This is a genomic window from Micromonospora sp. NPDC047812, from assembly GCF_040704175.1.
Classification (GTDB): Bacteria; Actinomycetota; Actinomycetes; order Mycobacteriales; family Micromonosporaceae; genus Micromonospora.
This window is the reverse complement of record NZ_JBEYRY010000002.1, coordinates 1,399,693-1,455,287: the sequence shown is the minus strand read 5'-3', so window position 1 is coordinate 1,455,287 and position 55,595 is coordinate 1,399,693. Positions and strand designations below refer to the sequence as shown.

Here is a 55,595-nt window from a genome sequence, read left to right as displayed (position 1 = left end):
TTCCTGCAACCAGCCGGGCACCGCGGCGGCGTACTCGGCGCGGGTCGGGTCGGCGATCGGGAGGGCGCGACGCCAGGAGAGCGCCCGGCTGACCCGGGTGACGCGGACGGCCAGGCGGGCCGTCTCGCGCAGCGTCGCCGGGTCGTGCCCGTCCGACCACGGCTCCAGGTAGGCGTCGCGCAGCCGCGCCAGCGCCGGGTCGCCGTCGGGCAGCCCGAACGCGTCCGCGACCGAGTTGAGCGTCACCAGCAGGGTGCCGAACGGGTGGGCCACCGAGGCGTCGCCCCAGTCGAAGAAGCGGTGCCCGTCGCCGGCCACGAACACGTTGCCGTCGTGCAGGTCGTCGTGCTGGACGGTCGGCGCGAGACCCGACGCGGCCAGTCGCCGGCAGTCCTCGGCGAAGGCGGACCGGTGGGCGCGCAGCCGCCCGTACGCCTCGACGGTGAGCCCGCCTTCCGCCCCGAGCAGCAGCGACTCCTCGTCGTCCAGCAGCGCCTCGAACAGCTCCGGCAGTACCTCCGGCCGGTGGTCGGGTACGCCGAGGGCGAGCAGTTCGCCGGCCCGGGAGGCGACCGCGCGCTGGAGATGGGCGTACTCGGGCAGGACCCGCTCCCAGCGGCTCAGCAGGCTCCGGTCGCCGCCCAGCGCGTCGCGCAGCGTCCGGCCGCCGTCGGGCAGCAGGGACCAGCCGCGCTCGGCGTCCACGGCGACCGGGTCGAGCACCCGCTCGGGGGCGAGGCGGGCCAACGCGGCCAGCAGCGCGGCCTCGTGCCGGGTGCCGGGGTTGTTCGCCTTGAACCAGACGTCCCCGGCGTCGGTCGGCACCCGCCAGACCAGCGACCAGGGCCGGACCCGTGGCTCGACCGGCCCGACGACCCGGCGGCCGTGCCGACCGAGCCGCTCGCCGATCCAGTCGAGGGCGGTCTCCCGCCAGTGCGGGTCGGCCCAGTCGGTGCGGGCGGCGGCGTCGGTCACGCCCGGCAACCTAGCCGCCGCCCCGCCACGGGGCCAGGAGTTTTCCCGCCCGCTACAGCAGCTCGACGATCGTCGCGTTGGCCATGCCGCCGCCCTCGCACATCGTCTGGAGGCCGTAGCGGATGTCGTTGTCCCGCATGTGGGCGAGCATGGTGCACATGATCCGGGCGCCGGACCCGCCGAGGGGGTGGCCGAGGGCGATCGCGCCGCCGCGCGGGTTGAGCCGCTCCGGGTCCGCCTCGGTCTCCGCCAGCCAGGCCAGCGGCACCGGCGCGAACGCCTCGTTCACCTCGTACACCCCGATCTCCTCGATGCCCAGCCCCGCGCGGCGCAGCGCTTTCGCGGTGGCCGGGATGGGCGCGGTGAGCATGGTGACGGGGTCGTCGGCGGCGACGACGGCGGTGTGCACGCGCGCCAGCGGGCGCAGGCCGTGCCGGCTGGCCCACTCGCTGGTGGTGACGGCGAGCGCCGCCGCGCCGTCGGAGATCTGCGACGCGGAGCCGGCGGTGACGACCCCGTCGGCGCGGAACGGGGTGGCCAGCTCGCCGAGCTTCTCCAGCGAGGTGTCCCGCCGGATGCCCTCGTCGGCGGCGAACTTGCCGCCGTCCGCCAGGGCGACCGGGGCGATCTCGGCGTCGAAGGCGCCGGCGTCCTGCGCGGCGGCGGCCTTCTCGTGGCTGGCGAGGGCGAACTCGTCGAGCTGCGTGCGGGACAGGCGCCAGCGCTCGGCGATCAGCTCCGCCCCGACACCCTGGTTGAACGGCAGCGGCGCGTCGTCGGCGAAGCCCTCGACGCCGCGGTAGCGGTCGCGCAGCTGGTCGCTGAAGGGCGACCCGCCGGCCACGCTGGAGCCCATCGCGACCCGGGTCATCGACTCGACGCCACCGGCGACGACCAGGTCGGCCTGGCCGGAGAGGACGGTGGCGGCGGCGAAGTGCAGGGCCTGCTGGCTGGAGCCGCACTGCCGGTCGAGCGTGGTGCCGGGCACCGACTCGGGCCAGCCGGCGGCGAGCACGCCGTTGCGGGCGACGTTCCACGACTGGTCGCCGACCTGGGAGACGCAGCCCCAGACCACGTCGTCGACCTGGGCCGGGTCGATGCCGGTGCGCTCGGCGAGGGCGCGCAGCACGTGCGCCGAGAGATCGACCGGGTGCACGGTGGCCAGGCTGCCCTTGCGCCGCCCCACCGGGGTGCGTACCGCGCCGACGATGACTGCGTCACTCATGACTACTCCCCGGTAACTTGGGCCGGCCCCGATCCTACGTCGTCGGCGGGCCGGGCGTCCTCCCCCGGTGCCCTGGCATGCTGAACGGATGTCTCCCGACCCGGCCCCGACCCGGCAGTGGCGGGTGCCGCCCACCCTGCCGGCGCTCAAGCTGACCGGCGCGGTCGCGCTGCTCGCGCTGGCCCTGCTCCTCGACGGGGGCGACCCGATCCGGTTGGCGCTGGCCGTGCTCACCGCCGCCGCGCTCGCCGGCTGGGCCGCGCGGGACCTGATCGCGCCCGTCCGGCTCGCCGTCGACCCGGACGGGATCACCGTCGTCCGGGGCTTCGCCGGGCACCGGCGGCTGCCCTGGTCGGCCATCGAGAAGGTGACCGTGGACCGCCGCGCGCGGCGGGGCCTGACCAGCGAGCTGCTGGAGATCGACGCGGGGGAGTCGCTGCACCTCTTCGGCCGCCACGACCTCGGCGCGGATCCCGCCGAGGTGGCCGAGGCCCTGCACGAGGCCCGCCCGCACTGAGCGGGCCCGCGCACCGGGTCGCGGCGGTGGCCCCGGCCGGCCCGCGCCCGGAAGGCGGGGACCAGGCGGGAGGTCAGCCGCCGACGATGGCCGCGGTACGGACCAGGGCCAGACCGATCAGCGCCGCCACGATCACCGCGACGCCCGCGAGCTGCACCAGCGACCGGCGCGACCTCGGGGCGTACGCGAACACGAGCGCCAGCAGCGCGCCGACCACCAGGCCCCCCAGGTGCCCGGGGATCGAGATGCCCGGCACGGTGAACGTGAAGACCAGGTTGATCACCAGGACGGGGAGCACCTGGGAGATGTCCCGGCCCATCTTCCGTTCGATGACCACCAGCGCGGCGAACAGGCCGAAGATCGACGTGGAGGCGCCGGCGGTGAGCTGGTTCTCCGCGCTGAACAGATAGGCGGCGACGTTCCCGCCCAGCCCGGCGACCAGGTAGAGCGCCAGGAAACGCAGCGGCCCGAGGCTGGCCTCCAGCGACCGCCCGAGCACCCACAGCGCCCACATGTTCAGCAGCAGGTGGACCACGCCGTAGTGCAGGAACATCGCGGTGACCAGGCGGTACCACTCGCCCTCGGCGATGCCGCCGACCGTGCCGTCCGGGAAGATCGCGCCGCCGAGCACGGAACCCCAGTCGGTCAGCGGGGTGCTGCCGCCCATCAGGCCGCCGAAGCCGGAGCCGCCGACCGCCGCGTCCCCGCCCCGGTCCGAGGCGATGGAGAGCAGCATCAGCAGCACGTTGAGCGCGATCAGCGCCTTGGTGACGTAACCGTGCCGGCCGGCGGTACCACCACCGAAGGCGGTACGCGCCGGCCGCACGCTACGACGTCCCTCCGCCACGCACTCCGGGCACTGGAACCCGACCGACGCCTCCCGCATGCAGTCCGGGCAGATCGGCCGGTCGCAGCGGGTGCACCGCACGTACGTCTCCCGGCCGGGGTGCCGGTAGCAGACCGGGGTGGTGGGTGGCGACTCGCTCACCGCGCCCGCCCGCCGTCGCGGAGCGTGCGGCCCACCAACCGGTCCCGGCCCTCGGAGCGCTCAGTCATGCCGGCAAAGGTACCTCGCGGACCACTCAGGCAGCGGTCCGCTCGATCTCGACCCGCTCGATGACGACGTCCTGCAACGGCCGGTCGTTCGGACCGGTCGGCGTGTTGGCGATCGTGTCGACGACCTTCGCGGACTGCTCGTCGGCCACCTTCCCGAAGATGGTGTGCCGGTTGTTCAGGTGCGGCGTCGGCGAGACGGTGATGAAGAACTGCGAGCCGTTGGTGCCCGGCCCGGCGTTCGCCATCGCCAGCAGGTACGGCTGGTCGAAGCGCAGCTCCGGGTGAAACTCGTCACCGAACTTGTAACCCGGGCCACCGCGGCCGGTGCCGGTCGGGTCGCCCATCTGGATCATGAAGCCGCTGATCACCCGGTGCGAGATGGTGCCGTCGTAGTACGGCCCGCTGCCCGGCTGACCCGTACGCGGGTCGGTGTATTCGCGGTTGCCCTCCGCCAGGTCGACGAAGTTCTTGACGGTCTTCGGGGCGTGGTTCTGGAAGAGCTCCAGCCGGATCGGGCCAGCGTTGGTGTGCAAGGTGGCGTAGACAGCCTCGGCCACGGGTACTCCTCACTCGTTGGTCAGTTCCATGCGGATCCTCCCATGTGCCCGATCTGGCAGTGCGGAGGCATCCGAAGGTGGAGGATGACGAAGGAACAACTCCCAGGAGGTGGGACCGTGTTTGGAATCGGGCGGCGTAAGACCCAGGGGCAGCTGGCCAAGGTGGAGCTGAACCAGGGCCTCGGTCACCTGAGGCAGGCCGCGACGTACGCCGCGAAGGGTGCCGGCGCCACCGTCGCCCCGCGGGTCCAGGCGGCCCGGGGCGCGGTCGCGCCGACGGCCGTCATCGTGCGCGACCGCGCGTCCAGCGGCCTCGCGTCCACGGTCGCCGCGCTCGCGCCGCTGGCCCTGGCCGTCCGCAGGGCGCAGGCCGAGGCGGCGGGCAAGGCGGTCACCGGCCGCAAGGCCCTGGCAGCCAAGCAGGTCGCGGCCGGCAGGAAGGTCAAGGCGAAGAACATGAAGGCTTCCCGGAAGAAGAACTCCCGGCGGGGCGGGTCCATGATGACCGGTCTGCTCGCGGCCGGCGCGGTGGCCGGGGTCGCCGCGGTGGCGATGCGGCGGCGCCGGGAGCAGCAGGAGTGGGCCGAGTACGACCCGACCCGCACGCTGGAGCCGATGCGGGACGAGGTGGAGACCATGGAGATCCGCACCCCGGTGGCCGACGCCTCGACGATGTCGGGCGGTTCGGGCGTGGCGGGCGGTCCGACCGGCGCCGGCAGCTCGGCGGTGGCCGGCGGCGACAGCGCCTCCACCAGCACCCCCGGCAAGCAGCCGACGGTCCACGCGACGGACAAGGTCCCGTCGGTGGCCGAGGGCGCCAAGGACACCTCGGGCCGTCCGGCGGACGACCTGACCGAGGCGCTCGGCAAGGGCAGCGCCAAGACCAACGGCCGCCGCTGACACCTCTGTCGGTCACGGAAAGCGCCGGCGAAGCGGCTCCCGCCGCCCCGCCGGCGCTTCCGCGTCCGGCGGAAGCCGCGGGTCAGGCGGCGGCAGGCTGTGCGTCAGGCTCGGGCAGTCAGAGCCAGCCGTTGCGGCGGAACCAGCGGTAGAGGGCCAGCGAGATCGCGAGCATCAGGGCGAGCACGACGGGATAGCCGTACGTCATCTTGAGCTCCGGCATGACCTCGAAGTTCATCCCGTAGATGCCGGCGATGGCGGTCCACACGGCGGCGATGGCGGCCCACGCCGCGATCTTGCGCATGTCGTTGTTCTGGTCGACCGTGACCTGGGCCAGCCGCGCCTGGAGGATGGAGTTGAGCAGGTCGTCGTAGGAGTTGACCTGCTCGACGGTGCGGCTCAGGTGGTCCTGCACGTCACGGAAGTAGCGGCGGATCTCCTTCGGCACGTCGCGGTTCATCTGCGCGGTGAGGGTCAGCAGCGGACGCTGCAACGGCATCACCGCCCGCTTGAACTCCACCAGTTCCCGCTTCATCTGGTAGATCCGCTGGATCCGGCCGGTGGACTGGCGGTCGAACACGTCGGCCTCCAGCGTGTCGAGGTCGTCCTCCAGCCGGTCGGCGACCTCCAGGTAGATGTCCACCACCCGGTCGGTGACCGCGTACGCCACCGCCCAGGGCCCCTGGAGCAGCAGGTCCTGCTTCGTCTCCAGGTCGGCGCGGACGGGGGCCAGCCGGCAGGCGTCCCCGTGCCGCACGCTGATCAGGAAGTTCGGGCCGATGAAGAGCATCACCTGGCCGGTCTCGACGACCTCGGAGTGCTCGGTCAGCTCGGCGTGCTCGCAGTACCGGGCGGTCCGCAGCACCAGGAAGCTGACCTCGCCGAACTGCTCCAGCTTGGGGCGCTGCTGCGCCTTCACCGCGTCCTCGACGGCCAGTTCGTGCAGCCCGTACGTGGCGGCGATTGCGGTCATCTCGGCCAGCTCCGGCTCGTGCAGGCCGAGCCAGACGAAGCCATGCTCCTCGCGGCGGGCCGCGTCGAGGGCCTCGGCGTACTGCCAGTCGCCCGGCTGCCGGCGGCCGTCGACGTAGAGGGCGCAGTCGACCACCGCGTTGCGCTGCGGGCCGGCCGGCGGGGACGGCTGCTGGGGGTTGTCGGAGTTGAGCCGGCGGGTCATCGCCCGCACCGGCGCCACCCAGTCCCGGGGCCTGAGCACCCGTCCGCCGTTCGACGCGGTCGTCCGTTCCCGGTCCGTCATCATGCCCCCTCCCCATGCGCCGCCGCCGGTGAACAGTACGCCGCCGTGGATGATCACCGCCGGTGACGATCGCCGGGATGGTGGCGCCGGGTGGGCCGGGTCGCATCAGGGGGGTGAGGGGACGACACGGCCCACCCGACGCCCTTTTGGGGGCGGGGGTTGTGCTGGTCGCGCCGCCCCACGTGCCGCCGGCCGGGCCGACCCGGGCTCGTCGCCGGGCACGGCGGGGCCGGAACCGGGCGGTGAACTCCGCTACACGTGGTGAGTGACGCTCGCAGCATTGTGGGCCGTCGGCCGCCCCGGCGGGAGTCCCGGGGCGGCCACGATCGTCCAACTGTCAGAAATCTGACAGAAATTCAGCTCCGTACGGCCGCCATGGCCTCCGCCAGGCGCCGCACGCCCTCGTCGATGCGGTCCGCGGTCACCGCCGAGTACGCCAGCCGCAGGGCGTGCCGCCCGCCGTCGACGACGAAGTCGCTGCCCTTGACCACGGCGACCCCGCGCTCGGCGGCGGCCGGGGCGAGCCGGTCGACCTCCACGTCCTCGGGCAGCTCGACCCAGAGGAAGTAGCCGCCGTCCGGCTCCACGAAGCGGGCCTCCGGGATGTGCCGGCGCAGGGACTCGGCCAGCACCCGGGCCCGCTCGCCGAGCGCGGCGCGCACGGTCTCGATGGAGCGCTCGATGTCGCCGGAGACGCAGAACTGGTGCACGATCGCCTCGGAGACCATGCCCGGCGAGATGTAGAGGCTGGTCGCCTTCTTCGCGATGTCGCCGATCAGGTCCGCCGGACCGACCAGGTAGCCGACCCGCACGCCCGGGCAGACCGTCTTGGTGAAGCTGGAGGCGTGCACCACGACGCCCCGGGTGTCCAGCGAGAGCATCGACGGCAGCGCCTCGCCCCGGAACCGGATGTCGGCGTACGGGTCGTCCTCGAAGATCGTGAACTCGTACTCGGCGGCGAGGTCGAGCAGCTCCCGGCGCTTCTCCAGGCTCAGGGTCACGCCGGCCGGGTTCTGGTAGTTCGGGATGACGTGCGCCAGCCGGGGACGCACCCCGGACTCCAGCAGCTTGCGCAGCTCGGCGGTGTCGAGCCCGTCCGGCTGGACGGAGACGCCGTGCAGCTCGCTGCCCATCCGCTGGAGGTTGAGCAGCGTCCGGTCGTACGTCGGGCGCTCCACCACCACCGCGTCACCGGGGCGGACCAGGTGGTCGAAGAGGAAGGCGTCCGCCTGCAACGACCCGTTGGTGATCAGCACCTGGTCGGCGGAGACCCCGTGCTTCTCGGCGATCCACTTCCGCAGCGGAAGGTAGCCGACGGAGGTGCCGTACGCGGTCACCCCGGCGGGGTCGGCGTCGAAGGCGCGGACGGCGGCGGCCTTGAGCCCCTCGACATCGACGATGTCCAGTGAGGGAGCGCCACGGGCGAAGGAGATCAGCTGCTCGGCGGTCATGGCTGTTCAGCGTACGGAAGCCGACGGGGTGCGTGCGGAAGGCACGGCGATGTCCGCATCCTGAGCCACCGGGACGGGTGACCGGCGTCGACCGGTCGGCGGCAGGTCAGACCGGAAGGCCGAGCGGGTCGTGCTGCGCCTCGCGGGAGAGCCCGTCCACGTGCAGGCCGAGCGCCGCGATCAGCTGCCCCCAGTCGAAGTAGGACCGCCAGGCCGCGATCCGGCCACGCCGGACCCGGACGACGCCACCACGTCCCAGCTCACCAGCCGACCGGTCGGCGCGACGGTGCCGAACGGGGTGTGCAGCACCCCGGTGTGGGTGCCGGTCAGCCGCTGCTCGACGGCCGCGCCACCGGCCGTCTGCACCGACCCGAGCGGGTCGACGGACAGGTCCGGGAAGGCGCCGGTCCAGGTGCGCAGCAGGGCGGGCAACTCGATCGGGCGCACCGTGACGCCGGGCATCGAGTAGAAGGCGTCGGTCGCGTAGAGGTCCGGCAGCCGGGCCACGTCCCGCCGCAGGAGCATCGCGTACTGCTGCTCGACCAGCCGATCCGCGCCACGCATGAGGACCTCCGTCGCGGGTCACGGCCCGTCCGCGCCCACACCGGATCCTTACCCGTCGATCGGCCCGCCACACCCTCCGCCGAGCGGCGGCTCAGGTCGACTCGGCCATCCGGCTCTCCGCCCAGACCCGCATGATGTCCCGGACGGAGATCACCCCGGCCACCTCGCGCCCGTCGAGCACCACGAGGTGCCGGAAGCCGCCCCGGGCCATGGCCGCCGCCGCCTCCTCCACCGTCCACTCCGGCCCGGCGTAGACCACGTCCCAGGTCAGGTGGGCGGCCGTCCGCTCGACGTCGCAGTCGAGGTCGGCCCCGATGGCCCTGAGCACGTCGCGTTCGGTCATGATGCCGACCCCCTCGGAGTCCGGGTCGATCACGACCGCCGACCCGACACCGCGGGCCGACATCATCCGGGCCGCCTGGCGGAGCGTGTGCTCCGGGCCGACCACGAGAACCTCGCTGGACATCGCTTCCCGAACCTGCATCACGCATCACCCCTGTGGGACGGTGGCACCCGGTAGGGGACATGGTGCGCCCGGGCGCTGCCGCGGACAAGACCGGCCGTCGCCGGAACGCGCCACCGCTCGCTACTGTCGTGGCGTGTCCACCGAGCCTCTGCGCTGCGCCGGCGCGCTGATCGTCGACGACGACGGTCGACTCTTCATCCAGCGACGGTCTCCCCACCGGCGCATCTTTCCCAACTGCTGGGACATCGTCGGCGGTCATCTGGAACCGGGCGAGGACTGGATGGACGCGCTGCGCCGGGAGGTGACCGAGGAGACCGGCTGGACGGTGTCGCACGTGCTCGGCCAGGTCGGGGAACACCACTACGTCGCCGACGACGGCCTGGCCAGGGTCGAGCGCGACTGGCTGGTCCGGGTCGACGGCGACCTGACCCGGCCGACGCTTGAGGTGGGCAAGCACACCGAGTTCCGGTGGCTCGCCGCCGACGAGCTGGACCTGCTCGACGAGCACCGCGACGTCAACGACGGCCTCATCCGGCGGATCGCGGACGAAGGCTTCGCCGCCCTGCGTTCGATAGGTCTGTGAACGACACCGTCGAGCTGGCGCCGCACCGGTTCGCCGGCCTGGTCGCCCCGGCGGTCGACCGGACGTTCGTCGCCGGCATCCTCGCCGGCCGCGACGGCGGCGGCGCCGAGCTGAGCCAGCGGTACGGCGGGCCGGCCGCGACCGGCTTCCTGCTGGAGTTCCGCACCCGCCTCGCGGCGCCGGGCGGGACGGTCGACGAGGCCGGCTTCGCGGCGGTCACCCGCTACCGGGACCCGGTCGAGTGCCGGCGGGCCCTGGACAAGCAGGTGGCGTACGGGATGATCCACCGCAGCTCAGAGGGCGAGCTGTCCGCCACCGAGCGCGGACTGGCCTTCCTCGCCGAGATCTGGCAGGTGCACGCGGAGGTCACCGAGGAACTGTGGGCGGGGCACGAGGACCGCGTGCTGCGGCTGGTGGAGGCGTTCGGCCGGGTGCTCACGTGCGCGCTGGTGCTGGCCGACGAACCGGGCGCCGAGCCCGGTGCCGCGTTCGCCGCGACGGCGCCGCCGTACGAGCCGGACGGCACCCCGCCCGGCGTGCTGCTGCTGAACCGGCTCGGCACGATGCGCTACCACCGGGCCGACGCGCACGCCGCCGCGTGGACCGCCGCCGGGCACAGCGCGGCGAGCGCCGCCGCCCTGCCGCCCGGCCCGGAGCAGCTCGCCATCGAGCTGGAGACCGACCGGCGGGCCGCCGCCCCGTACGCCGTGCTGAGTGCTCAGGAGCGGCTGGAGGTGCTGGCGGACCTGGCGGCGCTGCCCGGCTGACCCGGTTGGCCGCAGCGGTGCCGCCACGCGGGGCTATCCTCCAGCGGTGACCGGGAGTCGTACGAGGGAGGACGCCTCAATGATCGGGATGGTGCTGGCAGCCGGGGCGGGGCGCCGGCTGCGCCCGTACACCGACACCCTGCCCAAGGCGTTGGTGCCGGTGGACGGCGACACCACCATCCTGGACATCTCGCTGCGCAACCTGGCCGAGGTGGGGCTCACCGACATCGTGATCGTGGTCGGCTACGCTGCCGACGCGGTCGTCTCCCGCCAGGCGGAGCTGGAGAAGAAGTACGGCGTCACGCTCACCCTGGTGCACAACGACAAGGCCGAGGAGTGGAACAACGCCTACTCCCTGTGGCTGGCCCGTGAGCACTTCGCCCGGGGCGTGCTGCTGGTCAACGGCGACACCGTGCACCCGGTGAGCGTGGAGAAGACCCTGCTGGCCGAGCGCGGCCCGGGCATCCTGCTCGCCGTCGACACCATCAAGCCGCTGGCCGAGGAGGAGATGAAGACCACCTTCGACGCCGCCGGCCAGCTCACCCGCATCACGAAGATCATGGACCCGGGTGAGGCGTACGGGGAGTACATCGGCGCGACGCTGATCGAGCCGCAGGTGGCCGACGCCCTCGCCGACGCGCTGGAGGCCACGTGGCGGCGTGACCCGAACCTCTACTACGAGGACGGCTACCAGGAGTTCGCCGACCGGGGCGGGGAGGTGCGGGCGGCGCCGATCGGCGACGTCCTCTGGGTCGAGGTCGACAACCACGCCGACCTGGCCCGGGCGCGGGAGATCGCGTGCCGCTACTAGCCCGTACGGTCAACACCCCGCTCGTGATCGAGGTCCGGCGGGGTGCGGTGGCCGACCTCGGGCCGCTGCTGGCCGACCGGCGGATCTCGGCCGGTGGGGACGTGGCCGTCGTGGTCGGCCCCGGGCAGGGTGAACGGATCGTCGAGCTGTGCCGGCCGTCGCTCGGCGCGGCCGACGTCTTCACTGTCGTCGGCGGCACCATCGACGCGGCGAACGATCTCGGTGACCGGCTGCGCCGCCGCCACTACGACGCCGTGGTGGGCATCGGCGGTGGCAAGACCATCGACACCGCCAAGTACGCGGCCACCCGCTACGGGATCCCGATGGTGACGGTGGCGACCAGCCTGGCCAACGACGGCATCGCCTCCCCGACCGCCTCGCTCGACCACGAGGGCGGCAAGGGCTCCTACGGGGTGCACATCCCGATCGCGGTCATCGTCGACCTCGACTTCGTCGAGAACGGCCCGGACCGGCAGACCCAGGCCGGCATCGGCGACGCGGTGAGCAACCTGAACGCCTGCGCCGACTGGGAGCTGGCCCACGAGGTGCGCGGCGAACCCATCGACGGGCTCGCGGTGACGCTGGCCAGGACGGGCGCCGAGGCGCTGCTCAACCACCCCGGCAAGATCACCGACGACGGCTTCCTCACCACGCTGGCCGAGGCGCTGATCCTGGGCGGCATCGCCAGCTCGGTGTGCGGGTCGACGCGCCCCGCCAGCGGCGGCGACCACGAGATCTCGCACGCGATCGACCGGCTCCACCCCGGCACCGCCGCGCACGGGGAGCAGGTGGGGCTCGGTGCCCTCTTCTGCACGTTCCTGCGGGGGGACACCGAGCGGTTCGGTCGGCTCGCAAGCTGCCTGCACCGGCACGGCCTCGCCACGACGCCGGGCGACCTGGGCCTGACCGACGAGCAGTTCGTCGATGCCGTGCAGTTCGCGCCCCGGACCCGGCCGGACCGCTACACGATCCTCGAACACCTGGCGATGTCGCCTACCGAGACGCGGGAGCGGCTGGCAGACTACGCCGGTGCAATCCGCGACCACCTTGGCTGAGCCCCGTCCCACCGTCGCCGACTTCCACCGGGTCAACCGGGGCGGCGGCCTGTTCAGCGAATCGATCAGCCAGTGGCTGGGCGCGGTCTTCGCGCTCGTCGCCCAGCGCCTCGGGCTGCGCCCGACCGCGCTGACCATCGCCAACCTGGTGCTCGGCCTGGCCACCTCGGTCACCGTGGTCGCGCTCGCCGGGCGGGTCGCCGCCGGTGAGGTGCCGGCCTGGGCCGTCGGGCTGCTCGCGCTGGTCGGCTGGCAGGTGGCGTACGCACTGGACTGCGCCGACGGTCAGCTCGCCCGGGTGACGGGTCAGGGCAGCGCTGCGGGCGCCCGGGTCGACGTGCTCTGCGACGTGGCCGCCCAGATCGCCCTGGTCGCCGCCCTGTCGGCCACGGCCGTGGCGCAGGAGCCGTCGACGCCGAGCTGGCTGGTCGCGATCTTCGCCGGCACCTGGATGGTCAACCTGGTCACCTCCGTGATGCAGGCCGGTCCGAACGCCGCCAGCATGGTCACCTCGACCTCGCTGCCCGTACGCCTCGTGAAGCTGGTCCGCGACTACGGCGCGGTGATCTTCGCCGCCGGCCTGGTGCTGGCCTTCGCCCCCGCCCTGGTCCTCTGGGTGATGGTGGCGTTCACGATCGTCAACGGCGGCTTCCTGCTCGCCAGCATCGCCTTCTCCGCCCGCGCCTCCCTGCGCTGACCCCCCGGCCCCGGTCTGACGTCGCAACTGCCGCGCGGGAGATCTTGGTGAGAAATGGCCCCTGCGGGGGCCGATTCCTGCCAAGATCTCCGCCGATTCCGCTACCCAGCCGATGATGAGGTGGCTCAGTCGGCGCCGGGCGCCGCGACCGGCAAGCCCACCTGTGCTGCGATGTCCGACATGCGCTTGTCGTACGTGACCAGCACGTCGAGCGCGTCGCCAAGAGCCTGGGCACTCGCCACGTGCAGCGCGTCCAGCGTCCGGATGCCGGTGGGGAGAGCCGCTGCCGAGTTCCGGACCTCCTCGGTCAAGAGGATCTCGGTGAAGTTTCGGGCCAACATATCCATGGCGTCCGGATAGTCGCCGATCCGGTCGAGCGTGCGCACCGTCTCGACGAATCCGACGGAGCTGGTTCCCATCGGCATGCCGACCCGGCTGTCCAGGAAGTCCTGCAGTTCCGTGGCGTGGGTGCGGCCGGCAATCAATGTGATCAAGGCGGACGAGTCCAGGTAGATCACCGCTCATCGTCCTCGCGGTCGCTCAGCAGCAGATCAAGAGGCGACACATCGGGCGGTACGTCGTAACGGGGGAGCCGGTGGATGTCGCTCGTGGTGGTTGACTTGAGGCGGATAGTCCCTTTGGCCACTAGTGTGGCGTATCTGCTGAGCGTCCCCGAACCCGGCAGCAGCACGGCGATCACACTGCCGTGCCGCGTGACCTCGATCGTCTCCCCCTGCTCAACCCGGGCGAACATCGCGCTGGGGTTGTAGGAGAACTCGCGAACCGACACGGTGCTCACGCCCACACCTCCTTGTGCCGACAACACCGCGATTGTACCTACAGAGGTTCTCGCGGCGGGCCGGTCAGTGGCGGCGCGCCACGTCGGCGTAGATGTCGAGGAGGCGCTTGGTGACCACATCGGGGTGGAACGTGCGCTCGTAGCGGGCGCGGGCCGCCGGGGCCAGCGTCGCGGCCCCGGCCCGGGCCACCGGCAGTGCGGCGGCCATGGCGGCCGGCTCGGGGGCCACCACCCAGCCCGCCTCGCCCTCCTCCACACCGGCGGGCAGCGCGACGCGGCTCTCTCCCGGGGCGGCCGTGGCGACGGCGGCCGGGCCGGTGCCGACGGGTTCGCGCGGGCCGTCCGCGCCGAGCAGGTACGGGATGCCGCCGAGGGCGGTGCCGAGCACCGGCCGGCCGGCGGCCAGCGCCTCGATGATCACCGTGGGCAGCACGTCGTGCCAGGTGGAGGCGGCGATGATCACCGCGCTGGCCTCGATCGCGGCGCGCACCCCGGCGCGGTCCAGCGGCCCGAGGTAGGTCACGTCGGCGCGCTCGGCGGCGGCGGCCTCGGCCAGCGGGCGCAACTCGCCGTCGCCCGCGATGCGCAGTGGGCCGAGCGCCCCGTCCGGGTGCCGCCGCCAGGCGTCCAGCAGCAGGTCCAGCCCCTTCTCCGGGGAGAGCCGGGCCATGTAGAGGAAGCCGTCGCCGAGCGGCGCGGGCGCCCCCGGGTCGGGGATTCCGTTCGGCTTGACCACGATCCGCTCCGCCGGGATGCCGTAGTCGCGCAGGTGGTCGGCGACCGCCGAGGTGAGCGCGACGAAGCGGTCCACCGAGCGCCAGGTGCCCCGGTGCACGGCCAGTGTGGTCGCCATCAGGGCGCTCTGCGCCCGCGAGCCCCGGTAGCAGCGGTGCACGATCGCCGGCACCCCCAGGGCCCGGCCCCGGCAGTCCTGGCAGATCATCCCGTCGCGGAAGTAGAGCCCCGAGGAGCAGACCTGACGGTAGTTGTGCACCGTCTGCACCACCGGCACGCCGTGCCGGTGCGCGGTCCGCACGATCCAGGGCGAGATCAGGGGGTACGGGTTGTGCAGGTGCAGCACGTCCGGCCGGTGCTCGGCGATGAGCCGGCTCAGGTCCTCCTGCGCGCGGGGCGCCCAGATCGGCGAGATCGGCAGCAGCGCCTTGGCCGACTTCGACATCGACGGGATCTCGTCCGAGCTACGGATGAACGGCAGCACCTCCACCCCGGCCGCGGTGAGCTGGGCGATCTCCGCGTCGACGATCGTGTTCTCACCGGAGGGCTGAGCCTCCCGGTACCGGTTGTGCGCCACCACGATTCTCACGGGAAAGAAGGCTACCGTTGGCTGGTGCCCGAACTACCGGAGGTTGAGGCGCTCGCGGAATACCTGCGTGAGCGCGCGGTGGGGCGGCGCGTCGACCGGTTGGAGGTCGCCGCGATCAGCGCCCTGAAGACGTACGACCCGGCGCCGACCGCCGCCGCCGGGCGGACCGTGACGGACGCCCGCCGGCACGGCAAGTTCCTCGACGTGGTGCTCGACGGCGAGCTGCACCTGGTGGTCCACCTGGCCCGGGCAGGCTGGCTGCACTACCGGGAGGCGTTTCCGTCCGCCGCCCCGCTGCGCCCCGGCAAGGGACCGATCGCGCTGCGGGCACGCCTCGACGACGGCTCGGGCTTCGACCTGACCGAGGCCGGCACCCAGAAGAGCCTCGCCGTCTACCTGGTCACCGACCCGCAGGCGGTGCCCGGGGTGGCCCGGCTCGGCCCCGACGCGCTCGCCACCGAGCTGGGCACCTTCACCGAGCGCATGCGCAGCCGCAAGGGCCAGGTCAAGGGGGTGCTCACCGACCAGACGGTGCTCTCCGGCGTGGGCAACGCGTACTCCGACGAGATCCTGCACGCGGCGAAGCTGTCCCCGTTCGCGCTGACCAACCGGCTGACCGACGACCAGCTGGCGACCCTGCACGCGGCGACGCGGGAGGTGCTCGGCGACGCGGTGCGCCGGTCGGTCGGGCAGAAGGCGGCCGAGCTGAAGGGCGAGAAGCGCTCGGGGCTGAAGGTGCACGCCCGGACGGGGCTGCCCTGCCCGGTCTGTGGCGACGCCGTCCGCGAGGTCTCGTTCGCCGATTCCAGCCTCCAGTACTGCGCGACCTGCCAGACCGGCGGGAAGCCGCTCGCTGACCGCCGGTTGTCGCGACTCGTACGGTGAGTGACGACACTGCCGACTACGGAACGGAATCGGCCATCCCGCGCCGAAGGTCTGAGTTGCGGCTCTACCGGGCCCGTCATCCATCGGTATAGTGGCTCGGTCCCCGGCTTCTGAAATGGCGCGGAGCCGGCCAGACGCCCGGCGGCACCACACCGTCGCGTTGTCCCTCGGGTCAGCGCACGGGTTGGCGCCCGCGTGGGAGACTGGGACGGTGGGCGACCGAGCCCTCACGGTGAGTGAGCGGCTCGTGTCATGCGGGAGGACATGGGTGAGGTGACGACAAGCCTCCAGCGCCCGGTAACCAACACAGGCCGGAGCAAACTCGTGCGGCACGTCGACAGCTTCGAGATCCAGCCGCCGGCACCGCCGTCCCACAACGGCGTACCCCGGTCCGCGTGGGCTCGGGCCCGCCGTCGCGTGTCACGCTGGCACCGCCCCTACATCACACTCCTGCTGCTGCTCGACTTCGCAGCCGCCGCGGTCGCCAGCCTGATCGCCATCGAGACGTTCGACCAGTCGCGGGCGGGCTTCTACAACGCCGAACAGGACCCGACGTGGTTCCACACGGTGGCGTTCGTGCTCCTGCCGCTCGGCTGGCTCGTCAGCCTCTGGGCCAACCGGGCCTACGACCGGCGCTACCTCGGCCTGGGCCCGGACGAGTACAAGCGGGTGATCCGGGCCGGCGTCGCGGTCGCCGCGACGGTGTCCTTCCTCGCCTTCGCCACCAAGACCGACCTGTCCCGCTACACGGTCGGCACCGCCCTGCTCGCGGCGCTGCTGCTGATCCTGCTGAACCGGATGCTCTGCCGCTTCGTGCTGCACGTGGTCCGGCGCAACATCAGCCAGGCCGGTCACCGGATGGTGCTGATCGGCACCCTGCCGGAGTGCCTGGAGGTCTACACCGCGGTCACCCGCAACCCGGCCGCCGGGCTGATGCCGGTCGCCATCCACATCACCGACGGCTACGCGGCGGCCAAGGGCATCGAGACCCCGGTCCCCGTGTACGCGGGCCGCGACGTCCTCGCCCTCGTCCGCGAGGTCGGCGGCGACACGATCGCGGTCTGCGGCTCGGCGAGCTCCGAGCCGGGCGAGCTGCGCCGGCTGGCCTGGCAGCTGGAGGGTTCGGGCGTCGACCTGGTCGTCGCCCCGCAGCTGACCGACATCGCCGGGCCCCGGGTGCACATCCGGCCGATCGAGGGCCTGCCGCTGCTGCACGTCGAGGAGCCGACCCTCTCCGGCCCGGCGCTGCTGGCCAAGAACCTGATGGACCGGGTGGCCGCCGGGGTCGGCCTGCTGCTGCTGGCCCCCGTCTTCCTGGCCATCGCGATCGCGATCCGGCTCTCCGACCCCGGCCCGGTCTTCTTCCGCCAGCCCCGGGTCGGCCACGAGGGCCGCACCTTCCGGGTCTGGAAGTTCCGCACCATGTATGTGGACGCGGAGGACCGGCTGGCCAGCCTGGTCGACCGGAACGAGACCGACGGCATGCTGTTCAAGATGAAGCAGGATCCCCGGGTCTTCCCGGTGGGCCGCTTCCTGCGGGCCTCGTCGCTGGACGAGCTGCCACAGCTGATCAACGTGCTGAAGGGCGAGATGTCGCTGGTCGGGCCGCGCCCGCTGCCCGCCGACGACGGCGACTTCCTGGGCGACGTGCGCCGCCGGCTGCTGGTCCGGCCGGGCATGACGGGGCTGTGGCAGGTCTCCGGCCGCTCCGACCTGTCCTGGGACGAGGCGGTCCGGCTCGACCTCTACTACGTCGACAACTGGTCGCTGGCGTACGACCTGAGCATCCTGTGGCGCACCGTCGGGGTGGTGCTCGCCCGCAAGGGCGCGTACTGACCCCTTGGCGTGCGGGCCGGCAGGGGCCAGGATCGCTGCGTGGGTGGCAACCTCTCGGGCGTCTTCGGCGTCGTCTCGCTGATCGCCGCGCTGGGTGCGGCCCTGTTCGCGGTGGTCCGGCTGCGCGCGCGGCGGGGCATCGCCACGGCCACCCAGCGGGCGACGTACGAGGTGCTGCACACCGCCGGGCTGGCCGCCGAGCCGCTGCGGGCGGGCCTGAGCGCCGCGAACGCGGCGAAGGCCGTACGCCATCTGCGGGCGCTGGTGGGGGCGGCCGGGCTGGCGCTGACGGACCGGGAGGGCCTGCTCGCCCTCGACGGGCGGGGTGGGCACCACCACGCCCAACTGGTCGCGGCGGCCCGGCGGGCGGTGGCGACGGGCCGCTCGACGGTCCTCGGCGAGCCGGAGCTGCACTGCGACCGGGTCGACTGCCCGGTACGCGGCGCGGTGGTCGCCCCGCTGACCGGCGCGGACGGGCGCGGGGTCGGGGTGCTGATCGCGGTCGCCGACGGCCAGCCGGAGCCGGGCCTGGTGCAGGCCACCCTGGAGACGGCGCACTGGGCCGGCAACCAGCTCGCCCTGGCCGAGCTGGACTCCTCGCGGGAGCGGCTGGCCCGCGCCGAGGTACGCGCCCTGCGGGCGCAGATCAGCCCGCACTTCATCTACAACGCGCTGACCGCGATCGGCTCGTTCGTCCGCACCGACCCGGACCGGGCCCGGGAGCTGATCCTGGAGTTCGCCGAGTTCACCCGGTACTCGTTCCGGGCGCACGGCGAGTTCACCACGCTGGCCGAGGAGCTGCGCTCGATCGACCGCTACCTGACCATCGAGCGGGCCCGGTTCGGCGACCGGCTCCAGGTGCGCCTCCAGATCGCCCCGGAGGTGCTGCCCGTGACGCTGCCCTTCCTCTGCCTGCAACCGCTGGTGGAGAACGCCGTCCGGCACGGGTTGTCCCGCAAGCCGGGCACGGGCATGGTGAGCATCGAGGCCCGGGACGCGGGCACCGAGTGTCACATCACGGTGGAGGACGACGGAGTGGGGATGGATCCGACCACGCTGACCGCCGGCATCGCCGAGCTGGCCGGCGCCGCCGGGGGCCCGGGCGACGCCGCGCTGGCCGGCGTCGGAGACGACCCGGGCCAGCACGTCGGGCTCTCCAACGTCGACGAGCGGCTCCGGTCGGTCTTCGGGGACGGCTTCGGCCTGGTCGTCGAGACGGGCCTCGGCTCGGGTACGAAGGTGAGCATGCGGGTGCCGAAGTTCCACCCGGGCGTACGGGCCGGCTCGTGAGCGCGAGGAGTGAGCCGGGTCTGCGAGCCCCGCAGCCGCGTACAAGGGTGGCACCGTGAGCGGCGTGGTGAGCGCGGCGGGTTTCCTGCGGGTGCTGGCCGTCGACGACGAGCCGCCGGCGCTGGACGAGTTGGCGTACCACCTGCGGGCCGATCCCAGGGTGGCCCGGCTGCACACGGCGGGCGACGCGACGGAGGCGCTGCGGGTGCTCCGCGACGGCGACGTGGACGTGGTCTTCCTCGACATCCGGATGCCCGGCCTGGACGGTATGGAGCTGGCCCGGGTGTTGCGCCGCTTCGCCCGGCCGCCGGCGATCGTGTTCGTCACCGCGTACGACGACGGGGCGGTGGACGCGTTCGACCTGGGCGCCACCGACTACGTCCGCAAGCCCGTACGCGCCGAGCGGCTCGCCGAGTCGCTGCGCCGGGTGATCGGCGCCCGGGTGGTGCCGTCACACCCGGCGGCGCTGGCCCGGGCGGAGGAGGATCCGACCATCCCCATCGAGCTGGCCGGCACCACGCGGATGCTGCCCCGCTCGGCGGTGCGGTGGGTGGAGGCGCAGGGCGACTACGCGCGGCTGCACACCGCCGACGGCTCACACCTGGTCCGGGTGTCGCTGGCGACCCTCGCGGAGCGCTGGGCGGACGCCGGATTCGTCCGGATCCACCGGTCGTACCTGGTGCAGCTCAAGCTGATCGCCGAACTGCGGCTGGTGAACTCGGGGTACGTGGTGGTGGTCGACTCGACGGAGCTGCCGGTCAGCCGCCGGCACACCCGCGAGCTGAAGGACAAGCTGGTCCGCGCGGCGAAGCAGGACTGGAACCGCTGACCCGGCCCGCGCGCCCTCGGCACGTGCTGCACCCCCCCGCGCGAGCATCCTTGGTGATCAGGAACTCATGGACCTCACCGGGCCGTCGTGAGGTCCATGAGGTCCTGATCACGGTTGGGCCGGGTGCTCCTGGCCGGGTGTGGTGACGCGTAGCGGCGGGGATGTCCCGGTAGGTCGTCGTCAGATTTCCTTCCGGTCGGGAATACGTGCGCTTCGGCGTACGCTGTACGGTACTCCGTACGACAAAAGGAGGCCGCCTTGTCCGACGCCGCGACCGAATTCGACCGCCAGCTCGACCGGCTGGTGGAGCTGGGCTACCCGGCCCTCGCCGAGCTGACCGAGGACGCCTTCCGTGACCTGGTCGCGCCGCTGCGCGCCGCGGCCGTCGCCGGGTCGGCCGGCCTGCCCGCCCCGGCCGAGGGGCGGGTGCCCTTCCTGCTGGTGGTCACCCGCGACCTGGTGCCGGTGGAGGAGCGCGTCGCGCTGACCACCCTGGCCGGCAAGCGGAAGCCGGGCATCGTCGACCGGCACTACGCCGAGGGCGACCTGCCGAAGTTCGACCCGATCAAGGAGCTGGAGGTGCCGGCCGGGCCGGCGTACCTGCTCTTCGACGTCGACCGGGGCGAGGAGACGCTGAACCTGGCGCCCGCCGCCGCCATGGAGGTGATCACCGGCCAGGGCCGGCTGCCGCTCACCATCGACGAGGGCCTCGCCTTCGTCACCCTGCACCCGGAGGCGCTGGCGAAGAACAAGTGCTTCTCGCTGGTCGGCTCCCGCTGTGGCGACAAGCGGGTGCCGGCGCTCTGGATCAGCCAGGGCGCGCCGAAGCTCGGCTGGTGCTGGTACGGCAACCCGCACACCTGGCTCGGCTCCGCCTCCGCCCGCCCGGAGCGCATCGGCCTGCCCTGAGCGGTCGCGGGGACGGCCGGGGAGCTGACGCCCCGGCCGTCCCCGCCGCGATGTCCACGAGGTTATCCACAGGGGTGACCCGTTCTCCACAGGTTGTCCACAGCCCGGTGTGGACGGCTCCGCCCGGGCGGCCGGCGGCGGGCGCGACGCCAACGGGAGCCCTTGACAATCGCGGCGATCGGGCGAGACTGCCGGGGTGGCCGCTGCCGACGATCCCGTCCCCGCGCCCCGGCAGGGCGGGTCCGCAGCGCCCGGGCACGCGGGCCGGCCCGGGGTGCCGGGGCGTCCCACGCCACCCCAGCCCCGGACCCGGATCGTGCTGGCCGAGGTGTCCCGCCGCGAGGACCGGGCGGAACGCACCCGCGCCGAGTTGGCCCAGCAGACCCGGGTCGGCGACGCGCTCGTCCGAGGGCTGGTCCGCGCCCAGTTCGCGCTGGCCCTGCGGCTCTCCCTGGTGGTGGCGATCGGGCTCGGCGGGCTGCCGTGGCTCTTCGCCGTCGCGCCCGCCCTCGGCCGGGTCACCGTGCTCGGCGTCAACCTGCCCTGGCTGCTGCTCGGGGTGGCGTCGTTCCCGTTCCTGATCGCCGTCGGCTGGGCGTACGTGCGGCTGGCCGAGCGCAACGAGCAGGACTTCACCGACCTGGTCCAGCGGCCGGAGCGCTGAGGTGGGCAACGGCTTCGTCGTACCGGCCATCGTGGCGGTCACCCTGGTCACCGTCGGCATCGGCTTCTACGGGCTGCGGCTGGCGCGTACCACCTCCGACTTCCTGGTCGCCTCGCGGGCGATCAGCCCGACCTGGAACGCCGCCGCGATCGGCGGGGAGTACCTGTCGGCGGCGAGCTTCCTCGGGGTCGCCGGGCTGATCCTCAAGTACGGCGTCGACGTGCTCTGGTACCCCGTCGGCTTCGCCGCCGGCTACCTCGCCCTGCTGCTGTTCGTGGCCGCCCCGCTGCGCCGCTCCGGCGCGTTCACCCTGCCGGACTTCTGCGAGCTGCGGCTCGGGTCGCGTCGGCTGCGTACCCTGGCCACCGCCTTCGTGATCTTCATCGGCTGGCTCTACCTCGTGCCGCAGCTCCAGGGGGCGGGGCTGACGCTGGCCACGGTGACCGGCTCGCCGTACCCGTTGGGGGCCCTGCTGGTGGCCGTGGTGGTCACCGCGAACGTCGCGCTCGGCGGCATGCGCGCGATCACCTTCGTCCAGGCCTTCCAGTACTGGCTGAAGCTGACCGCGCTGGCCGTACCGGCGATCTTCCTGGCGTTGCAGTGGCAGGCCGACGCCCGCCCGGCGGTGACCCCGCCCGACGGGCCGACGTTCCGGACCGCGACCACCGTCGTGGTCGAGCACCGCGCGACCCTCACCCTCCCCGACGGTCGGATCCAGGAGGTACGCCCCGGCGACGAGCTGTCCTTCGCCGCCGGCGACCCGGTGCCGGAGGTGTCCGGGGTGGCCACGGACGCCGCCGACTGGCTGCTGCCCAGCGCCGCCGGGGACGACGACCGGGGCCTGTTCGCCACCTACTCGCTGATCCTGGCGACGTTCCTCGGCACCATGGGACTGCCGCACGTGCTGGTCCGCTTCTACACCAACCCCGACGGTGCCGCCGCCCGCCGCACCACGCTCGTGGTGCTCGCCCTCGTCGGCGCGTTCTACCTGCTGCCCACCATCTACGGGGTGCTGGGCCGGATCTACACCCCGCAGCTGCTGCTGAGCGGGCAGACCGACGCGGTGGTGGTGCTGCTGCCCGGCGCCGCGCTCGGCGACGGCACGGTCGGCCGGATGCTCGCCGCGCTGGTCGCGGCCGGCGCGTTCGCGGCCTTCCTCTCCACCTCCTCCGGGCTGCTCACCAGCGTCGCGGGGGTGATCTCCACGGACGTGCTGGGGCGCGGCTCGGTACGCGGTTTCCGGCTCGCCACGGTGATCGCCGGAACCGTGCCGACGGTCCTCGCGCTCAACCTCGCCGGGCTGGACGTGTCCCAGGTCGTCGGGCTGGCCTTCGCGGTCGCCGCGTCCAGCTTCTGCCCCCTGCTGGTGCTCGGCATCTGGTGGCGGGGCCTGACCGACCTCGGCGCCGCCGCCGGGATCCTGGTCGGCGGCGGCGCGGCGGTCGGGGCGGTGCTGGTCACGGTGCTCGGCCCGCCGCTGTCCGGCTGGCCGGCCACGCTCACCGCGCAGCCGGCCGCCTGGACGGTGCCGCTCGCCTTCGCCGTGATGGTGGCGGTCTCGATGGCGACCCGCCGCCGGGCGCCGGCCGACGTCGGCGCCACCATGCTCCGCCTGCACGCCCCGGAGGCGCTGCGGCTGTAGGGCGCCGGTCGCCCCGACGACGACGCAGGTCGCGGGGGGGGGTACGACTTGGGGATGACCGGGGATCATCCCGCGGCCGGAGAAACGGCTGGTCGCGGCCGGATACGGTCGACGCATGACTGCTGAGCACCCGGCGCTCTCCCTGCGTGGCCTGGCGAAACACTTCGACGGCAAGGTCGCCGTCGCCGGTGTCGACCTCGACGTGCCAGCCGGCTCCTTCTACGGCCTGCTCGGCCCGAACGGAGCGGGCAAGACCACCACCCTGTCGATGGCGGTCGGGCTGCTCCGGCCGGACGCCGGCGACGCCCGGGTGCTCGGTCACGACGTCTGGGCCGACCCGGTGCAGGCGAAGCAGCTGCTCGGCGTCATGCCCGACGGCGTACGGCTCTTCGACCGGCTCAGCGGCGCGGAGCTGCTCGCGTACCACGGTCTGCTGCGGGGGATGGACCCGGCGGTGGTCGACCAGCGGGCGGCGGAGCTGCTGGACGTGCTCGCGCTCGGCGACGCCGGCCGGACACTGGTGGTCGACTACTCGGCGGGCATGAAGAAGAAGATCGGCCTGGCCTGTGCCCTGTTGCACGGGCCCCGGCTGCTGGTCCTCGACGAGCCCTTCGAGGCGGTCGACCCGGTCTCGGCCGCGCTGATCCGGGACATCCTGCACCGGTACGTGACCGGGGGCGGCACCGTCGTCTTCTCCAGCCACGTGATGGAGGTCGTCGAGCGGATCTGCTCGCACGTGGCGATCCTGGCGGCGGGCACCATCAAGCGGGTCGGCCCCATCGACGAGGTGCGCGGCGGCCGCTCGCTGGAGCAGGTCTTCGTCGAGGTGGTCGGCGGCCGTACGGCGACCGGCGAGGAGTTGGCGTGGCTGTCGCGGTGACCGAACCGACCGTCTCCGCCCAGCCCGTCCGGCGGGTCTCCGCCCGGCACTTCGTCCGGCTCAAGCTGCGGGTGATGGGCAACAACTTCCGGGGCCAGGGCTGGCGGGTCGCCCTCTTCGTGGGCGGCGCGGTGGCCGGGCTCTGGTTCGCCGGCACCGGCTTCTTCCTCTTCGCCGCGCCCGGCCTGGCCGACGAGAGCCGCTACGCGCTGATGGTCGCCGCCTTCGGTGGTGGCCTGACGGTGCTCGGCTGGCTGCTGCTGCCGCTGGTCTTCTTCGGGGTGGACGAGACGCTGGACCCGGCCCGGTTCGCGCTGCTGCCGCTGCCCCGCCGCACGCTCGTCACCGGGCTGTTCGCCGCCGCATTCGTCAGCGTCCCCACGATCTCCGTGCTGCTGGCCCTGTGCGGGCTGGTGGTCACCGCCGGGGCGCTGGGCGGCTGGTCGGCCGCCGCGGTCGCCCTCGTCGGGGTGGTCGCCGGGCTGCTGCTCTGCGTCGCGGCGGCCCGGGCGGTGACCAGCGCCTTCGCCACGGCGCTGCGGTCCCGCCGGGTCCGTGACCTGGCCGCCGTGCTGCTCGCCGTGCTCGCCGCGCTGCTCGGGCCGTTGCAGCTCCTGGGCGTCGCCGCCCTCTCCGACGCCGACTGGGACCGCCTCGACGGGGTGGCCGAGGTGGTCGGCTGGACCCCGTTCGGCGCGCCCTGGACGGCCGGCATCGACGTGGCCGAGGGCCGCCTCTGGGCCGCGCCGGTGAAGCTGCTGATCACGGCGGCGACGATCGTCGCGCTGCTGGCCTGGTGGTCCCGCTCGCTCGAGTCCGCGATGGTGGGCACGGTCAGTGCCGGGCCGGCCCGCGCCCAGCGCGGCGCGACCGGCGGAGCGGTCGCCCAGCTCTTCCCGAGGGCGGTCGGCTGGGCCCGGCGGGACCGGTTCGGCGCCCTCGTCGCCCGGGAGGCCCGCTACTGGTGGCGGGACGCCCGACGGCGGGCCAACCTGATCACCGTCGCGGTCGTCGGTCTCTTCGTACCGGTCATGGTCAACCTGGGTGGCTCGGGCTTCACCATCGACAGCGCCGAGGGGTTCAACGCCAGTCTCGACTCGTCCCCGGTGCTGTCCAGCCTGTCGATGCTCTTCGTCGGGCTGCTCGCCGCCGTGACCCTGGCCAACCAGTTCGGCTTCGACGGCAGCGCGTACGCGGCGAACGTGGTCGCGGGCGTCTCCGGCCAGCAGGAGCTGCGCGCCCGGATGGCCGCGTTCTCGCTCTACGTCCTGCCGATGCTGGTGGTGATCTCCGTGGTCGTCGCGGTGGTCGTCGGCGAGCCCGGCTGGATCGGGCTGATGGCGGGCACCCTGTTCGCCACGTACGGCGCGGGGCTGGCGGTGAACTGCTTCGTCTCGGTGCTCGGGGCGTACTCGCTGCCGGAGACGAGCAACCCGTTCGCGTTGAACACCGGCGCCGGGATCGCGAAGAGCTTCCTCACCCTGCTGGCGATGCTCGCCACCGCGGTGGCGGCGGTGCCGATGGTGGTGGCCGCCGGGCTGCTCGGCGACGCCTGGCTCTGGCTGGCCCTGCCGCTCGGGGCGGCGTACGGCCTGGGGGTGGCGCTGCTCGGCGCGTACCTGGCCGGTGACGTGCTGGACCGCCGGATGCCGGAGCTGCTCACCGCGGTGACCCCGCGCCGCTGACGGCGGGCCGGGCGCGGAGGGCGGGCCGGCGCACGTCGGACGCGGTGGTTGCCGGTCGGCGGCACAATGGCCTGATGCCCGTCGTCGAAGCGGTGATCACCGTGCCGGTCCCGCCCGAGGTGGCCTTCGCGGTCTCCCAGACCACCGCGCCCGTGCGCTACCGGTGGGACCCGTTCGTGCGCGAGCAGCACTTCACCGACGGGGCGACCCGACCCGGCAAGGGGGTGCGGACCTTCACCCGCTCCCGGCACGGCCTGGCGATGGTGAGCGAGTACGTCTCCTGGGCCCCGCCGAGCCACGTCGGGATGAAGATGGTGCGCGGGCCGTGGTTCTTCGAGATGTTCGCCGGCGGCTGGCGGTTCGCGCCCGCCCCGGAGCCCGGGCACGCGATCGCCACCTGGCGGTACAGCTTCCGCTGCCGGCCCGCGTTCCTCCGCCCGGTCGCGGACCGGATCGGGTCCTGGCTGCTCGGCCGCGACATCCGCCGCCGGATCGCCGGGTACGCCGCCGGCTGCACGGACCCGGAGGTGCTGGCCGCCGCCCGCCGGTCACTCACCGCCGACGACTGACCCCTCCAGCGGTACGCGCACCCGCGGCCCTCACCGCCGCGCGATCACCGTCCTCGGCGGGCGGCCTCGGCTGGTGCCCGGCCGGCACCGAACGAGGTGCCCCGCAGCGACCCGCTACAAGATCTTGGAAAGGAACGGCCCCTCGAGGGGCGAAGAACCTCCAGGATCTCAAGCGACGGAAGACGCCTTTTGCCGCCACATGCCGGAAGGCAGGGACATTCGTGCGGCTGCGCCGGAAAAGGGGAACGCTGTCCCGTGGGTCAGTGCCGGTAGGGTCGGCCGGTGAGCAGATCGTCCGGACGCACCGCGAACTTCCGCACCCTGTACCACGGGCAGGCCACAGCTGGCGCCGCGTCGAGTTTCGGCCTTTTTCTGATCCGCCGATCCGGGTCATGGGCGCAGCACTGGGCATCGCTCAATGCTGGCAGGCAGCCCGTCCCGCCCCCGCCGCCGGTGGATCTCACCCGTGAGACGGTCATCATGCTCTCGGTAGGGACCCGCGCTGTTCTGGGCTACGACGTCACCATCGAAGACGTCACCGTGCGGGAAACGACTCTGGTGGTGACCGGCGTCGAGAGGCGCCCCATGGGCGATGTGACACTGGACATGACGTGTTCACCGGTGCACATAGTGGCGGCGCGATTCGGGCCCCAGACCTTTGCGGACATGCTGCTGAACCTGCGCATCAAGTCTGCTGAAACTACTTGATCCGGTGATGTGGCCGGCCACGAGACGGCCCTCGCCAGGTCGGCCTGCTCGCAGTCGATTCCTGCGAATCAGCGCTACGGGTCCCCCGGCGACGACGCGCCGGGCCGCATCAACCGATGCCGTCGACCGCGGCCCTGAGTGCATTGATCGACGGATCCCAGCTGAAGTTCAGGACGGGGAGGCCGGAAGCGGCGGCATTGCTGTCGCCACCAAGGACCACTGCCCGCGGCTTACCGGTGCCCTGGGGGACGATGAGATACCAGCTGCCCTTTACATTCGCGATGAACACTTCATCTACCTCCTGGTCGGGCGGGTTCGGGTTGGCGACGTCTCCGACGTAGTTCTCGAAATCCACCGTCGCGCGGAAATCCGTCGGACTGCCGGTGTTCAGCCAGAGACTCGTATGCACATGCGGTCCAACACCGTAGTCGCTGCCGTTCGCCGAGGCGCCGGAGTACGCGATCGTCTGGCCTCGCGACACACGTTGACCGGTTGAGACGGCGATCCTCGACAAGTGCAGGTGCCGGGTGTAATTGCCATCGTCATGGGCCATCCCCACGACGCGCCCGGTCGCGGTGGAGGTGTCGGTCTTCACGAAACGGATCGTGCCGTTCGCCGCGGCCATGACGGGGGTGCCGGTTCCGACCGCGTAGTCGGTGCCCGGCTCACCCGAGGGCGGCATCCGGTTCCGGTGGTCCTGCCAAGAACTCGAAATCCGAACATTGCCGCACGGCCTTTGATAGCTGCCAGCGGCCTGAGCGGAGCCGGGCAGCAGAGCAAAGGCGGCCGACACCCCGGATGCCGCCAACGCGGCGCTTGTGATGAACCCCCGTCGCGAAAGTCCCCGCAGATAGGCGATGCCACCGAGATCCCTGGGCCGCAGATCGCCATGGCTGGCATTCCGAGAAGGGTCGGGGCGAGGCTCCTCGCTGAGGATCATCGATGCAACTTAAGGCCACTTCCGTTGGGGGGCAAGAGCTTCTCCACGATCGCTTCTGGAAGTCGCGCGAGTCCTCTCCGTGAGGTAGCCAGGCCGGGCGCGTCGACCGCCGCAGGGCTGACCGGAGCGGGACGCGCAGGAGCTGAGAAGAGCGGCCACCACGCGGTCCGGGCCCGTCGGGGCGGGACAGGCCCCACAATGTTTCACGTGAATCAAGAGCCGGGCGCCGAGATCCACCACATCGACCCGTTCGCCGTGCCCGCCGACCAACGCTCGCCCGTACGCCGGTTGCGGGGTCGGCTGGCGTCGCCGGTGACGCTCTGGACGGCGCCGGAGCCGGCGGGCCTGACGGTCTCCTCGACGCTGGTCGCGGAGGGCGAGCCGGACCGGCTGCTCGGCCTGGTCGACCCGGAGTCCGACCTGTGGGCGGCGGTCGAGTCCGCCGGCCGCTTCGCGGTGGCCCCGCTGGGCCCATCGCACCGGCAGCTCGCCGACCGGTTCGCGGGCCTCTTCCCGTCCCCCGGCGGCCTGTTCGCCACCGGCACGTGGACCGACACCCCCTACGGTCCGGTGCCGGCCGACGCCGGCGGCTGGGCGGGATGCCGGCTCGACACCGCCCGCGAGTACGGCTGGGGCCTGCTGGTGGAGGCCACCATCGAGGCCGTCGAGCTGGTCGGGGAGACGGACCCGCTGCTGCACTACCGGGGCCGGTACCGCGAGCTGACCTGACAACCGCGACCGGCGGCGACCGGGCGACCGTTCGGCCCACCCGGGCCGCGCCCGTGACCGGTGAACGGAGTGAGCTGCGTCACTCGGCGCAGCCACCGTGCCGTTCGGCGCAGCCGCCGACCGACGTCGATCTCGCCCTTCCCCGGCGGGGAGCGCGCTTCCTACCGTGCGCGAAACTCCCCACGCCTGTGAAGGTGGTGATCCACAAATGTCCACGGACACACCCCCGTCCACGCCGTCGACCACGGCGGCGGACCGGTACCTGGCCGTACAGCGGTCGGACGAGTTCGCCGGGTTGCGGCGCACGCTGCGCGGCTTCATCTTCCCGATGACCGTCGCGTTCTTCCTGTGGTACGCGCTCTACGTGATCCTGTCCGCGTACGCGCGGGACTTCATGGGCACGAAGCTCTTCGGCAGCAACATCAACGTCGCCCTCGTCTTCGGCCTGCTCCAGTTCGTCTCCACGTTCCTCATCGCCTGGCTCTACGCGCGGTTCGCCGACCGGAAAATCGACCCGGTCGCCGACCGGATCCGCGCCGAGATGGGGGAGGTGGGCCATGAACACGGTCCTCGCGGCTGAGGCGGGCGACACCACCGCCCGCAACCTCACCATCGCCCTGTTCCTGGTCTTCGTGGCGGTGACCCTGGTGATCACCATCTGGGCCAGCCGGCAGACCAAGACGGCCACCGACTTCTACGCCGGCGGGCGCTCCTTCTCCGGGTTCCAGAACGGCATGGCGATCGGCGGCGACTACATGTCGGCCGCGTCGTTCCTCGGCATCGCCGGCATGATCGCCCTGTACGGCTACGACGGCTTCCTCTACTCCATCGGCTTCCTGGTCGCCTGGCTGGTCGCGCTGCTGCTCGTCGCCGAACTGCTGCGCAACTCCGGCCGCTACACGATGGCCGACGTGCTGGCCTTCCGGATGCGCCAGCGCCCGGTGCGGACCGCCGCGGCCGTCTCCACCATCACCGTGTCGATCTTCTACCTGCTGGCGCAGATGGTCGGCGCGGGCGCGCTGGTCGCGCTGCTGCTCGGCATCAAGCCTGGCACCACGTTCCTCGGCATGGACGCCGACACCGCGAAGGTCGCCACCATCATCATGGTAGGCGCCCTGATGATCATCTACGTCACGGTGGGCGGCATGAAGGGCACCACCTACGTGCAGATCGTCAAGGCGTTCCTGCTGATGGGTGGCGCCCTCGTGATGACCCTGCTGGTGCTGGCGCACTACAAGTTCAACCTTTCCGCCCTGCTCGGCGACGCGGCGGCTGCATCGGGCAAGGGAGAGAGCTTCCTCAAGCCGGGCGGGCGGTACGGCGTGGAGGTGGCCGGCAATCCGACGCAGACCTTCTACAACAAGATGGACCTGCTGTCGCTCGGCATCGCGCTGGTGCTCGGCACCGCCGGCCTGCCGCACATCCTGATCCGCTTCTACACCGTCCCGACGGCCAAGGCGGCCCGCAAGAGCGTGCTCTGGGCGATCGGCATCATCGGCACCTTCTACCTGCTCACCCTGGCCCTCGGCTTCGGCGCGGCGGCGCTGGTCGGCAGCGAGGCGATCATCGCTCAGGACAAGGCCGGCAACACGGCCGCGCCGCAGCTCGCCGAGGCGCTCGGCATCGACTTCCTCGGCGGCGACCTGGGTGGCGCCACCCTGCTCGCGATCATCGCGGCGGTCGCCTTCGCCACGATCCTGGCCGTGGTGGCCGGCCTGACCCTGGCCTCCTCGTCCAGCCTGGCGCACGACTTCTACGCCAACGTGATCAAGGACGGGACGGCGTCCGAGCGGCAGGAGGTCAGGGTCGCCCGGGTCTCCGCCCTGGTGATCGGCGCGATCTCGATCGTGCTGTCGATCTACGCGCAGAACCTGAACGTGGCCTTCCTGGTGGCGCTGGCCTTCGCGGTGGCCGCCTCCGGCAACCTGCCGGCGATCCTCTACAGCCTGTTCTGGCGGCGGTTCAACACCTCGGGCGCGGTGTGGGCCATCTACGGCGGCCTGCTCTCCGCCGTACTGCTGGTCTTCTTCTCGCCGGTGGTCTCCGGCGCGCCCACCTCGATGTTCCCCGAGCAGGACTGGCAGTGGTTCCCGCTGTCCAACCCGGGCATCCTGTCCATCCCGTTCGGCTTCCTGTGCGGGTGGATCGGCACCGTGATCTCCAAGGAGCACGACGAGGAGAAGTACGCGGAGCTGGAGGTGCGTTCCGTCACCGGCGCCGGCGCCCACTGACGGCCTCCCACAGGTGCGGGGAATCGCCCCTCGTCGTCGGCGACGACGAGGGGCGATTCCTTGCGTCAGGGCGGCTCGGCGCAGTGGGTAGGCTGACCGGCATGAACGCTGTTGCCCGCTTCGGACCCGGTCACCGCATCCTCGTCACGGGCGGCGCCGGCTTCGTACCGTCGCACCTGGTGGACGCCCTGATCGCTCGCGGCTGCACCGTGGTCGCGCTCGACAACTTCGTCACCGGGTCGAAGGAGAACGTCGCCCACCTGCTGGACGAGCCGAACTTCACCCTGGTCGAGGCCGACATCTCCGACGGCCTGCCGACCCACCCGGCGATGGCCGAGCGGTTCGACGCCATCCTGCACATGGCCTCGCCGGCGAGCCCGACCGACTTCGAGAAGCTGCCGGTGGAGATCCTCCGCGTCGGCTCGGTGGCCACCCTGCACCTGCTGGACCGCGCGGTCGCCGACGGCGCCCGCTTCCTGATGGCCTCCACCTCCGAGGCGTACGGGGACCCGAAGGAGCACCCGCAGCCCGAGTCGTACTGGGGCAACGTCAACCCGATCGGCATCCGCAGCGTCTACGACGAGGCGAAGCGCTTCTCCGAGGCGGCCACCATGGCCTACCACCGCAGCCGCGGGCTGGACACGGCCATCGTCCGGATCTTCAACACGTACGGCCCGCGGATGCGCCCGGACGACGGCCGGGCCATCCCGACCTTCATCTCCCAGGCGCTGCGCGGCGAGCCGATCACCGTGCACGGCACCGGCAACCAGACCCGGTCGATCTGCTATGTGTCCGACCTGGTGCACGGCATCCTGCTGCTGCTCGACTCCGGCGAGACGGGGCCGATCAACTGCGGCACCGAGCACGAGATGAGCATGCGGCAGCTGGCCGAGACGATCGTGTCGCTCACCGGGAGCAGCTCCGAGGTGACCTACATCACCCGCAGCGCCGACGACCCGGAGATGCGCCGCCCGGACCTGACCCTCGCCCGCGAGCTGCTCGGATACGAGCCGACCGTGGCGCCCGAGGACGGCCTGCGCCGCACCATCGAGTACTTCCGCGAGCGGATGGTCTAGCGGGCGTGCCGCCGCCGGCGCACACGTCGGCGGCGCTACGGGGCGACAGTGGCCGCGCGTACGTACCCTGAGTTACATGTCAGCGACCATGCCCGCCGGAGTTCCACTCCCGCACCTGCACCGCAGCGCCGGGCGCGCCTCGGTGCCCGGCCCCGGCCGGGACGCCGGACGCGCCCGGCCGGCCGAGGCCCGCTGGTCCCCGGCGGCGGACGAGCCACGCGCAGGCGGCCCGGGCGGTCCCGCGGGACCGGGCGGACCGGCCGGACCGGGCGACCCGGGCGGGCCTGACCGGCCGGGCCGGCGCGGCGTCCGCCCCCGGTGGGGCCGGATCGCCCTGGTCGCCGGCGTGGCCGTGCTGGTGCTCGCGCTGCTCGGCGGGGCGGGCGCCTGGTTCTACGCCCGGGGCCTGAACGACGACCTGGCCCGCACCGACCCGTTCTCGGAGATCACCGGGGGCCGCCCGGCCAAGGCGGTGGACGGCGCCCTGAACATCCTGCTGGTGGGCAGCGACTCCCGGGACCCGGACGCCCCGGTGGACAAGTCCAGCAAGTGGCGGGCCGACACGATCATCGTGATGCACATCCCGTCGGACCACCAGAAGGCATACCTGGTCTCCATCCCCCGCGACCTCTACGTGCCGATCCCGGAGGGCGCCAACGCGGACTGCGGCACCGGGCAGCGGGGGAAGATCAACGCTGCCTTCGCCTTCGGCGGGCTGCCGCTGGCCGTCCGGACGGTGGAGTGCTTCACCGACGTGCGGCTCGACCACGTGATGGCGATCGACTTCGCCGGCTTCAAGCAGGTCACCGACGCCCTCGGCGGCGTCGACCTGAAGGTCGAGCGGACCATCACCTCGATCCACAAGCCGTACCGGACGTTCACCAAGGGCACCAACCACATGGACGGCGCCGAGGCGCTGGACTGGATCCGGCAGCGCAAGCAGTTCCCGGACGGCGACTTCGCCCGGATGCGGCACCAGCAGGAGTTCCTCCGCGCCCTGATGGACAAGGCGGCGAGCACGGGCACGCTGACCAATCCGAAGAAGCTGAACGACTTCCTCAAGTCGGTCACCGCCGCGGTCACCGTCGACCAGAGTTTCTCGCTGGTCGACATGGGGGTCCAGTTCCGCAACCTGCGCGGCGAGAACCTCACCTTCGTGACCAGCCCGCACGTCGGCAGCCAGACCATCAACGGGGAGTCGGTGGTGGTGTCGGACAAGGAGAAGGCGCTGACCATGTACAAGGCGATGTCGGCCGACACCATGACGGCCTGGGTCGAGGCCAACCAGAAGAAGGACGGCACCGGAAACTGACCAGCCCCGCCGGCCGGCCCTCCCGTGATCGACCAACGTCATCACGTTTCGGGGGGCCGGCCGACCGCTTCCTGTGAGCCAACCGCCGACCAGCCGTATCGATCTGTCCGTTCGGTCAGTTTTCCTGGATGACGGCCGTACGAACGGTATTCGACGGTCGGACGACCTCGCCAGGACGGGAAAGCGTCCGTAAAGTGATCCCGCCCCCTGACAACGCGAGCTGGAGCACGCATGCCGGTTCAGACCAGCCGTCGCCCTCCGGCGCTGGATTCCCCCCGTGGCCCGGTCCGGGCCTCCACGAGCATCCCGAAGCAGCCCGTCAAGGGCGGCAGGCCCGGTGGCGGGTCCGCCAAGAAGCGGTCGCGCCGCAAGGACCCGCTCTGGGCCCGACTCACCCTGATCTTCGGCGCCGTGCTGATGGTCGCCAGCGGTGCGGCCATCGTCGGCAGCAAGGCGCTGATCAGCAGCGCCACCGGCAACATCGCCCAGCGCAACCTGCTCGGCGACGCGGGCAAGACCGACGCCGAGGGTGGCGCCAGCCTGGACGGCCCGATCGACATGCTGCTGCTCGGTGTGGACGCCCGGGAGCGGTGGGCCGCCGACGACGTGCGGGCGGACAGCATCATCGTGCTGCACATCCCGGCGACGCACGACCAGGCGTACCTGATCTCGATCCCCCGGGACACCGAGGCCCAGATCCCGGCCTTCAGGCCGAGCGGCTACAAGGGCGGCACCGACAAGATCAACGCGGCGTTCCAGGCCGGCGCCCGCAACGGCGGCGGCTGGGAGGGCGGCGCCCAGCTGATGGCGCAGACGATCAAGAAGATGACCGGGATCAGCTTCGACGGCGCGGCGATCATCAACTTCGGCGGATTCAAGAACGTCATCGAGGCCCTCGGCACCGTGCGCATCTGCGTCAAGCAGGAGGTCGAGTCGATCCACATGTCGTACGTCGACGGCAAGCCGATGTGGAACGCCGACGCGAAGAAGACCGGCAAGCAGCGGACGCCCGTGGTGCACAAGAAGGGCTGCCGCGAGATGGAGGGCTGGGCGGCGCTGGACTACTCCCGGCAGCGCAAGAGCCTCAAGAACGGCGACTACGACCGGCAGCAGAACCAGCAGCAGCTGATCAAGGCGATGGCGAAGAAGGCCACCGAGGACGGGACGCTGACCAACCCGATCAAGCTGAACAAGCTGATGGACGCGGCCGGTAAGGCGTTCATCCTCGACACCGGCGGCGTGCCGGTCCCCGACTTCGTCTTCACCATGCGCGGGGTGACCGGCAACGACCTGGTGATGCTCAAGACCAACGGCGGCACCTTCCACAGCGACGGCACCCGCGAGACGCTCAGCGAGCAGACGCTGGACATGTTCCGCGCGGCGAAGCAGGACAAGCTGGCCGAGTTCGTCTTCGCCAACCCCGAGGTGGTCTCCAGCCGCGAGTAGTCGGGCCCGACCGGGGATACCGGCCCGCCGGATGACCGGCCGGGCCGGGGAGTCGGCGAAGCGGCCCGGACCGGGCAATGTCGGCGAAGCGGCCCGGGTCGCCCTGGTCGCCTCGTAGCCTGACGTGAGAAGCATTCACGTACGGGTCGCGGGGAGGCGTCACGTCCAGATCGACGGGCGACGGTCGGGGCCGGGCCGGGGCCGACGCCCGGCCCGCCCGGCCGCCCCGCGTCCGCTGGCCCCGGCTGCTGCTCGGCCTGGGCCTGGCCCTGGTCCTGCTGGCCGGGCTCGCCGTGGCGGGCCTGAATGCGCTGACCGACCGGTACGAGGGCAGCGTCGTCCGGGAGCAACTGCTCGACCCCACCGCCCGCCGGGAGCGCACCGACCCCGACGGGCCGCTGAACTACCTGCTGGTGGGGACCGACCGGTGGCAGAGCGGCAGCGCGGCGGACCGACGCTCGGACACCATCCTCATCGTGCACGTCCCCGCCGGCGGGCGGGAGGCGTACCTGGTCTCCGTCCCCCGGGACCTGCTCGTCGCCATCCCCGCCGGCAACGGCTACGGCGGCGGCCAGGACAAGATCAACGCGGCGTACGAGCACGGCGGCGGCGGCCAGGCGGGCACCCGGCTGCTCTCGGCCACCCTGTCCCGGCTGACCGGCATCCGCTTCGACGGCGCGGCCCTGATCGACTTCTCCGGTCTCCGCAAGGTCATCGACCTGCTCGGCGGCGTACGCATGTGCGTCGACACCGAGGTCCGCTCGATCCACACCGACCGCGTCTTCCCGCCCGGCTGCCAGCAGATGGACGGCGGCCAGGCGCTGGACTACGTCCGGCAGCGCTACGACCTGCCGAACGGCGACTACGACCGGCAGACCCACCAGCAACAACTGCTCCGGGCGATGCTGGAGCGCACGAGTGAGACGTCGCTGCGGACCAACCCGGTCAAGCTGGACCAGGTGATCCGCGCCGTGGGCGCCTCGTTGACCGTGGACACCAACGGCGTACCGCTGGAGGACCTGGTCGTCGCGCTGCGCGAGCTGCCGGCCGACGCGCTGCGCGGCGTGCAGGTCCCCTCCCACCCCCAGACCATCGACCAGGTGTCGTACGTGGTGCTCGACAACGGCGGGAACGGCCTCTTCGAGGCGGTACGCGGCACCCGCGTCCCGGACTGGGCGCGGGCCAACCCCCGGTGGGTCACCCGGTTGTGACTCCGGGGGCGGCCCGCCACCGGCCGTCCGGGCGAGGATCTAGGCTTGGCCCGTGTTCGGATCCCAGGTTCCCACCGTGACCGTGACCGAGATCGCCGACGACGCGTACCTGCTCGACGTCCGGGAGGACGACGAGTGGCACGCCGGCCACGCCCCCGGGGCGCACCACCTGCCGATGATGGAACTGCCGGCCCGCATCGCCGAGGTGCCGACCGACCGCGACGTCGCCGTCATCTGCCGCTCCGGCGGGCGCTCCGCACAGGTCGTCACGTACCTGATGCGCAACGGCTGGGACCAGGTGCGCAACGTCGAGGGCGGGATGGGCGAGTGGGCCGCCGCCGGGCGACCGGTGGTCGGCGAGGACGGGCAGCCGGGCCGGGTCCTCTAGGACGGGCGGGATGGACGCCCCTCTCGTCTTCGCCCACCGCGGTTCCTCCCACGACCTGCCCGAGCACACCCTCGCGGCCTACCTGCGGGCCCTCGACGAGGGCGCGGACGGGCTGGAGTGCGACGTCCGGCTGACCCGGGACGGGCACCTGGTCTGCGTGCACGACCGCCGGCTCGACCGCACCAGCAACGGCCAGGGGCTGGTCAGCGCCCGTACCCTCGCCGAGCTGGAGGCGCTGGACTTCGGCTCCTGGCACCCCGGCTGCGTCCCCGCTGACGGCGACGAGGTGCTGGACGAGTCGCACACCCGGCTGCTCACCCTGGAGCGGCTGCTCGACGCGGTGCTGGCCGCGGGCAGGCCGGTGCGGCTGCTGATCGAGACCAAGCACCCCTCCCGCCACGGCGGGAACGTCGAGCGCCGGCTCGTCGCGCTGCTGCGCCGGTACGGCCTGGCCGAGCCGGAACCGGACGATCCGGTACGGGTCACCGTCATGTCGTTCTCGCCGCTGGCCGTACGCCGGGTCCGGGGGCTGGCCCCCGCGCTGCCCACGGTGCTGCTGCTGGACGTGCTGCCGCGCTGGGTACGGCTGGGGCGGCTGCCGTTCGGCACCCGGATCGCCGGCCCCGGCGTCGCCCTGGTGCGGGCCCGCCCGCAGTTGGTGCCCGCCCTGCGGGCGGCGGGCAACCAGGTCTTCGTGTGGACCGTCAACGAGCCGGCGGACCTGGACCTCGTCCTGGCCGCCGGGGTGGACGGCATCATCACCGACCGGCCGGCGCACACGCTGGCCAGCCTGGGCCGCTGACCGGGGTGGCGCCGGGCGGAGGCCGGGTCGGGCAGGGGTGTCCCGGGGCGGACCGGCGGGGCACACTCGGAGGATGCCGGAGCGCACCGACCTCTCCGCTCTCATCGCCGGCCACACCACGGTGATCGAAATGACCAACTCGGGCGGCACCGGCCTTCCGGTGCTCACCCACCTGCTCCGCGTGGCCCGGTCGGCGCTCGGCGCGGCGGGCACGGCGTTCGTCGAGTTCGCGCCGACCGGCGGCCGGGTGATCGCCGCGACCGGCGCCGCCGAGTGGGCCGTCGGCCACCCCGTGCCGGCCGACGACCCCGCCACCGTCTGCCTGCTCTCCGGCGCGCGGGTACGCCAGGTCCGCACGGACGAGCTCACCGGCAGGCTCTGCGGTGAACTCGCCGAGCGGGGCCTGCTCCGGATGGTGGTCTCCCGCGCGGAGATCGGCGGGCTGACGGTCGGCAGCCTGCACGTGCTCTACCCCGACGGCGACGACCCGCTGGACGCCGAGCGGCACGCCGTCGCGGGCTACGTGGCCTCCTGCATCGCCCACCTGTACGGCGACCAGACCGGGCTGCCCGTGCACGGCGACGGGCCGGTGGTGGCGGCGCTGGCGGACGGCCTGGCCGTGGTGGACCGGGACAACCACGTCCGGCTCTGGAACCCGGCCGCCGCCCGGGTCACCGGCCGTTCCGTGGCCCAGGCGCTCAACCGGCCGCTGCCCTTCCCGCTGCCCCCGTCCGGGCGGGTGCTCGACCACCGGATGCCGGACGGCCGCTGGCTGAAGATCACCTCCGGCGAGCTGCCCGGCCCCGGCACCCTGCGGGTGGTCACCTTCCGGGACATCACCGACCAGCAGCGCCGCGACCACGACCGGGACCTGTTCGTGGCGGTGACCAGCCACGAGCTGCGTACGCCGGTGACCGTGATCAAGGGCTACGCGGACACGCTCACCGACCACTGGGAGTCGCTGACCGAGACCGATCGGCGGCAGGCCGCCCGCGTGATCGGGCAACGCGCCAACGAGCTGGCCCGGCTGGTGGACCGGCTGCTCTCCTCCGCCGCCGAGTCGGGGCCGGGCGACGAGCCCCCCGCCCCGTACGACCTCGGTGACGCGCTGCGCGCGGCGGCGGTCGACCTGCCGGCAGAGCTGCGGCAGCGGCTCGTCCTCCGCCTCCCCGCGGACCTGCCCAAGGCGCTCGGCCACCGGCTGAGCCTGGCCACCGTGCTCACGGAGCTGTGCACGAACGCCGGCAAGTACTCCGCGCCGGGCTCGCTCATCGAGATCACCGCCGACGCGGACGGGTCGACGGTCTCCTTCCAGGTCCGCGACCGGGGCATCGGCATCCGGCCGGAGCACGTGGAGCGGGCCTTCGACCGGTTCTGGCAGGGCGAGTCGGGCGACCGCCGCCGCTACGCCGGGGCCGGACTCGGCCTCTATCTCGTCCGCCGGATCGTTGAACAGCAGAATGGATGGGTATCCCTACGGCCGAGGGCCGGTGGCGGTACGGTCGCAGAGGTGCGGCTGCCCCGCGGGTGACCGGCGACGGGCAACGGGGGCGTGAGGGGACGAAGGTGTCGACGGGAGCTGCCGATCGGGCGTGGTGCGTGGTGGTGCCCCACCACGCCGCTGGGGCGCGGGTGGCGAGGCGACGCCTCGCCGAGGAACTGGCCGCCGTCGTACCCCCGCCGCTCCTCGCCGACCTCGTCGCGGTCCTGGCCGAGCTGGTCGGCAACGCGATCCGGCACGCCGATCCGCTGCCCGGCGGAGTGGTCCGGGTGGCCTGGCGGCTGCGCCACTCGCCCGACGGCCAGCAGGTGCAGCTCCGGGTGACCGACGGCGGCGCCGCAGCGGGCCCCACGATGCGGATCGCCGACACCGACGCCGTCGACGGCCGGGGGCTGCACATCGTCTCGGGGCTGGCCGACCGCTGGGGCGTCGAGCGGGACGGCCTGGGCCAGAGCGTGTGGGCCGAGTTCGACCCTGCCGACGTCACCCGGTCGGACCTGGCCGTGGCCGGCTGACCGACCGCGAGGGCGGGTCCTGCCCCCGCCGAACGGCGGGGGCCTCTAGGCTGTCTCGCCGTGAGCAAGCGTCGAAAGAGCCAGCGGGCCGCCGAAGCCACCCCCAAGCGGGAAAAGGTACGGGACATCTTCGTGCCCCGACCGTTCGAGGGGCTGACCGACGAGCCGGAGTGGATCGCCCTGCGGGAACTGGTGCCGGCCGCCTCGGCGCCACTGCGGCTGGCCCCCGCCCTGGTCGAGGAGTTCGGCGACCGGGAGGTCACCCTGGCCACCGTGCTGCCGATGGCCACCCCCGCCATGACCAAGCCGGACGGGCGGGTCCTCATCGGGCTCCAGCGTCACCTCCAGTCGGGCGACGTCTCCCGGGACCTGGCCGAGGCGCTGCTCTGCGCGCTGCGGGTCGAGCCGGGCCGCCCGGTGCCCGTGCCGCCGCTGCCCGGCCCCGGCCCCCGGTTGCAGGACGTCCTCGTCGACGGCCCGCTGGAGGTCAGCATGCACGACGGGTTCGAGTTCTGGCTCGACCCGGGGGCCGGCGACGACCCGAACGTGCAGGCGTCCCTGGAGCGGGCGAACGCCGCGATCTACCCCACCGTGCGGCTCGCCGCCGCCCGGGCCGCGTACTGGTGCCAGGTGCCGGAGAAGGCGCACGTGCGCTGGGTGCTGCCCGACGACGAGGACGCCGCGCTGGACGCGCTGGCCCGGCTGAGCGTCGCCGGCACGCTGGTGCTCGGCGAGAACACCCGGTTCGCGGGCATGTTCCGGGCCCACGGCCGGCTGGTGCCGGTGTGGGACCTGCCGGAGGACGTCCCGGCCGCCGACTGGGAGCAGCCGGTCGCCGACTTCGCCAAGCGGTACGCGGAGGCGCTCGCCGAGCCCGCCCCGCTGGACGCCGCCGGCCGCCGGGCCCGCCACGGCCTGCTCGGCCGCCAGCTCACCCTGCGCTGAGCCGGGGCCCTCGCCGGAGCCGCCGCTCGGCGGCCCCGGCGAGGGCCTCCGGTCTCCGGCTTTGGGCCTGCGACGCCCGGCGGGTGCCTGCGAGCGCCCGCGGGTGCCTGCGGGCAGTGCCCGCGGGTCCCGGCGGGTGCTGCGGGCAGTGCTCGCGGGGCCCTGACGGGTGCCTGCGACGCCCGGGACGGGCCTTCTCCCTACGGCAGAGGTGCCGTTGCCGGCCCGCCCAGCGGCTCGCGGACCAGCGGGCAGGACATGCAGCGCGGTCCGCCCCGGCCCGAGCCCAGCTCCGAGCCGGCGATCGGGATCACCTCGATGCCGGCCCGCTCCAGCTGCGCGTTGGTCTCCGTGTTGCGCTCGTAGCCCACGCAGAGCCGGGGCGCGATCGCGAGGGTGTTGTTGCCGTCGTCCCACTGCTCGCGTTCCGCGGTGACCGGGTCCAGGCCGGTGTCGATGACCCGGAGCTGGGGCAGGTCCATCGCGTCGGCGGCGGCCCGCAGGAACGGCGCCGGGCCGTCCACCCTCGGGTCCTCACCGTCCGCCCCGGCGATCACCGTGTACGCCGACAGCGTGTGGGCGATGTTCGGGTACATCAGCACGGCGTCGACGTCCACCATCGTGCAGACGGTGTCGAGATGCATGGTCGCCCGTTCCTGGGCGATCGGGACGACGAGGATGGTGTGCGCGAGCCCGGCGGCGAAGACCTGCCGGGCGAGGCGTTCCGCGCCGGCGGGCGTGGTCCGCTCGCCCACCCCGACGGCCAGCACCCCCGGCGCGAGCAACAGCACGTCGCCGCCCTCCAGGTGCTCCAGGCCGGGCTGGTAGACGAGTTCGGTGCCGGCGAAGCGCGGGTGGTGCCGGTAGATGGCGTCGGTCAGCGTGGTCTCCCGCCGCCGCGCCGGCATCGCCAGGCTGGTCACCCCGACCCGGTCGCCGACCCAGAACGAGGAGTCCCGGGTGAACAGCAGGTTGGGCAGCGGGTCGATGACGAAGTCGTGCCGGTCCATCAGGGTGTAGACGAGGCCGCCCGGCCGCTCCCGGCTGACCCGGAGTTCCTCGTGGGCCAGCCCGGCGATGAGCACGTCGGCGAGCGCGACGGGGTCGAGGTACGCGAGGTGGTCGGCGACCCGGGCGCGCAGCGAGTCGCCGAGCCTGGGCGAGCGGAGCACCTCCTCGGTGAGCTCGGCCCGCGCGTCGGCGACGGCGAGCGTCTCGGCGAGGAGGGTGGCAAGGTAGAGCACCTCGACGCCGCGCTCGCGCAGGGCCGCGGCGAAGGCGTCGTGCTCCTCCTGGGCGCGGCCGACCCACGGGATGGCGTCGAAGAGGAGCGAGTCGTTGTTGCGGGGGGTGAGCCGGGCGAGCTCAGGACCGGGGCGGTGCAGCAGCACCGTCCCGAGCCGACCGACTTCGCTGTCCACGTAGTGGGTCACCCTCGCAGCGTAGGGCAGGGTTTGGCGGCATCCGATAAAACAGGGGTGGATGAATATGGCATTCATCCGCACTCACTCCGGCGTTCCAACTTGCCGACACAGGGGACTGGCAACGTAGGGTAGTGAGGACATAACTTCGAGGGACCTTTTGCCGGAGGTCGCGATGACTGTCTTTCCCGCTCGTCAAGCCGTACCGTCCGCCCGGGCACTGCCGCCCGCGGCGGTGCCACACCCCCGCGTGGAGTCGCCGGGGGTGCTCGCACCCGTCCGTCCGTCCCCGTTGGAGTGGGCCCGTCGCCGCAGGGCGGAACGGGGCGCCCGACGGCTGGAGGCGGCCGGGGCACGGGCGCTCGGCCGGCTCGACCATCTCGGGCCCGCGTGGCACGTCATCGAGTGGCCCCGCACGGACGCCTCCGACCTCCTGCTCGACCACGAGCGCGACGAACGGGCCGGCTTCCTCGCCATCGGGCCGAGCGGGCTCTTCGCGGTCACCATCGCCGACCACGGCCGGGCCCGGGTCCTGGTGGCCGGCGACGTGGTCCAGATCAACGGCAAGCGACCGCCCTACGTGGCCGAGGCCCGCCGCGACGCCAAGCGCGCCAGCAAGGCCCTCTCCGACGCCGTGGGGCTGCCGATCCCGGTGACGCCGGTGCTGACCTTCGTCGGCTCCGGCGTCATCAGCGTCTACGGCCTGCCAAAGGACTGCCTCATGGCCACCCACCGCGAGCTGGACCGCCTGCTCGTCGCCGGGGGCAGCCGGATCAGTCCGGCCACGGCCGAGAAGCTCTCCCGGGTCGCGCAGCACCCGGAGACCTGGGCGAACGGCGCTTACCGCCCCGCTGCGGACTACCGGTGGTACGAGGGCGGCCGAACGGCCGCTGACAAGCCGGCCAACCGACGGTAACGTCACCGGCGACGCCACGCGCCCGGGTGCCGGTCGGCACCCGTCGGTCGCGCCGTCGCCGGCCGTCTGGTCAGGGCATCCCTCACCCACCGGCGGCCCGGCGACCACGCGCGGTCGGCGTCACCCGCGACGACCGGCTAGCGTGGACGGACCGTCGGTGTACATAGGAGGCGCGGTGGCCCACGTCGAACTCTCGCTCTCTGACGTGTTCGTGCCCGCGGCGGGAACATCGACAGGGCAGGAGTTCGACAATCTCGGTCGGTGGTCGTCGACCGTCTCCCACGCCGACGAGCCGTGCCTGCTGATCGACTCCGGGACGAGGGTCGTCGCCGTCTCCGTCGCCGGTTGCGAGCTGCTCTGCCTGGGCGACCCGGAGGACGTGACCGGGCTGCCGCTGCTCGACGGCGGGCTACGGCTGCTCGACTTCACCGCCAACCGCTGCGAGCTGACCGAGCCCGAGATCGACAAGATCCCCCCGCTGCTGGCCCTCTCCTCCGGGCGCCTGGCCCGAGGGCTGCTCCGGGTCCAGGCCGCATCGACCGACGCGCCGGACTCGACCGTCGACGCGATCTCCACCCCGGTGTTCACCAGCGGGACGGTCGCCGGTTCGCTCACGTTCTTCTCCCCGGTCTGACCAGCGGCGGGATGTGGCGTTCGCCGCACGCGGCGAATCTGGGGCGGGCCCGCACCGAGGCCGTAAGGTGCCCTCATGCTCGATATCGCTCTGCTGCCGGGGAAGTACGCCGTGTGCCGCCTGGCCGCCGGCTCCGCCCTGCCGCCCGAGTTGTCGGGCGGGCTGAGCAACGGCGACGTCGTCACGGTGAGCTGGACGGCCGACGGGATCTCGCTGATCTGCCCCGCCGACCGGGCGCCCGAGCAGGCCGTCGGCGAGACCGCCTGGCGCTGCCTGCGGGTCGCCGAACCGCTCGACCTGGCGGTCAGCGGCACCCTCGCCGCGCTGGTGGACCCGCTCGCCGCGGCCCGGGTCAGCGTGGTCGCCTTCTCCACCTACGACACCGACTACCTGCTGGTTCCCGCCGTGCGGCTCCGCGAGGCCACCGCCGCGCTGGAGCGTGCCGGCCATCGCGTCCTCGGCTGATCTTCACCCGGCCGCCGGTTCCTCCTAGGATGGGCTCGGCCTCCCGGCCGCAGTGACGCTCCCCGATGTCCCGAGGATCGGCCGTGCCGCCCACCCCCTCGCGCCACGCCACGCCCGCCCGACCGCCCGGCCACGCCGCCCGGCCCGGAGCGGTTCAGCCGTGCGCCCCGACCGACCGGCCGACGGCTCCGTCCCTGCCGCTCGTCCGCGCGTCGTCCCGCCCGGCCCCGCCGGCGTGCGCCCGCCGCCTCGCAGCCGTCGTGCTGCTGGCCGCGCTGCCCCTCGCCGGCTGCGGCACCCCACCGGAGCTGCGCCGCCCCGCCCCGACCACCGCCCCGACCCGCACCGCGGTCCCCGCCACGCCCAGCGCCGCGCCCACGCCCCCGCCCGCCACCGGCCTGCCCGGCACCGGGGGTATCACCCCCACGGTCGACCCCGGCCTGGTCGCGGTCCCGTGCCCGGACGGCCCCTCGGGAACACGGATCGTCGACCTGGTGCGGGGCCGGGGTGGCGTGCTGCCGAACGGCGTCCGGGTGCGGGTGCGGACCGGACCGCTCTGCGCCGGCGAGTGGCACTACACGGTGCTCGACGTGACCGGGCACGAGACGCTCCAGGTGATCACCCAGGGCAGGCCGGGTGCCCCGCGGCTGGTCACCGCCGGCACCGACGTCTGCACCGCCGAGGTCCGCGCCGCCGGGCCGCCCGGCATCCGGACGCGCGTCTGCGAGGGCGGGTCGCTCGGCGTACCGGGTGCGTAGGCTGTCGCCATGCCGGGAACACCGCCGACGCGCTTCGTCTACCTCGGGCCGGAGGGCACCTTCGCCGAGCAGGCGTTGAACAGCATCCCCGCTGCGGAGCGGGGCAGCCGCACGCCGGCCCGCAGCGTCCCCGAGGCGCTGGAGAGCGTACGGGCCGGGGAGGCGGATTCGGCCCTGGTGCCGCTGGAGAACTCGATCGGCGGCGCGGTCGGGGTGACCCTGGACGAACTCGCCGAGGGCGAGCCCCTGGTGATCACCCGCGAGGTGATCCTGCCGGTCGAGTTCGTGCTCGCCGCGCGGCCCGGCACGACGTTCCCGCACGTGCGCAGCGTCGCCGCCCACCCGCAGGCGTCCACCCAGTGCCGGGGTTGGCTGCGCGCGCACCTGCCCGACGCGGTCGTGGTCGACGTGCTCTCCAACGGCGCGGCCGCCGCCGGAGCCGCCGCCGGCGAGTACGACGCGGCGATCTGCGCCCCGATCGGTGCCGCCCGGCACCGGCTGGACGTGCTCGCCGACAAGATCGCCGACCACCCGGACGCGGTGACCCGCTTCGCGCTGGTGTCCCGCCCCGGGCCGCCCCCGCCGCCGACCGGCGACGACGTGACGTCCCTGGCGGTCTACATCGCCCACGACCGGGTCGGCGCGCTGCTGTCGGTGCTGATGGAGCTGGCCGTGCGTGGGATCAACATGAGCCGGATCGAGTCCCGCCCGACCGGCGAGGCGCTCGGCCGGTACGTCTTCTTCCTCGACTGCGCCGGGCACGTGGCGGACGTGCGGCTCGGCGAGGCGTTGCAGGGGCTGCGCCGGGTCTGCGCCGACGTGCGCTTCCTGGGCTCGTACCCCCGGCACCGGTTCCCCGGGACGGGCGACCGCCCGATCCCGGCGCCCGCCGGCCTCTCGGACGCCGACTACGCCGACGCCGCCGCCTGGCTGGCCCGCCTCCGCGCCGGCGACCTCAGCTGACGGCAGTCCCGGAACCGCACCGCAGCCGACCGCGGCCCCCGCAACGGCACCGCCCCCGACCCGCGTCGGATCCGGCGGGGCCGGTCGGCGCGGGGCGGGGGCGGTGCGAGGCGGTGCGGGACGTGCTCAGCTGAGCAGGCCGCCGAGGAGCCCGCCCTGCTGCTCCTGGGTGCCGCTGCCCATGATGGGCGGCTCCTCGGAGGGCTGGACGACGACGAAGCCCTGACCGGCGAAGCTCATCGTGAACGACTCGCCGGTGCGCCGGCCCAGCAGCGTGCCGAGGCCGAGCTGCTCGGCGCGGTGGTAGCCGGTCTGGAGGTTGGCCGACCAGCAGACCGCCGCCTGCGGGTCGACGTAGGTGGGGGCGTCCACGCTGAGCACCACCGGGGTGCCCTTGGTGGTGATGGCGATCCGACCGTGACCGCTGAAGACGCAGTTGAACAGGCCGGAGGAGGATGCCATGCCGGCCCCGCCGACCATCCGGATGTCGTACTGGAGGGTGGAGTCGAAGGCCAGCACGCTGGATCCGTTGATGGAGAGCGCGTCACCGGGCTCCAGGTCGATGACGTGCACGTCCTTGGCGAAGTCGGCGAGGAACACGTCACCCCGGCCGGAGACCTTCATCAGCGGGACGCCCTCGCCGGTCAGCTTCTGCTTGAGGAACTTGCCGAGCCCGCCCGAGCCGAGCGCCTGGAACTGCACCTGCCCCTGGTAGGCGACCATCGACCCGACCCGGGCCATCGCCTCGCCGTTGAGTTCGATCTTCAACATCTTGGAGTTCTGCAGCCGCATGCCGGGCTGCGCGGACTCCTTCTCAAGGTTCTCCGCCGAGAACAGCTCGCTGCGCATTGGAAGTGCCTCCTGAGTTCGCGGTACCTGGACCGACGGTAGGCGACGGAGGCAACAACCGCCGCCTAGCCCCAGCCCAGCTCGTGCAGGCGGGCGTCGTCGATGCCGAAGTGGTGGGCGATCTCGTGCACCACCGTCACCGCGACCTCGTCGACGACGTCCTCGTCGTCGTCGCAGATGCGCAGGATGGGGTTGCGGTAGATCAGGATGCGGTCCGGCAGCACGCCGGCGTAGTCCCAGCCGCGTTCGGTGAGCGCGTGCCCCTCGTAGAGGCCGAGCAGGTCCTCGCCGGGGGGCGGGTCGTCCTCCACCAGGATCACGACGTTGCTCATCAGGGCGAGCAGTTCCTCGGGCACCTCGTCGAGCGCGTCGCCGACCAGCTCCTCGAAGCGCTCGCGACTCATCTCCACCGGCACCCCGCCCATTCTGCCCGACGACGCGGCCCGCCCGCGCCGGTCAGGCCCGCCGGCCCGCGTCGGCGGACCGGCCGGGCCGGTCGGAGCCGGCGGCCGACCACCCGTCACCGGGACCGGAGCCGTTCGAGCGCGCCGGGTCCGGAGCCGTTCGAGCGCCCGCGCCGGCTCGGCGGACCGCCACGGGGACCCGGGGGTTCCCGTGGCGGTCGACGCCGAGACGGGGACGGTCAGGAGGCGAGGCGGGCGGTCAGGCTGATCTGGGCGCCCGGGGCGAGCAGGCGGGAGATCGGGCAGTTCTCCTTGGCGGTCTCCGCGAGCTTGGTGAACTGCGCCTCGTCGATGCCGGGCACCTGGCCGACGGTGTCCAGCTCGATCCGGGTCACCGTCATTCCGGCGTCGGTCTTGTCGAGGTGGACCTTGGCGGTGGTCTCCACCGAGGTGGGCGGCGAGCCGGCCTCGGCGAGGGCCTTGGAGAACGCCATCGAGAAGCAGCCGGCGTGGGCCGCACCGATCAGCTCCTCGGGGTTGGTGCCCTCACCCTCCTCGAACCGGGACTTGAAGGAGTAGTTCCCCTCCAGCCCGCCCTTGCCGGTGCGGATCGTGCCGGACCCCTCGGTGAGGTTGCCCTGCCATTGTGCGGAAGCGGTACGGATAGGCATGCACCCGACGCTAGCCCAACGGGCACCCACTGGCGACCGTTCACGCTCCGCGTCACCGGGTGCGTACTGTGTCATGATTCGGGGCAGGCCCGCGAACGCGGAAGGGTGGCCGATGTCCCAGGATTCCCCCATTCCCCGGCAGGAACAGCGGTCCGACGGTGCAGCCGTCCTGGAGTGGGGCAGCACGGAGCCGGACGGGCCGGGGCGGTTCGGGCGTACGTTCTCCGGCCTGGGCCGGGACCGCCGGCTCCCCGTGCTGCTCGCGGCGCTCGGTGCGGTGGCCGCTCTCGCCTCGATGCTCGGCGAGTGGCAGGTGATGACCATCCCCAACGGCGGCCCGCAGGGCAACACGCCGCTGCGGGTGCCGGGCGGGGTGTCCGACGTCGGCGGCTTCGGGGTGGGCTACCTGGTCGGGCTGTTCGCCCTGGTCTGCGCGGTGGTGCTCGCGCTGCGCGGCACTCCCGCGGTGCGTCCGAACGCCCGGCTCGCCGGGCTGGCCGTGGCCGTGGCGCTGCTGGGGCTGCTGGTCGCGGCCACCGCCTCGCTCGACGAGGCCGCCCAACGCGTCTTCTTCTACTCGACGGACGACGGGTTCCAGGTCGAGTACGGCCGGGGCCTGGTGACGGCGTTCCTGGCCTGTGCGCTCTTCGCGGCGGCGCTGAAGCTGGCCCCGGCCGGCGCGGCCCGGCCTGCCGGGGAGGCGGACGACGCGGTCGGGACGGGCAGCGGGGACGAGGCGGAGCCGGTGGGCTGGCGCCGCCGCAGGTCGCGGGACGTGGCGGACGACGGGCCGCCCGCGCCGGCCGACCTCACCGTCGGGCCGATCGTCCCCTTCGCCCGCCCCGAACCCCGGGACTGACCGGTCGCCGGCCCCTGCCCGCTCCGGTGACCGCCGGCGCGCCCGGCGTCCCTCAGGGGGCCACCCAGCGGACCTCGCCGTCCGACCGCTCGTCGGTGGCCCGCAGGCCGAGCCGCTCGGCCACCCGGGCGGAGGCCTGGTGGTCGGGGTGCACGTGCGCGACCAGCGCCCGGACGCCGTGCTCCGCCAGCCAGCCGACCAGGCCGACGGCGGCCTCGCCGGCGTAGCCGCGGCCCTGGTGCGGCGTCAGGACGACCCAGGCCAGCTCGGCGACGGGCCGGTCACCGTCGAGCCGCACGGTGGCCTGCACGGTGCCGACCGCCTCGCCGCTGTCCCGGTGCCGGACGACCCAGTTGAGCCAGCCCTCCCGGCCGTCCGGGGACCGGCCGGCCGTCTGCCTGCGGTACCGCTCCCGCAGCTGCTGCGGGGTGGCCGGGCTACCGCCGATGTACTCGTGCAGGGCCGGGTCGTCCAGGAGGGGGGCGAGTTCCTCGGCGTGGTCGACGCGGAGCGGCTCCAGCAGCAGCCGCTCGGTGTCGACGGCCTCCGCCACCGGCCAGTCCCGCTCTCCCACCCGTCCACCGTACGGCCTTGAGGAGGGTCCCGGACGGGACACCGGCGGGCCGTCGACCGTTGGCACCGCATTCGCCGGAACGCCATGGTCGGGGCCCGTTCCGCGAGGTACGTTTGCTGCCCGCCGTCACCGAGGGGTCGAGGCACCGAGGACCGAGACGGCTGGCTGCGACGGCGGCGGGCGAAGGAGGAACGATGACCCGCCCGGGCCTGCCCAAGCTGATCGCCACGGATCTCGACGGGACGCTCGTCCGCAGCGACGAGACCGTCTCCGCGTACACCCACGAGGTGCTCGACCGGGTGCGGGCCGCCGGTATCCCGGTGGTCGGCGCCACCGGTCGCGGGCCCCGGCTGGCCGAACTGACGCGCAACGACATCCGGGCCGCGGACTTCCTGGTGATGGCCGGCGGCGGCCGGGTCGTCGACCAGAGCGACCCGTCCGGGCCGGTGGTGCTGCGCGACGAGCGCCTCTCCGCCGAGGTGCTGGCCACGCTGCTGGCCGACCTGGAGGCGGCCGTCGGGCCGCTGACCGTGATGGTCGAGGCGTCGGACGAGCACGACGCGCCGCTCTGGGGCGACTACCACCCGAGCTGGCCCTACCAGGACGCCTTCGAGACGCGCAGCCGCGCCGAGTGCCTCTCCTGCGACGTGATCAAGGCGTTCGTCCGGACCGCCGACCACCACGTCGACGAACTGCTCGCGGTCGCCCGGCAGGTCGTCCCGCCGGAGGTCGCCACGCTCACCCAGGCCGGGCTGGGCTTCGTCGAGATCTGCCCGCCGGGGGTCGACAAGTCCACCGGGCTGGTCGTGGTGGCGCAGCGCCTCGGCGTCGACCCGGCCGAGGTGCTGGTCTTCGGCGACATGCCCAACGACCTGCCGATGTTCGAGTGGGCCGGCTGGGCCCGGGTCGCGGTCTCCAACGCCCACCCGACGGTCCGCGCCGTCGCGGACGAGGTGACCCTGCGCAACGACGACGACGGGGTGGCGGTGTACCTCGATCGGCTACTGTCCCGCTGATGGGAGAGGCACCACGGCTGATCGCCACCGACATCGACGGCACCCTGCTACGGGACGACCGCACGCTCAGCCCGCACACCGCCGGGGTGCTGGCCCGGCTGTCCGCGCGGGGCACGCCGGTCGTGCTGGTCACCGGCCGTCCCATCCGATGGCTGAAGATGGTGTACGAGCAGCTGGCCGAGCCGCTGCCGGCGATCTGCGCCAACGGCGCGGTGGTCTACGACCCGGTCACGGACGAGGTGCTGCGGGCCGATCCGCTCGCCCCGCAACTGCTCGCCGAGGTGGCCCGGCGGCTGCGCGCCGAGGTGCCCGAGGTCAGCTTCGCGGTGGAGATCGTCGACAGCCGGCAGATGCGGCACGAGGCGCACTACCCGCTGCGCTGGGACGCCGACCACGACGCGATCCGGGCGGTCGAGACCCCCGAGGAGCTGCTGGCGGCGCCGGCGGTGAAGCTGCTGGCCCGCTCCGCCGAGCAGGATCCGGACGCGTTCGTCGCGCTGGTGGCCGCAGCCCTCGAAGGGCTGGCCGAGGCGACCCACTCGTCGTACTCGGGGCTGGTGGAGATCTCGGCCGCCGGCGTGACCAAGGCGGCCGGGCTGGCGTGGTACTGCGCGCGGCTCGGCATCGACGCCCGGGACGTGCTCGCCTTCGGCGACATGCCGAACGACGTGCCGATGCTGACCTGGGCCGGGCGGGGAGTGGCGGTGGCGAACGCGCACCGCGCCGTCCTGGAGATCGCCGACGAGGTCACGGCGGCGAACTCGGCGGACGGCGTGGCGGCGTACCTGGAGAAGGTCTTCGGGGTGGGGTGAGCGGCCGGCCGGCGTTCCCGGCCGGCCGCGCGGTCAGAGGTACTGGCCGGTGCTGTGCCCCTCGCCGCCCTGCGGCGGCTGGCCCATCCCCGGCATGCCCGGCAGCATCCCGCCGCCGGGGCCGCTGGGCAGCGCCTGCCGGCCGGATCGCATCTGCTCCAGCTGCACCCGGGCGGCCATCTGCTGAGCGACCAGGGCCGCCTGGATGCCGTGGAAGAGGCCCTCCAACCAGCCGACGAGCTGGGCGTGCGCGATGCGCAGCTCGCCCTCGCTGGGCGCCTTCTCCTCGGTGAAGGGCAGCGAGATGCGTTCCAGCTCCTCGCGCAGCTCGGGGGCGAGCCCCTCCTTCAGCTCGACGATCGACCGCTCGTGGATCTCCCGCATCCGGTGCCGGCTGGCGTCGTCGAGCGGGGCGGCCTTGACCTCCTCGAGCAGCTGTTTGATCATGCTGCCGATCCGCATCACCTTGGCCGGCTGCTCGACCAGTCGGGTCGGGTCCTCGCCGTGTGCCTCGTCGGTCTGCACGGTGCCGACGGGCCGCCCGTCCGGGCCGACCACCACCACCGTTCCGGAGTGACCCGTGCCATCCTGGCCCGGCTCGTCGTTCTGTCCAGCGGATTGCGCTTCGGTCATGGGACCCATCTTTACCCAGCCGCGAGCGCCCATGCGCCCGGGGACCGATCCCCGGCCTCGGATCCGCGCGTGATCCGCGCTACGGTCGCGCCATGCCCGCCGACCCCCGCGACGTGCTCAGCCGGCCCGCTCCGGCCCCGGACGCCACCGTCTCCTACGGCGACCACCCGGACCAGCTCGCCGACCTGCGTGCCCCGGCCGGGTCGGGCCCGGCCCGGCGGCTGGTCGTCGTGGTGCACGGCGGCTTCTGGCGGGCCGAGTACGACCGGCGGCACACCGACCCGCTGGCCGCCGCGCTGGCCGGGCTGGGCCACCCCGTGGCGCAGGTGGAGTACCGCCGGACGGGGCAGCCGGGTGGCGGCTGGCCGACGACGCTGACCGACGTGCTGACCGGCGTGACGGAGCTGCCCCGGCTCGCGGCCGAGGCGCTGCCCGGCCGGGTCGCCGCCGGGCCGCCGCTGCTGGTGGGCCACTCGGCGGGGGGACACCTGGCGTTGTACGTGGCCGCGACCGCCCCGGACGCCGTCGGCGGCGTGCTGGCGCTGGCCCCGGTGTCGAACCTCGCGGAGGCGTACCGGCTGGACCTGGACGAGGGGGCGGTGGCCGCGCTGCTGGGCGGCGGTCCGGCGGACCATCCCGAGCGGTACGCCGCAGCCGATCCACGGTCATTGGTGCCCGTACCGACACGGACAGTAGTCGCGCATGGTGCGCTGGACCAGCACGTGCCGGTCGGAATGAGCCGGGAGTTCGTCGCCGCCGGCCGGGCGGCGGGCGGCGACATTCACCTCATTGAGCTGCCGGAATGCGAGCATTTCGGGCTCATCGATCCGGAGTCCGCGGCGTGGCCTCAGATCACGGCTGCTTTCCGATCACTGCGGAAAGATCGCTAAGCATTGACGCAGCGTCGCTGACCGGGTAGAACGCCGAGGGGGCGTGATCCGCCCTGCAACGCTCCCCGGAAGGAACTCGGTGTCGCAGATGAACCGCAGGCGGGCCCTCCAACTGCTGGCCGCGCTCGGTACGGCCGGACTGGTCGCCGGGTGCGGCACGGACGACGCCGACGGCGAGACGGCCACGGGAAGCCCGATCAAGATCGGCCTCGTGGCGCCGACCAGCGGCGGCCTCAAGGCGATCGGCGACGAGATCACCAACGGCTTCCAGCTCTTCCTCGACCTCAACGACAAGTTGCTGGGCGGGCACCCCACCACCCTGCTCACCGCCGACGAGGGCGAGAGCGTCAAGACCGGCAAGGCCGCCGTCGAGGGGCTGCTGAAGCAGGGCGTGCTCGCCCTCACCGGCGTTGTCGACGCGAACGTCATGTCCGGCATCCGGGACACCGTCGAGCAGGCCCGGGTGCCCCTCATCGGTTCCAACGCCTCGCCGTCCAGCCTCCAGAGCGTCGTCTACATCTGGCGGACGTCGTACGTGCTCGACGAGGCGGGCCGGGCGCTGGGCCGCTACCTGCGCGAACAGCTGGAACCGTCGGCACGGCTGGCGATCATCGCGCCGGACAGCGTGGGCAGCCAGGACGTGGTGCGGGGCTTCCGGCAGGAGTTCGGCGAGTCCGACCCCCGGATCAAGGACGCGGTGGTCTCGACGGAGGTCTTCACCAACCCGTCGAAGTCCGCGTACCGGGCCGACATCCGCAGGGCGCTGGGCCGGAACCCGACGGCGGTGTTCTGCTTCTTCGCGGGGCCGGCCGCCGTCGAGTTCATCAAGCAGTTGCGCATCGAGGGGTTCACCGGCAAGGTCTACGCCCCCGGCTTCCTGACCGAGGGGGCCGTGCTGGGCAGCGTCAAGGCCGAGGACGCGCTGGGCATCCAGACGGCGCTCAACTACTCGTCCGACCTGAACAACACGGCCAACCGCCGGTTCGCCTCGGCGTACCGCAAGAAGCACGGCACCTCGCCGACCACCTACGCGATGGCCTCGTACGACGCCGCGCAGGTGCTCGACCAGGCGATCCGGATCGCCGGCGGGTCACCCACCCCGCAGCAGGTCAACCTGGCCCTCGGCAAGATCGGCCAGATCGACAGCCCGCGCGGGGTGTGGCAGTTCAACCAGCCGCGTACGCCGCAGCAGAAGTGGTACCTGCGCGAGGTCCAGCTCGACGGCCAGGTCCTGTCCAACGTCCTGGTCACCGAACTGGCCACCCTCGGCTGACCCCATCCCCGCCCCACGGGGTGGGGCAGGGAGGGGCGGCAGGGTGGGTCAGGGGCGGAGTTCGGCGATGCAGCACTTCACGCTGCCGCCGCCCTTCTTCAGCTCGGCCAGCTCGACCGGGACCGGGTGGTAGCCGGCCGCCTTCAGCTTCCCGGCCAGCCGGGTCGCCTCGCTGTTGAGCACCACGTTGAGCCCGTCGCTGACCAGGTTGAGGCCGAAGGCCAGGGCGTCCTCGGCGTCGGCGACCACCGCGTCGGGGAAGAGCTGGGTGAGCACCCGCTGGCTGGCGGCGGAGAAGGCGCCCGGGTAGTAGACGACGTTCTCGTCGTCGATCGAGGCGAGCGCGACGTCCAGGTGGTAGAAGCGCGGGTCGACCAGGCGCAGCGACACCACGGGGCGGCCGAGCGCCTCCTGCGCCTCGGCGTGCGCCGGCAGCTCGGTGCGGAAGCCGTGCCCGGCGAGGATCAGCCCACCGTGCGCCTCCGGCAGGTACGCGAAGTCGCCCTCGCCCTCGTTGGTCTCGATCGGCGCGATGAACCGCCAGCCCTGCGACTCGTAGAACGCCCGGTGCGCGGCGGCCTCGGCGGCCCGCTGCTCGTGCTTGAACTGCGCGCCGTAGACCGTGCCGTCGACCACGAACGCCCCGTTGGCCGCGTAGACCATGTCGGGCAGCCCTCGCTCGGGGGTCAGCAGGTGCACCTCGTGGCCGAGACCGACCAGGGTCTCCCGCAGCCGGTCCCACTGCTTGACCGCGAGCTCCGAGTCGACCGGGGTGCTCACGTCCATCCACGGGTTGATCGCGTACTCGACCGCGAAGTGCTCGGGCGAGCACATGAGATATGTCCGCTTTCGCGGGACTCGCTGCTGGTTCACGGTGACCAAGAGTAGGTACCCTGGAACTTTGGTAACAGCCACAACCGTTGCTTCGCAGAGGCGGAACGTTGCAGATAGATGCCGTAGACCAGCGGATCATTGCGTTGCTCGTCGCGGACGCCCGCGCTTCGTACGCAGACATCGGTCAGCGGGTCTCGCTCTCCGCCCCGGCGGTCAAACGGCGGGTGGACCGGCTGCGGGCGGCCGGCGTGATCCGGGGCTTCACCGCCGTCGTCGACCCCGCCGCCGTCGGCTGGACCACCGAGGCGTTCGTCGAGCTGTTCTGCGCCGGCCGGACCACCCCGGCCCAGATCGGGGTGGCCACCCGCCGGCACCCCGAGGTGGTCGGCGCGTACACCGTCTCGGGCGAGGCCGACGCGCTCGTGCACCTGCGGGCCGCCGACATCGGGCACCTGGAGGCGGCGCTGGAGCGGCTGCGGGCCGAGCCCTTCGTGACCTCGACCCGGAGCACCATCGTGCTCTCCCGGCTCGTGGACTCCCCCGGCGTCGGCCCCTCTCCCCGCTGACCGGGGCGGCGCGGCGGAAAGGCGGCGCGGACGGTCGGCGGAGGGCCGGAACCATCCGCCGGCCGGGCGCGTCGAACCGGCCATGACACGGGGAGCCCCCATCTTCGCGGTCGGCACGTTGGCCGCGCTCACCCTGCTCGGCGGCAGCGCGTTCCCGGCGGCGTCGCCCGACCCGGCGGCCCCGAGGCAGCCGACGGCCGCGCCCCGGCTGGTCTCCTACGACTCCTGCGCCGAGGCGCTGGCCGGGCTCCGCGCCGCCGCCGGGGCCTCCGTCGGCCCGTGGGGCTTCGGCGACGGCTGGCGCACCGGGGCCGCCTTCGGCGACGTTCCCATGGACGCCTCCGGGTCCCGGGCGTCGGCCCAGTCCGCCGGGCCCGCCCAGGAGCACTCCACGACAAACGTGCACGAGGCCGGCGCGGACGAACCCGACCTGGTCAAGACGGACGGGCGGCGGATCGTGACCGTCACCCGGGGCGTGCTGCGGGTGGTGGACCCCGCCGCCCGGCGGGAGACGGGTCGCCTCGACCTGACGCGGGCGACGCCGGAGCTGAGCTGGGGGGAGCAGGCGACCCTGCTGTTGCACGGCGACCGGGCGCTGGTGCTGACCCAGGTGGGCCCGGAGATGCAGCCGGCGACCCGCGCCGCGCGGCCCCGCACCGCGCCGCGCCTGATCCTGGTCGACCTGGCGGGCACGCCACGGGTGCTCGGCACCTACCGGATGGACGGGAGCCTCGTCGACGCCCGGCAGACGGGGACCACCGCGCGGGTCGTGGTCCGCAGCCGCCCCCAGCTGGTCTTCCCGTACGCCGAACGGGGCACCGACGCGACGCGGACCGCCGCCAACCGCGCGGTGATCGCCGCCGCCGGGGTGGAGGCGTGGCTGCCGGCGTACGAGTGGACGGCCGGGGCGGAACGGCACGTGGGCCGGGTCGGCTGCGACCGGCTGAGCCGGCCACCCGCCTGGTCCGGGACGTCGATGCTGACCGTGCTGAGCTTCGACCTCGCCGGCGACCGCCTCGGCGACGGCGATCCGGTCAGCGTCGCCGCCGACGCCACCAC

At 73.2% G+C, this 55,595-nt stretch carries 61 protein-coding genes (2 of these 61 only partly in view); 42 read left to right on the top strand and 19 right to left on the bottom strand.

The window, feature by feature from the left end; translation table 11 throughout:
• On the bottom strand, positions 1-975 hold the 5' portion of the coding sequence (locus AB0883_RS14640; RefSeq protein WP_366641606.1) for a phosphotransferase. 24 nt of this gene lie to the left of the window's left edge; 975 of the gene's 999 nt are visible here — the first part of the coding sequence; the start codon lies at positions 973-975; the stop codon falls past the left edge of the window.
• Positions 976-1,027: 52 nt separating this feature from the next.
• Positions 1,028-2,200 carry an acetyl-CoA C-acyltransferase gene (locus tag AB0883_RS14635; protein WP_366641605.1) on the bottom strand — a complete coding sequence of 391 codons (1,173 nt, stop codon included), beginning with the start codon at positions 2,198-2,200 and terminating at the stop codon, positions 1,028-1,030.
• 88 nt (positions 2,201-2,288) lie between these two features.
• On the opposite strand from AB0883_RS14635, the gene AB0883_RS14630 reads away from it, so the two are divergent.
• On the top strand, positions 2,289-2,717 hold the full coding sequence (locus tag AB0883_RS14630; RefSeq protein ID WP_366641604.1) for a PH domain-containing protein: 429 nt from the start codon (positions 2,289-2,291) through the stop codon (positions 2,715-2,717).
• A gap of 73 nt (positions 2,718-2,790) precedes the next feature.
• Here the strand turns inward: AB0883_RS14630 and AB0883_RS14625 are convergent, their stop codons facing one another.
• Both AB0883_RS14625 and AB0883_RS14620 read right to left on the bottom strand, forming a co-directional pair.
• Entirely contained in the window at positions 2,791-3,705 is a 915-nt protein-coding gene (locus AB0883_RS14625; protein WP_366641603.1) for a rhomboid family intramembrane serine protease, read from the bottom strand.
• A gap of 94 nt (positions 3,706-3,799) precedes the next feature.
• Positions 3,800-4,330, bottom strand: a complete 531-nt coding sequence (locus AB0883_RS14620; RefSeq protein ID WP_121397514.1) for a peptidylprolyl isomerase — start codon at positions 4,328-4,330, stop codon at positions 3,800-3,802.
• 84 nt (positions 4,331-4,414) lie between these two features.
• Between AB0883_RS14620 and AB0883_RS14615 the strand changes: the two genes are divergently transcribed.
• Positions 4,415-5,230, top strand: coding sequence for a hypothetical protein (locus AB0883_RS14615; protein WP_366641602.1), 816 nt, complete (start codon positions 4,415-4,417; stop codon positions 5,228-5,230).
• Between the two features lie 118 nt (positions 5,231-5,348).
• On the opposite strand, the gene corA is transcribed toward AB0883_RS14615, so the two are convergent.
• The 4 genes from corA to AB0883_RS14595 all read right to left on the bottom strand — a co-directional run bounded on the left by corA (position 5,349) and on the right by AB0883_RS14595 (position 8,987).
• Complete coding sequence (gene corA, locus AB0883_RS14610) at positions 5,349-6,488, bottom strand: magnesium/cobalt transporter CorA (protein WP_366641752.1); 1,140 nt, start codon at positions 6,486-6,488, stop codon at positions 5,349-5,351.
• 356 nt (positions 6,489-6,844) lie between these two features.
• Entirely contained in the window at positions 6,845-7,939 is a 1,095-nt protein-coding gene (locus tag AB0883_RS14605) for a PLP-dependent aminotransferase family protein (protein WP_366641601.1), read from the bottom strand.
• A 180-nt stretch (positions 7,940-8,119) separates the two neighbouring features.
• A complete protein-coding gene (locus AB0883_RS14600) occupies positions 8,120-8,503 on the bottom strand; it encodes a nuclear transport factor 2 family protein (RefSeq protein WP_366641600.1) in 384 nt (127 codons plus the stop codon).
• A 91-nt stretch (positions 8,504-8,594) separates the two neighbouring features.
• Positions 8,595-8,987: a CBS domain-containing protein gene (locus AB0883_RS14595; protein ID WP_366641599.1), complete on the bottom strand. Its 393-nt coding sequence runs from the start codon at positions 8,985-8,987 to the stop codon at positions 8,595-8,597.
• A 115-nt stretch (positions 8,988-9,102) separates the two neighbouring features.
• On the opposite strand from AB0883_RS14595, the gene AB0883_RS14590 reads away from it, so the two are divergent.
• The 5 genes from AB0883_RS14590 to AB0883_RS14570 all read left to right on the top strand — a co-directional run bounded on the left by AB0883_RS14590 (position 9,103) and on the right by AB0883_RS14570 (position 12,882).
• Entirely contained in the window at positions 9,103-9,552 is a 450-nt protein-coding gene (locus AB0883_RS14590; protein ID WP_366641598.1) for an NUDIX domain-containing protein, read from the top strand.
• Positions 9,549-10,319 (top strand): hypothetical protein, encoded by a 771-nt coding sequence (locus tag AB0883_RS14585; RefSeq protein WP_366641597.1) that lies wholly within the window; start codon positions 9,549-9,551, stop codon positions 10,317-10,319. Before AB0883_RS14590 ends, AB0883_RS14585 begins: the two co-directional genes overlap by 4 nt.
• A 79-nt stretch (positions 10,320-10,398) precedes the next feature.
• Positions 10,399-11,130 (top strand): phosphocholine cytidylyltransferase family protein, encoded by a 732-nt coding sequence (locus tag AB0883_RS14580; RefSeq protein ID WP_121397507.1) that lies wholly within the window; start codon positions 10,399-10,401, stop codon positions 11,128-11,130.
• Positions 11,118-12,185 carry an iron-containing alcohol dehydrogenase family protein gene (locus tag AB0883_RS14575; protein ID WP_366641596.1) on the top strand — a complete coding sequence of 356 codons (1,068 nt, stop codon included), beginning with the start codon at positions 11,118-11,120 and terminating at the stop codon, positions 12,183-12,185. The genes AB0883_RS14580 and AB0883_RS14575 overlap by 13 nt, the downstream gene beginning before the upstream one ends.
• Entirely contained in the window at positions 12,160-12,882 is a 723-nt protein-coding gene (locus tag AB0883_RS14570) for a CDP-alcohol phosphatidyltransferase family protein (RefSeq protein WP_366641595.1), read from the top strand. Before AB0883_RS14575 ends, AB0883_RS14570 begins: the two co-directional genes overlap by 26 nt.
• Positions 12,883-13,007: 125 nt before the next feature.
• Here the strand turns inward: AB0883_RS14570 and AB0883_RS14565 are convergent, their stop codons facing one another.
• The 3 genes from AB0883_RS14565 to AB0883_RS14555 form a co-directional block, all read right to left on the bottom strand.
• Complete coding sequence (locus AB0883_RS14565; RefSeq protein ID WP_366641594.1) at positions 13,008-13,400, bottom strand: type II toxin-antitoxin system VapC family toxin; 393 nt, start codon at positions 13,398-13,400, stop codon at positions 13,008-13,010.
• Positions 13,397-13,681 carry a type II toxin-antitoxin system Phd/YefM family antitoxin gene (locus AB0883_RS14560; protein WP_366641593.1) on the bottom strand — a complete coding sequence of 95 codons (285 nt, stop codon included), beginning with the start codon at positions 13,679-13,681 and terminating at the stop codon, positions 13,397-13,399. Before AB0883_RS14560 ends, AB0883_RS14565 begins: the two co-directional genes overlap by 4 nt.
• Positions 13,682-13,745: 64 nt before the next feature.
• Positions 13,746-15,005 carry a glycosyltransferase gene (locus tag AB0883_RS14555; protein WP_366641592.1) on the bottom strand — a complete coding sequence of 420 codons (1,260 nt, stop codon included), beginning with the start codon at positions 15,003-15,005 and terminating at the stop codon, positions 13,746-13,748.
• A 24-nt stretch (positions 15,006-15,029) separates the two neighbouring features.
• On the opposite strand from AB0883_RS14555, the gene AB0883_RS14550 reads away from it, so the two are divergent.
• From AB0883_RS14550 to AB0883_RS14500, 11 genes are all read left to right on the top strand, one after another.
• Positions 15,030-15,890 (top strand): DNA-formamidopyrimidine glycosylase family protein, encoded by an 861-nt coding sequence (locus tag AB0883_RS14550; protein ID WP_366641591.1) that lies wholly within the window; start codon positions 15,030-15,032, stop codon positions 15,888-15,890.
• A 264-nt stretch (positions 15,891-16,154) separates the two neighbouring features.
• Positions 16,155-17,726, top strand: a complete 1,572-nt coding sequence (locus tag AB0883_RS14545; RefSeq protein WP_366641751.1) for a sugar transferase — start codon at positions 16,155-16,157, stop codon at positions 17,724-17,726.
• Positions 17,727-17,765: 39 nt separating this feature from the next.
• On the top strand, positions 17,766-19,016 hold the full coding sequence (locus tag AB0883_RS14540; RefSeq protein ID WP_366641590.1) for a histidine kinase: 1,251 nt from the start codon (positions 17,766-17,768) through the stop codon (positions 19,014-19,016).
• A 67-nt stretch (positions 19,017-19,083) separates the two neighbouring features.
• Positions 19,084-19,845: a LytTR family DNA-binding domain-containing protein gene (locus AB0883_RS14535; RefSeq protein ID WP_366641750.1), complete on the top strand. Its 762-nt coding sequence runs from the start codon at positions 19,084-19,086 to the stop codon at positions 19,843-19,845.
• A 258-nt stretch (positions 19,846-20,103) separates the two neighbouring features.
• Complete coding sequence (locus tag AB0883_RS14530; RefSeq protein ID WP_366641589.1) at positions 20,104-20,754, top strand: DUF5701 family protein; 651 nt, start codon at positions 20,104-20,106, stop codon at positions 20,752-20,754.
• Positions 20,755-21,028: 274 nt separating this feature from the next.
• Positions 21,029-21,418, top strand: a complete 390-nt coding sequence (locus tag AB0883_RS14525; RefSeq protein ID WP_366641748.1) for a hypothetical protein — start codon at positions 21,029-21,031, stop codon at positions 21,416-21,418.
• Between the two features lies 1 nt (position 21,419).
• Positions 21,420-23,060 (top strand): cation acetate symporter, encoded by a 1,641-nt coding sequence (locus AB0883_RS14520; protein WP_366641588.1) that lies wholly within the window; start codon positions 21,420-21,422, stop codon positions 23,058-23,060.
• 115 nt (positions 23,061-23,175) lie between these two features.
• Positions 23,176-23,940, top strand: a complete 765-nt coding sequence (locus AB0883_RS14515; protein ID WP_366641587.1) for an ABC transporter ATP-binding protein — start codon at positions 23,176-23,178, stop codon at positions 23,938-23,940.
• Positions 23,925-25,625, top strand: coding sequence for an ABC transporter permease (locus AB0883_RS14510; RefSeq protein WP_366641586.1), 1,701 nt, complete (start codon positions 23,925-23,927; stop codon positions 25,623-25,625). The genes AB0883_RS14515 and AB0883_RS14510 overlap by 16 nt, the downstream gene beginning before the upstream one ends.
• A gap of 74 nt (positions 25,626-25,699) precedes the next feature.
• Positions 25,700-26,194: an SRPBCC family protein gene (locus tag AB0883_RS14505; RefSeq protein ID WP_366641585.1), complete on the top strand. Its 495-nt coding sequence runs from the start codon at positions 25,700-25,702 to the stop codon at positions 26,192-26,194.
• A gap of 282 nt (positions 26,195-26,476) precedes the next feature.
• Complete coding sequence (locus AB0883_RS14500; protein ID WP_366641584.1) at positions 26,477-26,902, top strand: hypothetical protein; 426 nt, start codon at positions 26,477-26,479, stop codon at positions 26,900-26,902.
• Positions 26,903-27,011: 109 nt separating this feature from the next.
• Here the strand turns inward: AB0883_RS14500 and AB0883_RS14495 are convergent, their stop codons facing one another.
• Entirely contained in the window at positions 27,012-27,842 is an 831-nt protein-coding gene (locus tag AB0883_RS14495; RefSeq protein ID WP_366641583.1) for a M23 family metallopeptidase, read from the bottom strand.
• A 117-nt stretch (positions 27,843-27,959) separates the two neighbouring features.
• Here AB0883_RS14495 and AB0883_RS14490 point away from each other — a divergent pair, with 117 nt between their 5' ends.
• From AB0883_RS14490 to AB0883_RS14435, 12 genes are all read left to right on the top strand, one after another.
• Positions 27,960-28,571: a flavin reductase family protein gene (locus AB0883_RS14490; protein WP_366641747.1), complete on the top strand. Its 612-nt coding sequence runs from the start codon at positions 27,960-27,962 to the stop codon at positions 28,569-28,571.
• 208 nt (positions 28,572-28,779) lie between these two features.
• Entirely contained in the window at positions 28,780-29,151 is a 372-nt protein-coding gene (locus AB0883_RS14485) for a DUF485 domain-containing protein (RefSeq protein ID WP_366641582.1), read from the top strand.
• Positions 29,129-30,802, top strand: a complete 1,674-nt coding sequence (locus AB0883_RS14480) for a cation acetate symporter (protein WP_366641581.1) — start codon at positions 29,129-29,131, stop codon at positions 30,800-30,802. The genes AB0883_RS14485 and AB0883_RS14480 overlap by 23 nt, the downstream gene beginning before the upstream one ends.
• A 101-nt stretch (positions 30,803-30,903) precedes the next feature.
• The gene (locus tag AB0883_RS14475; RefSeq protein ID WP_366641580.1) at positions 30,904-31,878 is read left to right on the top strand and encodes a UDP-glucuronic acid decarboxylase family protein; all 975 of its coding nucleotides are present in this window, start codon (positions 30,904-30,906) and stop codon (positions 31,876-31,878) included.
• A 76-nt stretch (positions 31,879-31,954) separates the two neighbouring features.
• Positions 31,955-33,190, top strand: coding sequence for an LCP family protein (locus tag AB0883_RS14470; RefSeq protein ID WP_366641579.1), 1,236 nt, complete (start codon positions 31,955-31,957; stop codon positions 33,188-33,190).
• 231 nt (positions 33,191-33,421) lie between these two features.
• Positions 33,422-34,636 (top strand): LCP family protein, encoded by a 1,215-nt coding sequence (locus tag AB0883_RS14465; protein WP_366641578.1) that lies wholly within the window; start codon positions 33,422-33,424, stop codon positions 34,634-34,636.
• Positions 34,637-34,929: 293 nt separating this feature from the next.
• A complete protein-coding gene (locus tag AB0883_RS14460) occupies positions 34,930-35,847 on the top strand; it encodes an LCP family protein (RefSeq protein WP_366641577.1) in 918 nt (305 codons plus the stop codon).
• 52 nt (positions 35,848-35,899) lie between these two features.
• Positions 35,900-36,235: a rhodanese-like domain-containing protein gene (locus AB0883_RS14455; RefSeq protein WP_366641576.1), complete on the top strand. Its 336-nt coding sequence runs from the start codon at positions 35,900-35,902 to the stop codon at positions 36,233-36,235.
• A 10-nt stretch (positions 36,236-36,245) separates the two neighbouring features.
• Positions 36,246-37,037 (top strand): glycerophosphodiester phosphodiesterase family protein, encoded by a 792-nt coding sequence (locus AB0883_RS14450; RefSeq protein ID WP_366641575.1) that lies wholly within the window; start codon positions 36,246-36,248, stop codon positions 37,035-37,037.
• A 73-nt stretch (positions 37,038-37,110) separates the two neighbouring features.
• Positions 37,111-38,568 (top strand): ATP-binding protein, encoded by a 1,458-nt coding sequence (locus AB0883_RS14445; protein WP_366641574.1) that lies wholly within the window; start codon positions 37,111-37,113, stop codon positions 38,566-38,568.
• Between the two features lie 68 nt (positions 38,569-38,636).
• The gene (locus AB0883_RS14440) at positions 38,637-39,053 is read left to right on the top strand and encodes an ATP-binding protein (protein ID WP_366641746.1); all 417 of its coding nucleotides are present in this window, start codon (positions 38,637-38,639) and stop codon (positions 39,051-39,053) included.
• Between the two features lie 60 nt (positions 39,054-39,113).
• Positions 39,114-39,998: a DUF5926 family protein gene (locus tag AB0883_RS14435; RefSeq protein ID WP_366641573.1), complete on the top strand. Its 885-nt coding sequence runs from the start codon at positions 39,114-39,116 to the stop codon at positions 39,996-39,998.
• Between the two features lie 200 nt (positions 39,999-40,198).
• Here the strand turns inward: AB0883_RS14435 and AB0883_RS14430 are convergent, their stop codons facing one another.
• A complete protein-coding gene (locus AB0883_RS14430) occupies positions 40,199-41,431 on the bottom strand; it encodes an arginine deiminase (protein ID WP_121397480.1) in 1,233 nt (410 codons plus the stop codon).
• A 163-nt stretch (positions 41,432-41,594) separates the two neighbouring features.
• On the opposite strand from AB0883_RS14430, the gene AB0883_RS14425 reads away from it, so the two are divergent.
• The 5 genes from AB0883_RS14425 (at position 41,595) to pheA (ending at position 45,155) form a co-directional block, all read left to right on the top strand.
• Positions 41,595-42,335: a hypothetical protein gene (locus AB0883_RS14425; protein ID WP_366641572.1), complete on the top strand. Its 741-nt coding sequence runs from the start codon at positions 41,595-41,597 to the stop codon at positions 42,333-42,335.
• Positions 42,336-42,510: 175 nt separating this feature from the next.
• Positions 42,511-42,969, top strand: a complete 459-nt coding sequence (locus AB0883_RS14420; RefSeq protein WP_366641571.1) for a hypothetical protein — start codon at positions 42,511-42,513, stop codon at positions 42,967-42,969.
• A gap of 75 nt (positions 42,970-43,044) precedes the next feature.
• Positions 43,045-43,434 (top strand): ACT domain-containing protein, encoded by a 390-nt coding sequence (locus AB0883_RS14415; RefSeq protein ID WP_121397477.1) that lies wholly within the window; start codon positions 43,045-43,047, stop codon positions 43,432-43,434.
• Between the two features lie 260 nt (positions 43,435-43,694).
• On the top strand, positions 43,695-44,192 hold the full coding sequence (locus AB0883_RS14410; RefSeq protein WP_366641745.1) for a hypothetical protein: 498 nt from the start codon (positions 43,695-43,697) through the stop codon (positions 44,190-44,192).
• Positions 44,193-44,201: 9 nt separating this feature from the next.
• The gene (gene pheA / locus AB0883_RS14405) at positions 44,202-45,155 is read left to right on the top strand and encodes a prephenate dehydratase (RefSeq protein WP_366641570.1); all 954 of its coding nucleotides are present in this window, start codon (positions 44,202-44,204) and stop codon (positions 45,153-45,155) included.
• Between the two features lie 126 nt (positions 45,156-45,281).
• On the opposite strand, the gene AB0883_RS14400 is transcribed toward pheA, so the two are convergent.
• The 3 genes from AB0883_RS14400 to AB0883_RS14390 all read right to left on the bottom strand — a co-directional run bounded on the left by AB0883_RS14400 (position 45,282) and on the right by AB0883_RS14390 (position 47,079).
• Entirely contained in the window at positions 45,282-46,004 is a 723-nt protein-coding gene (locus AB0883_RS14400; RefSeq protein WP_366641569.1) for an AIM24 family protein, read from the bottom strand.
• A 65-nt stretch (positions 46,005-46,069) separates the two neighbouring features.
• Positions 46,070-46,414, bottom strand: a complete 345-nt coding sequence (locus AB0883_RS14395; RefSeq protein WP_172896728.1) for a metallopeptidase family protein — start codon at positions 46,412-46,414, stop codon at positions 46,070-46,072.
• Positions 46,415-46,647: 233 nt separating this feature from the next.
• On the bottom strand, positions 46,648-47,079 hold the full coding sequence (locus tag AB0883_RS14390; protein WP_121397474.1) for an OsmC family protein: 432 nt from the start codon (positions 47,077-47,079) through the stop codon (positions 46,648-46,650).
• A gap of 112 nt (positions 47,080-47,191) precedes the next feature.
• On the opposite strand from AB0883_RS14390, the gene AB0883_RS14385 reads away from it, so the two are divergent.
• Complete coding sequence (locus AB0883_RS14385) at positions 47,192-47,938, top strand: hypothetical protein (protein ID WP_366641568.1); 747 nt, start codon at positions 47,192-47,194, stop codon at positions 47,936-47,938.
• Between the two features lie 52 nt (positions 47,939-47,990).
• On the opposite strand, the gene AB0883_RS14380 is transcribed toward AB0883_RS14385, so the two are convergent.
• Positions 47,991-48,512 carry a GNAT family N-acetyltransferase gene (locus tag AB0883_RS14380; RefSeq protein ID WP_366641567.1) on the bottom strand — a complete coding sequence of 174 codons (522 nt, stop codon included), beginning with the start codon at positions 48,510-48,512 and terminating at the stop codon, positions 47,991-47,993.
• A gap of 194 nt (positions 48,513-48,706) precedes the next feature.
• Here AB0883_RS14380 and AB0883_RS14375 point away from each other — a divergent pair, with 194 nt between their 5' ends.
• Positions 48,707-49,528 (top strand): HAD family hydrolase, encoded by an 822-nt coding sequence (locus AB0883_RS14375; RefSeq protein WP_366641566.1) that lies wholly within the window; start codon positions 48,707-48,709, stop codon positions 49,526-49,528.
• Positions 49,528-50,340 carry an HAD family hydrolase gene (locus AB0883_RS14370; protein WP_366641565.1) on the top strand — a complete coding sequence of 271 codons (813 nt, stop codon included), beginning with the start codon at positions 49,528-49,530 and terminating at the stop codon, positions 50,338-50,340. Before AB0883_RS14375 ends, AB0883_RS14370 begins: the two co-directional genes overlap by 1 nt.
• Before the next feature lie 33 nt (positions 50,341-50,373).
• Here the strand turns inward: AB0883_RS14370 and AB0883_RS14365 are convergent, their stop codons facing one another.
• Entirely contained in the window at positions 50,374-50,982 is a 609-nt protein-coding gene (locus AB0883_RS14365) for a bacterial proteasome activator family protein (protein WP_366641564.1), read from the bottom strand.
• An 83-nt stretch (positions 50,983-51,065) separates the two neighbouring features.
• On the opposite strand from AB0883_RS14365, the gene AB0883_RS14360 reads away from it, so the two are divergent.
• Both AB0883_RS14360 and AB0883_RS14355 read left to right on the top strand, forming a co-directional pair.
• On the top strand, positions 51,066-51,863 hold the full coding sequence (locus AB0883_RS14360) for an alpha/beta hydrolase (RefSeq protein ID WP_366641563.1): 798 nt from the start codon (positions 51,066-51,068) through the stop codon (positions 51,861-51,863).
• Positions 51,864-51,942: 79 nt separating this feature from the next.
• Positions 51,943-53,136 carry an ABC transporter substrate-binding protein gene (locus AB0883_RS14355; protein WP_366641562.1) on the top strand — a complete coding sequence of 398 codons (1,194 nt, stop codon included), beginning with the start codon at positions 51,943-51,945 and terminating at the stop codon, positions 53,134-53,136.
• A gap of 48 nt (positions 53,137-53,184) precedes the next feature.
• On the opposite strand, the gene ddaH is transcribed toward AB0883_RS14355, so the two are convergent.
• Positions 53,185-54,018, bottom strand: a complete 834-nt coding sequence (gene ddaH / locus AB0883_RS14350) for a dimethylargininase (protein ID WP_366641561.1) — start codon at positions 54,016-54,018, stop codon at positions 53,185-53,187.
• A gap of 59 nt (positions 54,019-54,077) precedes the next feature.
• Here ddaH and AB0883_RS14345 point away from each other — a divergent pair, with 59 nt between their 5' ends.
• Positions 54,078-54,536, top strand: coding sequence for an Lrp/AsnC family transcriptional regulator (locus AB0883_RS14345; RefSeq protein WP_121397466.1), 459 nt, complete (start codon positions 54,078-54,080; stop codon positions 54,534-54,536).
• Positions 54,537-54,618: 82 nt separating this feature from the next.
• On the top strand, positions 54,619-55,595 hold the 5' portion of the coding sequence (locus AB0883_RS14340) for a beta-propeller domain-containing protein (protein WP_366641560.1). Its footprint extends 907 nt past the window's final position; only the first 977 of its 1,884 coding nucleotides appear in the window; it begins with the start codon at positions 54,619-54,621; the stop codon falls past the right edge of the window.

Bases quoted from the DNA above. Each gene is read 5' to 3' on its own strand.
- AB0883_RS14425 (WP_366641572.1), top strand. From the start codon at position 41,595: ATGACTGTCTTTCCCGCTCGTCAAGCCGTACCGTCCGCCCGGGCACTG.
- AB0883_RS14390 (WP_121397474.1), bottom strand. From the start codon at position 47,079: ATGCCTATCCGTACCGCTTCCGCACAATGGCAGGGCAACCTCACCGAG.
- AB0883_RS14360 (WP_366641563.1), top strand. From the start codon at position 51,066: ATGCCCGCCGACCCCCGCGACGTGCTCAGCCGGCCCGCTCCGGCCCCG.
- corA (WP_366641752.1), bottom strand. From the start codon at position 6,488: ATGACGGACCGGGAACGGACGACCGCGTCGAACGGCGGACGGGTGCTC.
- AB0883_RS14630 (WP_366641604.1), top strand. From the start codon at position 2,289: ATGTCTCCCGACCCGGCCCCGACCCGGCAGTGGCGGGTGCCGCCCACC.
- AB0883_RS14635 (WP_366641605.1), bottom strand. From the start codon at position 2,200: ATGAGTGACGCAGTCATCGTCGGCGCGGTACGCACCCCGGTGGGGCGG.
- AB0883_RS14505 (WP_366641585.1), top strand. From the start codon at position 25,700: ATGCCCGTCGTCGAAGCGGTGATCACCGTGCCGGTCCCGCCCGAGGTG.
- AB0883_RS14465 (WP_366641578.1), top strand. From the start codon at position 33,422: ATGCCGGTTCAGACCAGCCGTCGCCCTCCGGCGCTGGATTCCCCCCGT.
- AB0883_RS14495 (WP_366641583.1), bottom strand. From the start codon at position 27,842: ATGATCCTCAGCGAGGAGCCTCGCCCCGACCCTTCTCGGAATGCCAGC.
- AB0883_RS14400 (WP_366641569.1), bottom strand. From the start codon at position 46,004: ATGCGCAGCGAGCTGTTCTCGGCGGAGAACCTTGAGAAGGAGTCCGCG.
- AB0883_RS14515 (WP_366641587.1), top strand. From the start codon at position 23,176: ATGACTGCTGAGCACCCGGCGCTCTCCCTGCGTGGCCTGGCGAAACAC.
- AB0883_RS14605 (WP_366641601.1), bottom strand. From the start codon at position 7,939: ATGACCGCCGAGCAGCTGATCTCCTTCGCCCGTGGCGCTCCCTCACTG.
- AB0883_RS14470 (WP_366641579.1), top strand. From the start codon at position 31,955: ATGTCAGCGACCATGCCCGCCGGAGTTCCACTCCCGCACCTGCACCGC.
- AB0883_RS14415 (WP_121397477.1), top strand. From the start codon at position 43,045: ATGCTCGATATCGCTCTGCTGCCGGGGAAGTACGCCGTGTGCCGCCTG.
- AB0883_RS14615 (WP_366641602.1), top strand. From the start codon at position 4,415: ATGACGAAGGAACAACTCCCAGGAGGTGGGACCGTGTTTGGAATCGGG.
- AB0883_RS14375 (WP_366641566.1), top strand. From the start codon at position 48,707: ATGACCCGCCCGGGCCTGCCCAAGCTGATCGCCACGGATCTCGACGGG.
- AB0883_RS14545 (WP_366641751.1), top strand. From the start codon at position 16,155: ATGGGTGAGGTGACGACAAGCCTCCAGCGCCCGGTAACCAACACAGGC.
- AB0883_RS14445 (WP_366641574.1), top strand. From the start codon at position 37,111: ATGCCGGAGCGCACCGACCTCTCCGCTCTCATCGCCGGCCACACCACG.
- AB0883_RS14485 (WP_366641582.1), top strand. From the start codon at position 28,780: ATGTCCACGGACACACCCCCGTCCACGCCGTCGACCACGGCGGCGGAC.
- AB0883_RS14370 (WP_366641565.1), top strand. From the start codon at position 49,528: ATGGGAGAGGCACCACGGCTGATCGCCACCGACATCGACGGCACCCTG.
- AB0883_RS14600 (WP_366641600.1), bottom strand. From the start codon at position 8,503: ATGCGTGGCGCGGATCGGCTGGTCGAGCAGCAGTACGCGATGCTCCTG.
- AB0883_RS14580 (WP_121397507.1), top strand. From the start codon at position 10,399: ATGATCGGGATGGTGCTGGCAGCCGGGGCGGGGCGCCGGCTGCGCCCG.
- AB0883_RS14365 (WP_366641564.1), bottom strand. From the start codon at position 50,982: ATGGGTCCCATGACCGAAGCGCAATCCGCTGGACAGAACGACGAGCCG.
- AB0883_RS14385 (WP_366641568.1), top strand. From the start codon at position 47,192: ATGTCCCAGGATTCCCCCATTCCCCGGCAGGAACAGCGGTCCGACGGT.
- AB0883_RS14450 (WP_366641575.1), top strand. From the start codon at position 36,246: ATGGACGCCCCTCTCGTCTTCGCCCACCGCGGTTCCTCCCACGACCTG.
- AB0883_RS14475 (WP_366641580.1), top strand. From the start codon at position 30,904: ATGAACGCTGTTGCCCGCTTCGGACCCGGTCACCGCATCCTCGTCACG.
- AB0883_RS14480 (WP_366641581.1), top strand. From the start codon at position 29,129: ATGAACACGGTCCTCGCGGCTGAGGCGGGCGACACCACCGCCCGCAAC.
- AB0883_RS14595 (WP_366641599.1), bottom strand. From the start codon at position 8,987: ATGCAGGTTCGGGAAGCGATGTCCAGCGAGGTTCTCGTGGTCGGCCCG.
- pheA (WP_366641570.1), top strand. From the start codon at position 44,202: ATGCCGGGAACACCGCCGACGCGCTTCGTCTACCTCGGGCCGGAGGGC.